Genomic DNA, 49,190 nt, shown 5'->3' with positions numbered 1-49,190 from the left:
AAACGGCACGTTGTACAACGCACCCCCACCCGACAACTCATCCAAAAACCACAACCGCTCCTGACCGAACGACACCACCCCACCACCCGAACCGGCGGAGATCTGGGGCAGGGACAGGTCGGCGGTGTGTCCGGAGCCGGTCGTCAGGCGGTCGACCGTGGCGGCCAGCGCGGCCAGGGTGGACTCGGTGTAGAAGTCGTCCGGGTGAACCCGGACGCCCCACTGCTCGGTGATCCGGGCCATCATGCGGGTGGCGTTCGTCGAGTCGCCCCCGAGGGCGAAGAAGTCGTCGTCCGGGCCGATCTCGTCGAAGCCGAGGAAGCCCGACCAGATTTCGGCGAGCAGTCGCTCGGTGTCGCTCTCCGTGCGGCGGGCGCTGCGGGCCGGGGCCAGCCGGACCAACTGTGGCCCGGAGGGCCGGCGCACGTCCTCCACGGTTCCGGGGAGCCGGTCGGCCAGCCCGGTGAGGAGCAGCTCGAAGGATCGCGCGTGGGCCGCGATGACGGGTTCGGTGTAGCTGTCGGCGTCGTAGACCCAGGTGGCGGTGGCGGGTTCGGCCGTGAGGTCGAGGTGTACCACGACGTCGGCGGCGTCGAGTGCCCCGGCGCCTGGCGCGAAGCTCTGCTCGTCCTCGGTCAGCAGCAGGGCGACGCCGGGGACGGGCAGGGTCCGGACGTCCTCGGGAAGCGGGGCCACGGGGTCCAGCTCCAGCAGCGTGGACAGGGGGCTGCCGGGAGTCACCGGCCGGACGTCCGGAGCCAGGGTCCGGTCGTCGCCGGGCAGGAAGAGGGCGGTTCCGGCCCGGTCGTGGGCGGCGAGCACACCGTGCAGGGCGGCAGCGGCGACCTGTGCGGGCGTTGCCGGGTCGTGCGTGGTCGCGGTGGTGAGATCCTGCCGGGCGGCCGGCATCTCGTGGGTCAGCGAGGCTCGTTCGTAGGTGGGGACGTCCTGGTCTGCCCGGCCGGGCGCCTGGACCGCGAAGTTGTGGCCGCTCATCGCCGCACTCCTTCGTCGGTACGCCGCCGGACGGAGAACTCGCCGATGACCAGTCGGTCGAGGTCGCCGCGGACAAAGGTCTCCAGTGCCGTCGCGGGATCACGCACGATCGGCTGGCCCCGCAGGTTGAAGGAGGTGTTGAGGAGCACCTCCACGCCAGTGATCCGTCCGAACTCCGTGATGACCGCGGCGAGTTCGGGGTTGTGCTCGGGCCGTAGCGCCTGAACCCGTGCGCTGCCGTCCACATGAGTGACGGCGCCGAGGTGGTGGCGGTGTTCGGTCCGGGTGGCGGTGGCGATCAGCATGTGGGCGTACTGGTCCTCCGTGCCGGGCTCGATCTCGAAGAACCGGGTCGCGGCGTCGTGCAGCACGACGGGGGCGAAGGGCCTGAAGTCCTCGCGTTGTTTGATCAGCATGTTGATCCGGTCGCGCATGCCGGCCTCGCGCGGGTCGGCGAGAATACTGCGGTGGCCGAGCGCCCGCGGCCCGAACTCCATGGCGCCCTGGAACCAGGCGACGACCTCCCCGTCCGCCAGTGCCCGCGCCGTCTCGGCGGCGAGGTCGGCCAGGTCGTCGTAGCAGGTCGCCTCGCAGTCCGGCCGCTCGTCGAGCGCGGACCGGATCTCGGCCCGGGTGTACGAACTGCCCCAGTACGGCATCGTGCTGCGTGCGACGGACGGCGACTGCGGCGAGGTCGCCGCGGCGTACATGGCCGCGCCCACGGCGGTCCCGTCGTCGCCGGCGCCGGGCGGGATGTGCACGGTGTCGAAGAGCCCGCTGCGCGATACGGCCCCGTTGGCGGTGCAGTTCAGCGCGACACCGCCGGCGAAGCTGAGGGTGCGCAGGCCGGTCTCGGCCTGGTAGTGGGCGAGGACGTGCAGCAGGCAGGCCTCGAGTTCCGCCTGTGCCGCGGCGGCGATGTCCATGTGCCGTTGCTCGATCGGGGTGCCCGGCTCGCGGGCCGGACCGAACCTTTCGGTCAGGACCCGCAGGGTGCCGCGCAGGCTCTCCTGTTCGACCAGGCCCCGGTTGCGGGCCAACAGGGGTATCGCGAACCGGCCGTTCGGGAGGCGTACCACCAGGTCGCCGAAGTCCTTGGCGTAGCGGGTCCGGTCTCCGAAAGAGGCCAGGCCCATCACCTTGTACTCGTCCAGCATCATGTCGAAGCCGAGGTAGAGGGTTACCGCGCCGTAGAAGGTGCCGAGCGAGTGCATGATGGGGATGGTGTGCAGGATCTCGATGTCGGATCCCTGCCCCACGGCGACGGTGAGGCTCTCGTTCTCCCCCATGCCGTCGGCCACCAGGATCAGCGACTCGGTGGCTCCGGACGGGTAGTAGGCGCTGGCCGCGTGGGCGAGGTGGTGGGGTACCGGGCGGAACCGCTCGGCCCAGTCGACTCCGGGGAAGTGCTCCTCCAGCAGGCGTATCTGCAGTTCGGGGTCGTAGACCTGCTCGAACTGCCGTACGCGGAAGTCGTTTCCGTCTCCTTCGGAGGCGGGCGGGCGCCGGTAGGCGAAGCCATGGGCGACCAGGTCCAGGTCCTGCGGTTTGACGTCGGCGGACCTCAGCGCTTCGTGGATCGCGGCGACCGGGAAGAGTCCGGTGGCCTTGAGCCCGTTGAACCGTTCCTCCGCGGCGGCGGCCCGCACCGTGCCGTTCACGAGCAGCGCGGCAGCCGAGTCCTGTCCCTGCAGGATGCGCAGTTCACGCTCGTCCAGCTCCGGCAGCTGGGCACGTTTGAACTCCGCACTGGTGTCAAAGCCGCTGATACCGAGAATCTTCACCGTGTGAGTCCTCCGACTTCATGACGCGAGTGGTTCCAAGGTCTGGGCGAGGGCCCGCAGCGAGCGGCGGTCGATCTTCCCGCTGGACATGCGCGGCAGTTCGGCGAGTACGGCGAACTGGGTCGGCACCCATGCCGAAGGGAGCCGTGCCGCCATGAAGGCCCTGATGTCCGAGACGTCGGGCGACGCCCCGGGCTGAAGCTCCAGGCAGCAGAGGAGGGCGAGGTCGTCGCCTTGTTGGACGACGACACCGGCGGCCCTCCGCACCCCGGGGCAGGACTCGGCGACCGCGTCCACCTCGGGCAGTTCCACCCGATGTCCGCGTACCTTCACCTGGTCGTCGGTCCGGCCGTGGATCCGCAGGGTGCCGTCCCGCTGCCAGGAGCAGATGTCGCCGGTCCGGTAGATCCGGCCGTGCACGGGGTGGTCGACGAAGGCCTGGGCGGTGAGGTCGTCCCGGCCGAGGTAGCCGAGGGCGAGCTGCCGCCCGCCGACGCAGAGTTCGCCGAGTTCTCCGACCGGGACGGGTTCCAGGTCCGGGCCGGTGAGCACATGGGCGGTCGTTCCGGGGAGCGGCGTGCCGATCGGCACCGCCGGGTCCGTTCCCGGCTCGACGCGATGCGTGGTGCACCAGATGGTGGCTTCGGTCGGCCCGTAGCAGTTCCAGAGCTGGGCGCCGGTGGAGGTGAGCCGGGCCGCGAGACCGGGCGCCAACGCCTCGCCCCCGCACAGCAGTACGGCGTGGGACCAGTCACCGCGCAGGCAGTCGACGAGCAGGCTCCACATGCTGGGGGTGGCCTGGATGACGTCCGCCCGCTGGTCGGTGAGCCACTGGATCGCGGCCGCCGGTTCCTTCCGCCGGACGTTGTCCACCATCAGCAGGACGCCATCGGTGACCAGGGGGTAGGCGAACTCCAGGAGGGAGATGTCGAACGTGGCGGCCGTCAGGTGGGCGACCCGGCGGCCGGCGCCCAGGATGCCGGTGAACGCGTCGACGCAGCCGGCCAGCGCCCCGTGGGAGACCCCCACCGCCTTGGGCTTGCCGGTGGACCCGGAGGTGCACAGGACGTAGGCCAGGTCGTCGGGGGCGCTGTGGTGCGAAGGCGTGTGGGGGCTGCCGGGCACCGGCCCGACGTGGGGCAGGGACCCGGCAAGGCGTCCGTCGGGGTCTCCCACGATGGCGCGCGCACCCGCGGCGGCGAGCTGCCCGGCCACCCGTTCGGCGGGGTGGCCGGTGTCGACGGGCATGAAGGCGGCGCCGGCGCCCCAGATGCCGAGGCAGGCGGCGATGAGCTGTCTGTCGCGTGGCAGGTCGACCGCCACCACGTCCGAGGGGCCGATGCCCGCCCGGCGCAGTCCTGTCGTGTAGTTGGCTGCGAGGAAGGCCAGTTCGGCGCAGCTCATGACCCCGTGGTCGTCGACCAGGCATTCCCCGTCGGGTTCTTCGGCCGTTCGGTCGGCGAACGCCTGGGCAACCGTCCGGCGGGGTGCCGGCAGGGTCGTCCCGCTGCCGGAGCCGATGACCGCGCGGTCCCGTTCCCCCCAGAGCGGCACCTGTCCCAGGGAGCTGGCCGAGGTCTCGTCCCAACGGTCCAGAAGTGCGGTGACCCGCCCCGTGACCAGATCGGCGTCCAGATGCCGAAGGTCCTCGGGGACGGTGACGGAGAATCCCTCCGGCCGCCCGGCGCGCAGCAGCAGGCCCGTGCGGCCGGACTGCCACCGGTCCCCGGGTGCGGTGTCCGTCGCCGGGAATCGTTCCGCCACCGCCCGTGCGGCAGCGTCCAGAGTGACCCGCCATGGCAGGACCAGCGGCTGAGCCGCTTCCCCGTCCGGGCCGATCGTGAAGCGCGGCAGTCGCTGCGCCCGGCTCATGACCAGTCCTGCGGCGGTCAGGAGGCGGAGCCGGTCACGCGGATGTCCGGTGGATGCCGTGTTCACCGTGCCTCCGGAAGGGCCGTCCGAGGGCGCGAGTCGGACTCCGCCGCCTCTTCCCCGGTCTCGACGGGTTCGGTCCGCCCGGGGGTGCCGGCCGCCCGCTTCCGGGCGGGAGCGGCCAGGTAGCAGGCCGCCAGGCAGAGCACCAGGGCCACGACCCCGAGAAGAACGCGGTAGTCGACTCGTGAGATGAGCAGGGCACCCGTCGCCATGGACAGCGTCTGCGGCATGGTGATCGCGAACTCGAAGGCGGCGAACACCCGGCCGAGGTGCGAGTCGGGGACCTGCCGTTGCAGGACGGTGGTGCTGGGGGTGGTCAGCGCGGGCAGCATCAGGCCCAGGAGGAACACGGCGAGCAGGACCACCGGGAGCAGCGGAACGATGAGGGTCAGGGTGGCCAGCGCGCAGATCACCAGGGCGACGGCGATGATGTTCTGTTCGCGGAACTTCCGCAGCAGCATGCCCACGGTGACGCCGCCGACCATGCAGCCCACTCCCTGAGCCACTCCGAGAAGGCCCAGGGCCGACGCGTCACGTCCCAGTCCCTTCGTGACCACTTCCATGCCGAGGACTTCGAAGAATCCGATGCCCAGTACGGCGATGGCGGTGGCGACCACGATCCTGCGCAGCAGCGGGTGCCCCAGGAGGAAGGCGACCCCACCGGACACCTCCTGCCACCAGGTGTTCTTCTCCGGCCGCTCCGCTCCGGATTCGGCCGGATCCGTCGGCCCGGGTTCCGTCGCGGCCGCCGGCGTCGTCGGCCGGACCAGCAGCACCGCGCCCGTGGCGAGCAGGAAGAGGCAGGTCACGCCTGCCGCGACGGTGGGGCCGCCGACCATGGCGAACACACCGACACCGAGGGCCGGTGCGAAGAGGCGCAGTACCCCGTGCAGGGACTGGTGGGCGCCGTTGACCAGCGGCAGGTGGTCGTCGGACACCAGCGAGGGCAGCAGGGCGGAGAGCGCCGGGGCGGCGAGAGCGCCACACAGCCCGTTGGCGAAGACGACGGCGTAGATCATCCAGATGTCGTCCGGGGAATCGACCAGGAGGAGGGCGGACGCCACCACGGCGAAGGAAAGATAGCTCACGGCGAGCAGGCGCCGTCTCGGAAAGCGGTCGGCGAGCACTCCGGTGACGGGAAGGGACAGACTGCCCAGTACGAAGGAGAACATCACCATGCCGGCAGCCGCGGTGCTCCCGGTCAGCGTTTTCACCCATACCGCCATCGCCAGCCACAGCGCGTAGTTGCCGAGGTTCACGAGCAGATCGCCCAGCAGGAAAAGGCAGACGTTCTTGTTCCTCAGTATCGCGGGCACGCCCGCTCCTTCCTCATGCGTCTGCGCTCCTGGAGTGCGAAGCGGCATCAGCCACGCGATCAGCTGTTCATGGCGCCGCACCTCGGCATCCCGGGTGCGGGACGGGTCGGGCAGCAAAAGATAGGAGCACCCGCTCCCCCGGGGCGTACGAGGGACGCACAACGCCCGTGCAACCTGCGGGAGTCGGCCAAGGGCCGGGAGACCATGCGGTCTTGTGCGGTGAATATGCGCTGGTTGTATGCCGGCTCATGGGCGCCCTCAGTACTGTCCGGCACCACAAGTCGGTTCAGGAACAGGGGCCTTCGGGCGCCACCCACCCCCCACGGGATGCGAAATGACAGTGGACATCTCTGTTCTGGGCGCCATCGCGACACGCATCGACGGACGGCCCGTCGACCTCGGCCATCCGCGTGGCCAGTCCGTGTTCGTCAGCCTGCTCACCGACGCCAACCGCCCGGTCCCGGTCGACGAACTCATCGAGCGGGTCTGGGGCCAACGGCCCCCCGAGAAGGCCAGGCCGACACTGTATGCCTACCTGTCCCGGCTGCGGGCGGCCCTCTCCCCGGCCGGCCGGGCGGCCCAGGTCGACCGGCAGACAGGCGGATACGTCCTCGCTCTCAACGAGGAGACCGCGGCCGCGGTCGACCTCCACCGCTTCCGGGAACTCACCGCGCGGGCGGCGCGGACCACGGACGACGGGAAGACCCTGGCCCTGCTGGACGAGGCGCTCGCCCTGTGGAAGGCCGACCCCTTCGGCACCCTCGACACACCGTGGATCGGCAGGCTGCGGGAGACCCTCGGCCGGATGCGGTTACTGGCCCAGCTGGACCGCAACGACCTGCTGCTCCGCCAGGGCAGGCACCGGGAGATCTCCGGCAGTCTGAGGTCCCTCGCCCAGGAGAGGCCGCTCGACGAACGGGTCATAGGGCAGCTCATGCTCGTGCTGTACCGCGAGGGACGCGTCGCACAGGCCCTGGACTGGTACGAGCGCACCAGGCAGCTCCTCGCCCGGGAGAAGGGCGTGGACGTCGGCTCCCGGCTCACCGACCTCCGGTTGCGGATACTCAGGGCCGACCCGGCCCTGGACACCCGGGCCGGACCTGCCACGGCGGCGGGCGCCCGGACCGCGCCCCCGGGCGAACCGGGCCGCAACACCCTTCCCACGTCGCCCGCTCTGCTGGTCGGCCGGGCCTCCGCGCTCACCGAACTGGACGCCTGGCGGTCGACGGCCCCGTCACCGGTCGTCGTCATCAGCGGTCTCGGCGGTGTGGGCAAGACCGCTCTGGCGCTGCACTGGGCCCACCACAACGTCGCCCGGTTCCCCGACGGGCAGCTCTACGTCAACCTCCAGGGCTTCAACCCGGTCGTCCCCGCCACCCAGCCGGAGACGGCGGTACGCGACCTGCTCACCGCCCTGGGCGTGCGGACGCGAGCGATCCCCGCCGGCGCCGCCGCACAATACGCCCTGTATCGCAGCCTCCTGGCCCGGAGGAGGATGCTGCTGGTCCTGGACAACGCGCGCGACGCGGAACAGGTGCGCCCCCTGCTGCCCGATTCGGCGACCTGCCACGTCATGATCACGAGCCGTAACCGGCTGGCGAGCCTGGTGGAGACCGAGGAGGCGCGTTCCCTCGCCCTGGACGTGCTCTCCACCGAGGCCGCACGTCAGTTCCTCACCGTCCGTCTCGGAGACCGCCGCACCTCGGCCGAGCCGGACGCCGTCAGCGCCATCGTCTCGGGATGCGGGAAGCTACCGCTCGCCCTGGCCATCGCCACCGCCCGCAGCATGTCCCGCCCGCATGTGCCGCTCTCCGTACTCGCGGACGATCTGCGCCCGGGAAGCACCCGGCTCAACGTGCTGGAGACCGGAGACCGGTACACGTCCCTGCGGGGTGTCTTCGACGCCTCGTACCACGCCCTGCCCCCGGACTCGGCCCGGATGCTGCGGCTGGTCGCCCTCGCCCCCGGACGCCACTTCACGCCGGCCGTCGCGGCGGCGCTGACCGGGCTGCCGCCCGCCCGTGCGGAGGCGCTGCTCTCGAACCTGGAGTCGGCCCATCTGGTGCACCGCACCTCACCCGGCCGCTACGCGTTGCACGACCTGGTCCGGCTCAACGCCGCCGAACGCTCCGCCGGTCATCAGTCCGTGCAGGAGCGCTCCGCGGCACTTCACGCACTGATCAGCCTTCAGATGAGGGCGGCGGCGGCCGCCCACGGGGTGCTGGATCCCCATGGGCCGTCGTCCGCCGCGCTCGCCGGCGTACCCGATGACGCCACCGCCCCGCCTGCGGACGTGGACCAGGCGCGGCGATGGTTCGAGAGCGAACGTCACGGACTTCCCCAAGTGATCCGTCTGGCAGGCGAGATGAACCTGCGCCTTGAGGCATGGCGGCTGGCGCGGGACATCCATCCCTTCCTCCGGCGCGGCGGTCATCTCCACGACCTGCTCGCCGTCAGCCGTGCGGGGCTGGAGGCCGCGATGGCCCTCGACCGTCCCGGTGCCGAGACTCTCCGGAGTCACGCACGCCACGATCTGGCCTCAGCCCTGCTGCTCGCCGACCAGCCGAGCGAGCAGGCCGTCGACCAGTTGTGCCGGGCCCTGACACAGGTCGAGGTGTCCGGGGATCTCTGCGGCCAGGCCCGCATCCGCCGGGAGCTGGCGACGGCCCAGCTGGCCGGCGGCCGTCGCTGCGAGGCTCTGGGCGAGGCCGTGCTGTCCCTGAAGCTGTTCGAGGCGGCCGGCGACGCGGCCGGCAAGGCCGGCGCCCTCACCGTGCTGAGCCGGTGCCTGGCCGGGCTGCGCCGCTACGAGCAGGCCGAGAACCGTGGCCGGGCGGCGCTGGAAGTCTTCCGTTCGGCAGGCCACCTCGACGGGGAGGCATCCGCGCTCCAGGTCCTCGGGCACATCGCCAACGGCGCCGGACGCCCTCTTGATGCCGTGGAGCACCACGGCGACGCCCTCGTGCTGTTCCGGCGACTCGGCGACGCACCGGGGGAGGCGGACGCGCTCAGCGGACTCGCGTCGGCACACGCGGCGCTCGGCCGGACCCGTCCGGCAGGTGACGCCTGGCGCCAGGCCCTGGCCCTCTACCGCGCGCAGCGCCGCGATGCCCGGACGCGGGAAACGGAGGAGCGACTGCGCGGGCTGACCCCCGAGTAGGGCGTCCACTGGGGGCGTCACCGACTTCGGAACCGACCGATGGATCGGAGCTCGGATCCATGCGCGCGGCCGATGCCCTGGACATAGGTGACATGTGTGAAACCATTGCATATAAGGCACTTCGTGCTGAGAGAGGCGAGAGGAGCACATCGTGATCACCAAGCTGCTCAGCAAGCTGTCCTTCACACGCCACTACGGCGCGTACGGCGAACACGACTGGACGTGACCGCGCGGCCGACGGGCGCCGTCGGCGCTCGCCGGCCCCCGGCCCCGCTGCCCGGCGATATCGGCCTGGACAGGTACGAGAGTCAGGGACGATCTCATGGGCCGAAGGAATAAGCCCCCGCGGTTGCCCGGAGGCAACTTCGCGGCCTGGAACCGAGACCGGCTGGCACTGGCGCGCCGTGGCGCCGACGAGTGCGGGGACGTCTGGCAGATGGAGCCGGGTGTCTACGTAACCGCCACGGCCGGGCTGTGCGAAGAAGTCCTGCACCGCGCACAGGACTTCGCCAAGGGACCCTCACCTCTCTTCCCGCCGTTGAAGCGGTCGGGCGGAGCACCGGCACCTGAAGAGCGGGCCCACGCTCACGCCGCCCGCATGCGCGGACTGCGCCCGCAGGCGGTTGCGGCCCGGATCGGCGAGATAGCGCCCGGGACCGCCCGATGTGTCGACCAGTGGCCCACGGGCCAGGACATCGAGATTCTGCCCCCGGTCCGGCACGCCCTGGAGGAGATCGGCGTGCGCTACCTCTTCTCCGAAGACGCTCCCACCCTGCTGCCCTTTGCCTCCCGGCTCTTCCTGGCCCGGGAGGTGCTCGTACGCCCCTCGCGCTGGGTATGGCCGCGCTGGGTCCCCACACCGGCACGGCGGTTCCGCACCCGGCAGCAAATCGCGTTCACCCACGCGTTGCGGCCCATCGTCCGTCGGCGCCGTTCATCGGGCCACCTCGGTGACGACGTGCTCGGGCAGATGCTCCGGCCCTCCTCCGGCTACGGTCTGCTGCCGGAAGAGGCCATTCTCGACAGTCTCCCCGGAATCACCGTCGCGACCTTCGAGACACCTTCCCGGGCAGCCGGATGGATCCTGCTCCACCTGGCCCGGTACCCCGAGGCAGCGGACCGCGTCGCGGCCGAAGCCGCCTTGCTGCCCGCGGACCCGGCCGCGACGACCAGCACCCACCTCGAGAGCCTGCACTACACCCGGGCAGTGGTACGCGAGGTGCTCCGGCTGCACCCCCCGAGCTGGCTACTGACCCGACACACTGCGCGACCGACTCGGCTCGCCGACTACACCATCGACGCCGGGTCCACCGTTCTCGTCTGCCCCTACACGGCCCACCGCGACGCCCGGGAGCACTCCGAGCCGGACCGGTTCCAGCCCGAGCGCTGGCTCGATGAATCGGGCTCGCCGGCGAAGCCCGGTGCCTTCCTCTCCTTCGGTACCGGGCCACATGGCTGTGAGGGAGCCGCTCTGGCCATGGCGATGCTGACGCTCCTGACTGCGCAGACCGCCCGCCGCCACCACGTGAGCGAACCGCCCGGGCCGGAACCCAGCTACCGGCTCACCACCTTCGGAGGTCTGGCAACCGACGGCTTGCGCCTGCGCGCCACCCTGCGCAGCTGAGGCAGTCCTGCTTTCAGTGACGGCCGCCCGGGCCGCGTCAGCTGGATCGTACGGCGGGACTGCGCCCCGAAGACCCCCGACGCTCCCCGCCGCTTCACAGGCCCAGCCGCTCACCCAGTTCCGTCAACAGCCGCTCGGTGTGCGGCAGTACGCGGGGCGAGAGGGCCGCGGCCGCCACCGCGCCGGCGACTCCCGTCCAGGCGAGCGGACCCAGCGGTGTGCAGTCGAAGAAGTGGCTGACCCCGGGTGTCTGGACGAGCGCGAAGAGGAATGTGGCCGTACCGAGGACAGTGGCCAGGATCAGGGGGCTGCGCCGACGGTCGAGGAGGACCTGGACGAGCTGCGCGCCGACCACGCCGCACAGGGCCATCGTGCTGGTGCGCCGGGCCGTACCCGGTGTGAGGTGGCCGATCAGCCAGGCACAGGCGGCACCGATGCCGGTGACCATGCCGCGTTGCCGGATCTGGCGGTTCAGCGGGGCCTGAAGGGCGGCCAGTCCCAGCGACTGCCTGCCCGGTTGCGGGTCCTGGGGGGTCCCGGCGACGGCCATCGCCGGGAACATGTCGGTGAGCAGGTTGACCAGCAGCAGTTGACGGGTGGACAGCGGCGAGGCGCCGGCGAGCAGGGTGCCGAGGACGGAGAAGCCGACCTCTCCGGCATTGCCGCCGAGCAGGATGCTGATCGCGTCGGCGACGCTGTGCCACAGGGCCCGGCCCTCGCCGATGGCGTCGATGAGGACGGAGAGTTCGCCGGTGGTGATCACCAGATCCGCGGCGTTGCGGGCGGCCCCGGATCCCCGGGTGGCGATGCCGACGCCGACGTCGGCTGCGCGGATCGCGGCGGCGTCGTTCGCGCCGTCGCCGACCATGCCGACGACCCGTCCCGCCTTGCGTAGTGCCTCGATGACCTGAAGTTTCTGCTCCGGCGCGACTCTGGCGACCACGCCGCAGTCCTTCAGGAGCCTGATCTGCCCGGCCCGGTCGAGCGTGGCGAGTTCGTCGCCGGTGACAACCGCGACATCCGCCGGCCAGCCCAGGGCGAGGGCCACCGCCTGGGCGGTTCGGGGATGGTCGCCGGTGAGCATGACGGGCCGTACGCCGATGTCGCGCAGCCCGGCGACCAGCGGGGCGGAGCTGGGGCGGGGTGTGTCGGCCAGGGCCACGAATCCCATGAATTCGAGGAGTTCGAGGGGCTTGTCCAACAACTCCCCCAGTGACTCGCCTCGTTCATCGTCCTCAGTCAGTCGGCGCTGGGCGACGGCCAGGAGCCGCAGACCTCGTGCGGCGAGTGCGAGTGCCGTGTCGCGGATCTCGGCACCGGCGTCGGGGCAGCTTGCCAGCACGACTTCCGGGGCCCCCTTGACGACCAGCAGGTGGATGCCGTCCGGGTCGCTGCCCACGGCTGCGGCGTAGCCGCGGCTGGCCTCGAACGGCTGCCCCGCGAGGGCGGTCCAGCCCGTGTCGCGCGGGGCGGCGGCCAGCACGGCCGCGTCGGTGGCGTGGGCGTGTGCACCGCTCTCCTGGGCGGGACGGGGGCAGGCTCGCGCGGCGATACGCAGGATCGAGGCCGCCTCGGGGTCGGACGGCGGGTGCTCGGTTCCCGAGGCGGTGGCGAGCTGGACGACCTTCAGGCGGTTCTCGGTCAGTGTGCCGGTCTTGTCGAAGCAGAGGGTGTCCATCCGCCCCAGCGCCTCCAGGCTGCGCGGGGTGCGTACGAGGATGCCGAACCTGCTCAACCGCCGCGCCGCCGCCAACTGCGCCACCGTCGCCACCAGAGGCATGCCCTCGGGGACTGCGGCGACCGCGACTGCCAGTCCGCCTCGGAGGGCGGTGCGCATCGACCCCCCACGCAGCAGGGACAGTCCGGCCACGACGGCACCGCCGACGAGGGTGAGGGGCAGCACCTTGCGGGTCAGTTCGTGCAACCGTGCCTGGGCTCCGGCCGAGGTGGGGACACGGGCGGCGAGCGCGGCGGCGCGGCCGGCCTCGGCCTCGGAGCCGGTGGCCACCACGACCGCCCTGGCCCGCCCGGCCACGACGGTGGTGCCCTGGAAGACCATGCAGCTGCGGTCGGCCACAGCTGCCTGCGGCTTCGCCGCCAGCTGCTTACGCGTCGGCAGGGACTCGCCGGTGAGCGCGGACTCGTCCACCTCCAGACCCTCGACGGTCAGCAACCGGGCGTCGGCCGGCACCACGTCGTTGGTGCGCAGCTCGATCACGTCGCCCAGCGCCAGGCGCTCCACCCCCACGACGGTCGGCTCCTCGTCGTCCGGCCCGGCCAGGCGTCTGGCGGTGTGCCGCTGACTGGTGACGAGGGCCGACAGGGCGCGCTCCGCGCGCAGCCGCTGGACACCGCCGACCAGGGCGTTGACCGTCACGGCACTGGTGACCAGGAATGCGTCCACCCCGGAGCCCATCAGGGCCGATGCGGTGGCACCGACCATCAGGACCGGAGTCAGCGGGTCGTCGAGTTCGGCCCAGGTGGCGATCAGCAGAAGGAAACCCCACCGCACCGGTGCGACGAACGGGGAGACGTACGGACGCGCCGCGACGGAACGCACGACGCGGCTCGCGTCGGCACGCAGCGTCATCACGGCGGTCGGCGCGGAGCGCCGCGCCCTGGCCAACCGGGCCAGCACCTCTCTCGGCTCCAGCGCGTGCCAGGGCACCCGCGGTCTGGGGTGCGGAGCGGCGCGCACGGCAGTGCCCAGAGCGGCCCACCAGCCCCAGACCAGCGCCGCGGCAACGGCAACGTTGACCGGGCTGAGCCGCACCTCCAGCGGAAGAGGAATGGGCTGCCGACTGGTGCGCTTTCCTCTGCTGAGCACCAGCAGAGTGGACAGTGCCGCGCCCGCCTCGGTGAAGAACTTGGCACGGCTGCCGACCGTCCGTGCCGCCGGGACCGCACACAGCAGCCGCCACACGCCCGTCAGTCCGCGCACGCACATCACGTCCGCACCCCACACGACGGCGCTGCGCTTGTCGGTGATGGCGACGGCGATGTCGCCGGCGAGGAGCCCTTCGGTGACGTCCCGGCCGCGGGCGGAGAGCCTCGGTCTGGCCCGCCGGGGCAGCCGGAGGCGGCCGGGGGAGAATTCGTGCGGGACACGCGCCACCGTCAGCACCGTCCGCCCCTCGTCCTGCAGGGCGCGCACCACATCGGCGAACGGCCGTTCCGCGGGGGCGAGTTCATCGGCCAGTGCCGCGAACTCGTCGATCGACTCGTCCTTCACGACCACGACGTGCAGGCCCGCGCGCCGGGCCGCGTCCAGCGCGGCCTCGGCCATCGGATCGGTCTCCCAGCCGACCAGTACGGTGCCGACGTCACGGTCGCCCACCGAGGCGATCATCATGCCGGTCTCCGCCGGCGGACCGCCGGGCACCGGGCGCAGGCCGAGGTACTCCTCCGCCGTACCGCCCTCCTTCGGCGGACCGGCCGACCCGGCGTTCCCCCGCGAGACGTCCCATGACACGTCCCACGCGGCCCCCTGGAGAGCCCGGGTCGCGGCCTGCCAGAGCCGGTGCTGGTTCCAGTCATCGGCGCTCGGGTGGACCTCCAGCACGCAGAGCCGGTAGCGATGCAGCGCTTCCGGGTGCAGCACCACGGTGTCCACGAGTTCGAGCCGCCGCAGCCGGTCGACGTCACGGACCAAAGCGTCCTCGCGGGCCAGCAGTGTGCTCAGCGCCGCGGTGAAGCCGACCGGTCCGTACCGCGCCGCCTTGGGGGTCCCGGCAAGGACGGTCTCGGCGGCTTCGCCCATGTCGCGGGTGAACAGCAGCGTCGTCGCCGCTCCGGCCAGCATGCCGTTGACCGCGGCGTCGGCGTACTCCTCGCCCGGGCAGGCCTGCAGGGGCGGCCGCTCGGCGCGGCCGCCGGCCACGGTCAGCCGGCTGGGGTCGCACAACACGTCGTGCACGGCGTCGAACGCGGCGAGCCGAGCCAGGGCCGCCACCAGCTGGGTGGACCGCAGTGCCGCGTCGAGCAGCAGCGGTGTGGGCGACTGACCGACGCCGTTGGCTGCCGCGTACATCGCGGCCAGCAGGAGATCGGCGCCGTCGGTGCCCAGGCGGCGCCGCAGCTGGGCCCGCACCCGGGAGTCCTCCCGCAGCAGCGTCGCCACGGCCGCTGCCGCCTGCGGAGCCCGCCGCACGCGAGCGCTCCGCGCGGCCAGCGCGGCGGCGACCCCGATGGCGTCGCACGCCAGGCCGACCAGGCTCGCGCGCACGCCGCCTGCAGCGCCCGGATGCGCATGGGCCAGCATCGCCTCGTCGACGTGCTCCAGGCCGTGCCGGGCGGCCGCGTCGCCCGCCGCATCCGCCACCACCTCATCGGCGGCGTCCTCGGCAAGCTGCACGACGAGCCGCGACAGCCCACCGTCCCAGTAGGCACTCACCACGTCGGCGCGCTCGCACAGCTCGGAAGCCACCTTCGTCGCTGCGGCCTCGAGGTGCGCCACGGACTTCACCGGAGCGTCCGGGGGGTGGTGCAGGCCGAGGTGCATCCGTGAAGCGGCGTGCCAGTATCCGACCTGAGGAGCCATCGTGATGCGGGCAGCTCTGCCGAACAGCAGACCGGCCCTCGACACGGCCGCCGCGCCGCTCACCGCACTCCGCGCCCCCGTGCCGACGATCTCGGTAGCCACCCGCCCCGCCGCCGTCACCGGCACTGTGATCCGGCGAGTGGCGCGGACCGGGGCAGTGGCCAGAGCGCTGCTCAATTCCACGACGGGTAACAGGGGCAGCAGGCGCGACAGCATCTCTCACCTTCACGACTGGCCGTCAGGCCGTTGTGGCAGACCGGGACTTCGGGCCCGAGGATGACCGCCCGACGACGGGCAGCGGGTGATCAAGCACCGCGAGGCCGAGGTGCCGTGGGTTCAGCTCTTCTTCCGCCCGGCTGTCGCCGTCTTGCGTGCGGTACCGCGCTGGCCGGCCGGGCCCGTCTTCGCCTTCCCTTTGGCGCCGGTCACCTTCACCGAGGCCTTCGTGGAAGCCTTGGTCGGCGCCTTGGGCTTCCGGGAAGCGGTCGATGCCTTGGTCGTCCGCCCGCCGTCTTTGGACCGCGTTCCGTCACCGGCACGGGCCGCATGCTCGGTCACGTCTTCAGGACGCGGCTGGGTCAGCCACACCACCGCGGCACCGGCAACCGCCAACGGCCACTCGATCACCCCCGCCGCACCGAGCAGACCGGCTCCGGCGTACGCCGTGACCCTCCGTGCGCGCGGCGAGACCACTCCGACGGAGTCCAGTACGCCGTCGAAGACACCTTTGACCGTCTCGGCACCCGGGACGCGGTCCATGACTGTCGTCATGGTCTCCTTGGGGTGCGCCAAAGCGTCCTGGACGGGATGTGGCGGCGACTTCGTGTCGCCGGAGCGTCGCCCGTCGGCTTTCGCAGCCATGATGGCTCCCTCCGAAGGCTGGCGAGGCGGAGCGCAGCAAGTGCTGCTGATTCCCTCGCTTCTCGACCTATCGTTCCAAACGCTCGCATACCCGGCAATGCCGGTGAGCCCGATCGGGTAGGCAGAGGCAGCACCGGTCGGCAGAGCGGACCGTCCGCGCACTGGAGGCGGGCCTCGCCACGAAGGGCCCGCAGGGTGCCCGTCGAGGGGATCGACGCCTGCGCGTACGGGGACCTCGGAAAATGCACCTGGCTTATACATGTGGTCATGCCCATTGATGAGCGCGGCCGCCCCGCCACTCCACCCAGCGAGGATCGTCCAGGACCGTCTCCGGGTCCAGAACCCCTGCTGCTTCGAGGAAGACGACGAGATCGCGGTCGGACTGAGCCAGGCCGAGCATCTCGTCCCGGCCGCGCCGGTGCACGGTCACCCGTCGGCCCCCGGAGGCCAAGGGGCGATGCACGGTGATCGGTGCGCTTCCCATGCTCCTGAGGCTCGCCCAGTCCCGACAAGGAGGCCAGCCGACCGGGGACGCGCAGCACGCACCTGGACCGACCCGAGGCGCTCTCGGAGAGGGCTTGGATATCCATCGGTTACGCCCCGGGGCTTACCTCCACTGGAAGGCGCCTGAATCTCGGTCGGCAGGGGCGAGGTGGTGGGGCCTTCGGCGCGTTGCCGCCATTCGCCGGACTACGCAAACGGTCGGGGGCCCGCGTTCGCGGCGAGGAGGTCCCCGACGTGCTGGAAGTACTGGGCGGCATCCTCTCGGCGATCAAACGATCTTGGATACCCTCGTTCTCCTGTCCGCAGGCACCCCTTGGACCACACCACCAGGAGGAACCAGTGTCAGACCCGAAACCGCTCACCCCGGAGGAGAAGCTCGCCGACGCGAAGAAGCTGTTGAGCCTCCCGCGTATCGTCGTGATCTGCGGTCCTCACGGGGCGGGGGCGGGCAGGCAGCCGTCGGTAGTGCCGATTCCAACCCGCGAAGAGCGGCGTTAGGTCTGTTTCTTGGGTCTGTCGTCAAAAAGTCTTGCGTAGTGGATCACGATCGGGTGATACGTCGCCATGAACTGTCTGATACCGAGTGGGAGTTCGTCTGCCCTTTGCTGCCCAGGTCGGAGCGAGGGCGGAAGCGTCTGGATGACCGGATGGTCCTCAACGGGATCGTCTGGAAGTTCCGGACGGGCACAACCTGGCGGGACGTGCCCGAGCGGTACGGATCCTGGGCCACGCTGCACACCCGCTTCCGCCGATGGGTCAGGGACGGCACCTTCGAGCGGATGCTCCGGTCAGCCCAAGCTCGGGCAGATGCGGCCGGTGAGGTTGACTGGCTGGTGTCGGTCGACTCCACCGTCGTCCGAGCCCACCAGCACGCTGCCGGGGCCCGAAAAGGGGGCTCCGAAACCCGGCGCTCGGCCGCCCCAGAGGCGGGCTGACCAGCAAGATTCATCTGGTTTGCGATGCCGTTGGACGACCGCTCGCCTTCGTTCTCACCGGCGGGAACACCAACGACTGCACCCAGTTCACCGCGGCGATGGAGGCGATACGGGTGCCCCGCATCGGTCCTGGCCGCCCCCGCGTGCGGCCCGAGCATGTCCTGGGGGACAAGGGCTACAGCTCGAAGGTGATCCGGGCCTCGCTGAGACGCCGGGGCATCACGCACACCATCCCCGAACGGGCCGACCAAATCCGCAACCGCACCCGGCGCGGCAGCCTCGGCGGACGCCCACCAGCGGTCGATCGCGAAATCTACAAGCAGCGCAACGTTGTGCAACGGTGCTTCAACCGCTTGAAGCAATGGCGCGGCATCGCGATAACCCTCGCCTCACTGCTGATGTGGGCGTGAAACCAATGGCAGTCCCTAAAAGGGCGGCTCCAGGGAGTAGCCGTTCTTGCCGCGAGGGGTGGGCTTCGGTTCCGCGGCGCGCTGTTCGCTGACCGTGGGGTGGACGGTGACTGCCTCGACCGCTCGCCCTTGCAGGATCAGGACCTCGCACAGCTCCTCACGCCCCTTGATCGTGCCCAGCGCACGCAGTTCGTCGGCGGCGGCGTCAAGACGCCCGGCCCTGCTGAGGAGGTTGGCCTTGACGATACGGGGATCGGTCCAGGGGTGGTCAAGATCGGTCACGCTGATCGCCTCGTCGACGCGGCCGAGGCCGGCGAGTGCCCAGGCCCGCCACCAGTGCTGGAACTCCTCGTGGCCGTGGTGGGGCACAACCCTTGGGTGCTCGACCAGATAGAGCAGTTCCTCGGGACGGTCGAGAAGCGGGTGGACGAGTGGTGCCAGGAGGTTGGAGCAGTCGTACCAGCCGAAGCCGGGCTCGGCGACGGCGATTGCGTCGTCCAGCCGGCCCTCTGCCAGCAGCATCGAGGAAAGCCAGGCACGATATCCGACCCAGTCGTCTGCGGCGATGGCGTTCCGCATCACGGTCTCGGCCTCCTCGGCCCGGCCGTAGCGGCGCAGGGCGCCGGCGAAGATGTCCAGGATGGTGTGCGCGTCCTGGCCGGCAGCCAGTTCGCGCAATTCGTCGAGCCACCCGTGACGTGCCAGCAGCTCTGCGTGGATGGTGAGAGTGTCCTGTGCCAGGAAGCGGCGCCCGGCTATGTCCTGGCCGAGGATCCGGATCGCCTCATCGGCGCGGCCTGCGCGCTCCAGCACCCGGGCCTGCAATTTCTGCGCGTCGGAGAAGGCGTATTCCTGGTGTTCTTCGCCGCGGGCCTGGCGCGCACGATCTGCACGTGGGGTAACCAGCTCGAGCACCCGCTCGTCACAGCCCTGTCCATCGGTGATCTCCACCAGAACGGACAGGAGTGCCGGCTCATCGAGGCGCGGGACGAGCAGTTCGATGGCCTCGTCGATGCGCCCTGCTTTGCCGAGCATCTCAGCAACAATGCGGCACTCACCCGTGGAGACCGCGCCAGCTTCGTCCAGACAGACCAGATCCAAAGCTTCCTCAATCCGGCGGCCCGCCCGGAGCAGAATCTCGGCCTTCACATGCAAGGCGGGCCGCCACCCGGTCACGACAAACGGCTCCATCACAGACAGAGCGCGCCCGAAGTCCCCCGACTGGCACAACTCCTCTACCGCTCTCTCGGCACAGAACCACTCACCACGTTCCACCGCCACCTCGGCGACCAGATTCAGGTGACCTTGCTCCAACAGGAGACGCACCGTCCTTGGGGAAATGCCGCGATAGTTTTTCGCCTGCCACGCAAGATCGTCCATATCCATGGGCGGAAGCGTAGAAGCACTCACTGACATCGCACCCAGGCACCGCCTGGTCGATCTCCGTGAACCCGGGCGAGCAGCCGGGAGTTGCCCACCCTCTCGTTTTGCTGTTGGCGTGGCATTTGACGACAGCTCCTGGAGGCGTTGAGCGAGGAAGCCTTGACGGGTGAGGCGTCCGAGGCGGCGGGTGACGTTCATTGCACCGCCTGATTCCAGGGAAACCATGCCCAGAACGACAGCAGTCGGCAGCAGCAAAGGCCGCACCGAGGCCGGAATCCGACCTCGGCGACCATTCAATCAACCGCGTGGCGCCCGCTCACCCCTCCGCGACGCCTGCCACGAACTTCACGAAGGGCGCCCACTCCGCACGGCCCACGACGAAGGCCGGGCGGGCCAGATCCTTGGAGTCCCGTACGTGAACGGCCCTTTCGGCGACTGCGATCTCCACGCAACTGTCACCCTGGGTGCCGCTGTAGCTGGACCTGAACCAGGCGAGTTCCCTCGTACCGCTGCTCATAGTTCTCCTCGCAGTCGCTCCAGCAGGTCCCTGGTTTCCTTGGGGTTCAGGGCCTGCGAGCGCAGTGTTTCATAGCGTTGACAGAGCAGACTCACCTCTTTCGGGCCAGAGATCAGCCGACCGTTCTGCTGCCCCTCGGAGTATCCGAGTCGCCGACCCTCCGATGTCTCCAGCAATTGGACCGGACCGTCCAGGCACCCGTGAAACTCCAGCTCCAGCGGCACCACTTGGAGTGTCACGTTGCGTGGCGCGGTGAGCTCCAACACGTGGTCCAGCATGCTCGCCTGGACCTGCGCCCCACCGAGCCTGCGCCGGAACACAGCCTCCTCGACGATGAAGCTGAACGGCACGGTCGGCCGCTCCCGCACCATCCGCTGACGGTCCATCCGTGCGGTGAGCTGATCCTCCGTCTGCTCGTCGGTCAGCAGCGGGATGCTGTTGTCGAACACCGCCCGCGCATACGCCTCCGACTGCAACAACCCCGGCACCAACCGGCACTCGTACGTGCACAGACTCGCCGCCTCCCGTTCCAGCCGGGCCCACCGCCGAAACCAGGCGGCAAGACCGGCTTCGCCGCGACTGAGGTGGCGGGCGGCCTTCCGTAAGACTCCCGTGTCGCCGAGCGCTTCCTCTGCGCGCTCAACGAACGACTCGTCCGGCATGCGGCGGCCCAACTCCACGGAGGCCACCGTGTGTGTGGAGTACCGGACGAGGGTGGCGAGCTCGGCCCGACTGAGCCCGGTGTGCTCGCGCAGGGCCTGGACGACCGCGCCGAACGTGCGCAGACTGTCCGACGGTTGAGGCTCCCGCTCCCCGTCCCCCGCCGGGGCTGTCCGGGATTCGGCGCTCCCGACCGTCTCCCCTTCGACGATGCCCATCCGCCGCCCCTCTCTCCTCACCGCACCCGCGACAGCTCCTCGCCGCCATTCATGACCACCGCCCAGTGTGACGCCCGATATGACACATCGGCTACTTTGCGCGTTCGTACGCTGACTCCGCGTACACGACCCGGCTGCGGCGCCGTCCAGGCCGAGGCCGTTACGGCGGCAGGCCGGTGGGTTCGGTCCAGGGCATGGCGCCCGGATCGAACCCACCGGCCATGGGGAACGGTGCGGCCTATCCGTGGTGACCGGGGGCCAGCGGGTCTCCGGCCTTGCGGACGACCTTGGCGATCCAGGTCATGGCCTCGGGCACGTCGTAGTTGCCTGCGTGCGGCTGGTTCCAGGCGAGTTGGTAGTCGACGTTCTTGACCTGCTTGTCCGCCTGGAGGGCGCGGTCGAGGTTGACCGAGATGATGAACGAGGTGTCCCGGTCGCGAGTGCCGTTGCGGACGTACCAGTTCGGCGCGGTGTCGGCGTTGGTGCCGATGAAGTCCATCGGATTGATGAGGTGGAGCTGGTCGTCAACGGTCGCGCCGCGCTTGCTGGTGTACTGGTCCCAGGTCAGTCCGGTGTCGTCGATCCCGCTGCCGTCACCGGCGACGTCGTTGTGGTCCCAGCTGAACTCGGTGTAGTTCATGTACTTCTGGGTGTAGGGGCCGAAGAGGTTGGTCTCGGTGCCGCTGGTGGTGTTCCCGTGGACCCCCACTGCGTCGAACGCGGGTGTCGTCTTGAGCGTGGCCTGGGTGACGACGAAGGCAAGGTACTTCTTCATGTCGAGCGAGCGCACCTTGCCGGTGGCGTTGTCGACGTCGATCCAGTCGTTGACGTACGACTTGGTGGTCGGCGTCCCTCCCATGCCGCCGGACTGGATCTCGAAGGTGTCGCCGAGAGCCGGGATGGTGTGCGCGGGGTCGGCCTTCAGATAGCTCTCCGCGGAGCGGATGACCTCCTGCCGGATGGTGTCGATCATGTTCGCGGCGGTGAGCTTGGAGCCGTCGGGATTGCGCAGCCCGAGGCTCTTCTCGTACGCCGGGAAGGCGGCCGCGATCTCGGCCGCGTCCTCGGGCGAGGCGTTCTGGCCGGTTTCGTCGCGGGTGCTGAGGACGTTGTACAGCCACTCATAGGCCGTGTCGGCGTTGCCGAGGTCGGTGATCGGGCAGTACGCGTTGACGGCGAAGACGTCGTCGCGCAGGGTGCTGCGACCCTTCGCGTCCAGGCCGGCGGCGCCGATCTGGGCGAGGTAGGGGTCGTACTCGCTGCTGTTGCCCGAGGCTCCCAGGATCGACACCAACGCCCCGCCGCCGCTGGTGCCGTTGATGACGATCCGCTCGGCGCTGCCGGGCATCGCGGCGTCGTTGAGGCGCAGATAGCGGACAGCGGCCTTGGCGTCGACCACCGCCGCGGGGGCCTTGCCGGGGGACGAGCCATCGGCGCCGGCCAGTCCGCGGCTTCGGCTGGCGACGTCTATGAAGACGTAGCCGGCCTTCAGTGCGGCTCCGACGTTGCTCGTCGAGCTGTCGTAGGATTTTCCGTCGGCCACGCTCGCCTTGATGTAACTGGCCATCCAGCCGCCGTTGTTCACGGCGAAGTAGACCGGTGCCCGCTGGTCGCCGACGGCGCTCTCGGGGACGAACACGTTCATGCTCTGGTAGCCGCAGGCGGTGTTGGAGATCGTGGTGGTGCTTCCCATGAGGCCCGTCTGCTGCGCCGCCGCCTCGACCGGTTTGGCGACGTAGCAGATCTCCTTATACCAACGCACGTTCATCGGCCGGCCGTCGACGGTGACGCTGATCGTCGTGTAAGCGGCCGAGTCGAAGGACAGCGCGGCATCCTCGGGGTCCGCGGCATGGCTACGGCTCTGCGCCGGGATCGGACCGGAGGCCGCCGCGTGGGAGGCCGGCACGGCGAGGGCCGTGAGGGCGAGTGAGCCCGCGACCGCCACGCCTCTGAGGAGGCGCTTGCGGGTCACCGGGTGTCCTTCCCGATGACTACCTGCGGGGGGTGTGAGTGCATCGCGTCCAGAGGACGCCGAGAGCCGCTGCATGGCATCTCCGCTCATTGAGTACCAGGTGCTTCGCTGATACCTCAGGCTCGAGGCGTGACGCACGCTATAGGATTGTTAACGATCTGCCCAGCAATCTCGCGGACAATGTTGTTGGAGATCTGAACCTCAGCGGACAGGGCAGGAGAAGCGGGACTCTTCCGAACCTCCGTCAGGACCCGGACCTCCCGCCCGACGGTGCTGAAGCCGCTGGAGGCGGCTCGGCGTCCGGCCCCGACTCAGGGTCCGGCAGCGGGCGCCGCACCCGGGCCGGGGCGGAGAGGACCGGCACAGCCGTGAGTGGCACACTCCAGGATTCTTTCGGCCGGATCGGCCAACATCCCACCGGCACCTCCCAGTCAGCGCAACGTGAACTCTGCTCCTAGTCTGAAAAGAGGAGAACAGTCCCGCACGACGTGGACAAGGGGGCACGATCTTGAGAACCGACTACACCTACGCGCAATGGCTCAGCAACGGTGCCGCAACGGTCTACCACGGACCGCCCTTCGACTCCGAGCCGGGCCTGATGTCAGCTGATTTCACGGTCACTCCCACCCATGAAGTGGTCCTCAAGGCCTATAACGAATACGACTGGGATCCCTTTGTGATCCCGGTTGTCATCGGTGAGAACTCGTCACTTTCGGGAAGCGTGCCCATGCCGTCCTGGGGTGACGGGAAGGATGTGATGCGCTTGATCATGCAGGTGAGGAGCACCTCCAACGAAGGCGTGGCACAGGCCTATGTCGACGTGCATGACGACTACGGCGCATTCTCCTACGGCGGCAAGGAAACGGAGAAGAGCACGGCATACCGTGTGGGTCCCGCCGGCAAGATCTGCGGTGCACTTCCCGGCTCATGGGCCGGAGTCGCCCTGCATGGGACCATTTCGACAATCGAGGTATGGCTCAAATTCGTTCTGGCGCCGGGCGACACCGTGAAGATCGAGGCGCGCTACCGGGACGTCGGCGGAAGCTACGATTTCAACCCCGACCACCCCATCGCCCCGAGTCCTGCCGGCACATTCGAGTGGAAGACGGGCACCTGGCCCGTCTACAAGAATCTCGGAGAGATCACGGCGATTTCGTGCAACAGCTCCGGGCGCGTCGACGGAGTGCACGTCAAGGGTGTCACCTTCCCGGACTTCGGGTTCGAGGGCATCATCTGAAGCCGAGTCGTCTGCGGCGCTCCTCGCCGACAGGCGGCTGTATCGGGCGTCGGCACACCCCGTTCAACGCAGGTCGGCCTGCGGTGGGAGGGTGTCGTCGAGGAAACCGCCCGACTGGTGCTGCCACAGCCGCGCGTAGGCGCCGTCCGTGGCGAGCAGCTCCTGGTGCGTGCCCTGTTCGATGATCCGCCCGCGATCCAGCACGACCAGCCGGTCCATGGCGGCGACGGTACTCAGCCGGTGGGCCACCACGAGCGTCGTCCGCCCTTCCATGAGCCGCCACAGCGCCTCCTGGACGAGCATCTCGCTCTCCGAGTCCAGTGCGCTGGTCGCCTCGTCGAGCAGCAGGACCGGTGCGTCGCGCAGGATGGCCCTGGCGAGGGCGACCCGTTGGCGCTGGCCGCCGGACAGTTTGATGCCGCGCTCGCCGACCATGGTGTCCATGCCGTCCGGCAGCCCATCGGCGAACTCCGTGACGTGCGCGGCCTCTGCCGCGCGGCGGATCTCGGCCTCGGTGGCGTCCGGCCGGGCGAACGCGATGTTCTCCCGCAGTGTGCGGTGGAACATCGCCGGGTCCTGCGGCACATAGGCGATCAGACCGCGCAGGTCGGCCTGGCGCAGCCTGCTGATGTCCTGACCGCCGATCAGGATCCGTCCGGAGTCGATGTCCGTCATCCGCAGCAGCAGCCGGGTGAGGGTGGTCTTGCCGCCGCCGGACCTTCCGACGAGACCGATCCTCGACCCGCTGTCCACGGCCAGGTCGAGGCCCTCGAAGAGCGGCTTCGCGCCCTCGTGGGCGAAGGTCACCTGCTCGAAGCGGACGTCGGCGCCCCGGGACAGCAGCGGCTCCGGCGACGGCGGGTCGAGCACGGTCGGCGGCACCAGCAGCAGTTCGGTGAACTGTGCGGCCTCCGTCATCGAGCTCTCCATGCGGCGGTAGATGCGATTGAACTCGAACATGATGCGCGTCGCGTTGGTGTAGTACGTGAAGGCGACCACGACTGCCTCCACTCCGTGACTGCCGCCGCCGAGCGTGACCGCGAGCAGCAGGCCCACTGCGTTGGTCAGTACGGACATCGGGGCGACGAGGGTGTCGATGCGCAGGTTGCCGTAGTCCCACGACCGCAGCGTGAGCCGCCGCGACTCGGCGACATGGGACCGGTGCTCGGCCGCCTCGCGTTCCTCGGCGGCGAACGCCCGGATCGTGTCCATGTTCGTCAGGCTGTCGGCGACGTGGCCCGCCACCCGGGCGAATGCCTCCTCGCGCTGCCTGACGAGCGCCTGACGGCGGCGGATGAGGGGTGTCGCGCACAGGCCCGTCAGAGCGATCAGCGACAGGAGCCCGACCACGAGCAGCGGTTCGTAGCGCCACAGCACCACCGAACCGAACAGAAGGGGCACGAGGCTGCCCACGACCGAGAACGTCAGGGTGTCGATGAACTCCTCGAAGCGGTTGGCGAAACTCAGCACCCGCTTGGTCAGCGAACCCGCGAAGTTGTTCTGGAAGAACGCGATGTCCTTGGCGAACAACTCGTCCATACCGCTGACATAGAGGTGCTCGATGCCGCGGGCTTCGAGGCGGTTCAGGCAGTGGATCCCGATGCGCCACAGCACCTCCGCGAGCAGCAGGACGCCGGCGAAGCAGAGGACGTACGGAACAGTGGCGCCGAGAGTGATACGGGAGTCGTCGGCGATCTGGGCGACCAGCTTTGCCACGACCAGCGGCGCAAGGTAGTTGATGCCGATGTTGCCCATGGCAGGCAGCAGCATCGCGGGGACCGACAGCCGCCGGAGGCGGGTCAACTCCCGTCCGTAGTAGCGAAGTGCGAGGAGCACCGAGCCCTTGCCCGGCGCTGTGTATAAGTCAGGCGTTCCCATCCCACCCCTATGCGGTAGTGCGGCAGCCCGCCGTCCGCTCTCCGAGGAGAGGCCGATGCCGTGCTGTTCGCGTCGAGCTGCGGATCGCGTACCTGCCCTCACCCGGGCCGCCCTCCGCGGGTCGGGTCGCGACGGCAGGAACCGCGCGCGGTCCGTGGCGTTGGGTGGGGCCCGTACGAGGAGGCCAGGAACCGTAGTCTCCCGCGACCGCGATGCCAGGTCCACGCGTTTTTCCCCGGTCGGCGGAAACTGGCCGGGTGGGCGGGTACGCCCTCGCTCGCCGCCCCAGCCGGGGTTCGCGCTCGCGCACCTGGAAGGTGCCCGGATCTGGGGCTTGAGGACGAGCGCGCCTTCAGTACCTGGGCCGTAGTCGAGGTCCTGCGGGCAACTGGCGGGCTACTGCCTGCCGCAGATCAATGTACGTTCCGGATCACCTGTTGCCTCTTGTGCATGTGGAAGACGCTGGAGAGGTGGTTGTTGTTGAGTGAGGGGAAGAGCAGACGTGGATGTGTATGAAGCCGTGGACAGTCGCCGGGCCGTGCGGGCCTTCAGCGATGAGCCGGTGTCCAAAGAGGTACTCGAACGAGTACTGGCTGCGGCGACGCGGGCTCCGTCGAGTGGGAACCTCCAGCCGTGGCACGTGTATGTCGTGACCGGCGAGCCCTTGGCCGAGCTGAAGAGGCGCGCAACGGCCAGGGCACTGGCGGGAGATCTGGGGGATGAGCGGGAGTATCCGATGTACCCGGCCGAACTGAACTCGCCGTATGCGGACCGTTTTTCCACCGCGGCTGCCCAGCGGTACGAAGCGCTGGGGATCGCGCGCGACGACCCCGACAGGCCCATGAAGATCGCCGCCTTGAACTCGGATGCCTTCGGGGCGCCGGTCGTACTGTTCTGCTACCTCGACCGGACGATGGGGCCGGGACAGTGGGGGGACGCGGGGATGCACTTGCAGACGGTCATGCTGTTGCTGAGGGCGGAAGGGTTGCACAGCTGCCCCCAGGTGATGTGGACGATGTATCGCAAGACGGTCAGTCAGATCGTCCGAGCCGATGACGGGTTCGTACTGTTCTGCGGTGTCGCGGTGGGATTCGAGAAGGAAGGCGTGCCACAGCTGCGCACCGGGCGGGCGGACATGACGGAAACCGTGAGCTTCATCGGAGTGTGACCGGTCATGTCGGTTGGCGGCGGCCCCGACCCTCGCGACTCGTTGTTCGGAGAAGATCCCCGAGGGCCATGGCCAGTCAGCGTGAGCCCGGCGTCATGGGCAGCGCGAGGCTGCCCCCCAGCCGGTCGGTGAAGCGATGACGGGTCTGCGCCGCGTGCCGGGCCCGCGGTCAGATTGCCGGCAACGCGCCTGCGTGCGCAGCGGCCAGTGCAATGTGCACGGCGAGTGGTCCCACCGCGTGCCGCCTGCCCGGTACCATCGTGCGCCTCGCCCAGGCCCGGGGAAGGGTGCCCGGCTCCGGAAGGTCCTGCTGTGGCGCGGCGGGTCGCCTCTGCCATCAGGGGTGGCTCGGGTGGCCGATGTCGCGGACGAGGTCCAGGCCGAGGACCCGGTCGAGGTGGGCGAAGGTCTCGAACTTGGCGCCGGGGGGCACATCGGACCGTTCCGCCACCTCGGCCAGCAGCTCCACCACGGCATCGACTCCGAGACCATCGACAAGCAACGCATGGGACTGCCGCAGCAGTTCGGCGGGAATCGGCCGCGAGGGCTGCTGCGCCCAGTCGGCCACCTGCCGACGCCACTGGCGCAAGGTCCGCCGGGCGTCGGCCAGCGCCTGACCGGTGAACGTGACAGATGCGCCGTACGGGTGGCTGAGCAACAGCAGGCGCATCGCCAGCGGATCGGCGGCCTCTGGTGCGGGCCTCTCCGACGACCCCGAGGGGAGCACGGGGCCAGGGTCGAAGGTGCCCTCCGCCGAGGGCTCCGTTGCGACCGGCCCGACCTCGATCCGGACCCCGCCCGTGGGGCCGTCCGGCTCGGCGCCCCGAGCGAGGACATGGATGTCGGCAGGGCCTCCGAGCGCACCGTCGGGATGGTGGCCGGCGACGACGACGGGCGGATGGATGCCAAGGACCGCCATGACGCGTTCGAGCGCTTCGGCCTGGTCGTTCGTCAGGGCAGGGGTACTGAGTACGGTGACGACCTGGAGGCCGTGCAGCTCGGCGGTGCGTGCCAGGACGTCACCGATCAGTGGCACCCGCAGATGCACCGGGCCGATCCCGGTGCCGGTGGCCGGCGCGGCCGGCAGATGGACACAACTACGCAGTAGGCGGCGTGGTGCGGCAGGGATCTCGACGGGGCGCCCGGTTCGGGTGTCGGTGATACGCAACATGTTTCGGACCCTAGTGCCTGTCCAGGGTGGAGCCCGAGCAGCCGGAACATGCGGCGCTGATCGGGAGCGAGCTGCTGGTACGACAGGGCGAAGGCGGTGCCCACCCCCCGGTCGGAGGTGGAGAGTTCGGTCAGCCTGTGGCGTCGTTCGCGCAGCCGATCGGCGAGGTAGGCGACTGTCCACTGGGGCCGGTGGTGGAGCCGGGCCGCGGCGATCCGGACCGTGCGCCCGGGCGGGCCGGGGCTACCGGGCCTGCGGTGGCGGCCCGGCCGCGACTGCCCGGGTTCGAACGAGGTACGAGACGACGTTGGCACCGTGGTCGGATCGACCGAAGGAGGAACGGTGCAGGACACCCTGGAGGAGAGGCCGGCCCACCTGTCCGGACAGGCGACCCGGGGGCGCCGGTTCCCCGGATACTGCTCGCCGGCGCCGAGGAGGACGACGACGAACCGAACATCGTCCGCGGAATCGACTGAGCCACGAGCGGCGGTCGAGGCGGAGCCGAGACGCCTGCGGCAGCCTGCCTCCTCCGGCCCGTGAACCCATGGGCCGGCAGTGCACGGAGCAGGCGCCGGAGACCGACAGGGCGCCGTGATCGCCTCACCTGAAAAATCGTCGCCGCAGACCGGTCACATCTCCTCGATCCCATCCGTCATGCCAGTGACGGACCAACCCAGCCGACACGGCAGGAGGGGAGAGCGGATACCCGGCCGGGCACATGCCCGAACCCGCACAGAGCCGCTCTCACCCACGCGAATCAGGAGAGCTGAGGAGTACGCAATGGCCCCCGACACCCCTACGAACCGGTCAGGACCGGCCGCAGGCTTCAGCCCCGGATTGATCCTGGCGTTTGTCTGTATGGGGCAGTTCATGGTCTTCACCGACGTGTCGATCGTGAACCTCGCCCTTCCTTCCATTCAGGACAGCCTGGGCATGACCGATGTGAGCCTCGGCTACATCGTCACGGCCTACGCGACCGTGCTCGGAGGATTCCTGCTGCTCGGCGGACGTCTCGCCGACACGTTCGGCCGCCGCCGGATGCTGCAGATCGGTTTCACCGTCTTCGCCCTGGCCTCACTGACCTCCGGTCTGGCCGACAGCTCCACCGTGCTGATCATCTCCCGCGCCGTGCAGGGCTTCGGTGCGTCGCTGATCACGCCGGCCGCCCTGTCGATCCTGACGAACACCTTCCCCGAAGGCGCGGAGCGCAACAAGGCGCTCGGCATCTGGGGATCGCTCGCCGGTATCGCCTCCATCGTCGGCGTCATCCTGGGCGGTGTGCTCTCCAACGGACCCGGCTGGGAGTGGATCTTCTGGATCAACGTGCCGATCGGTGCCGCTGCCGTGCTCCTGGCCCCGCGCCTGGTGCCGGAGAGTCGCGCCGAGGGAGCGAAGGGCCGCTTCGACACCCCCGGTGCCGTCACCCTCACCGCCGCGCTGCTCCTTCTGATCTTCACCCTGGGTGAGGCGACCCACCAGGGCTGGGGCTCCGCCCGTACCGTCGGAGGCCTGATCGGCGCCGCCGTCCTGCTCGTCGCCTTCATCACCATCGAGCTGAAGGTGAAGTCGCCGATGATGCCGCCGAGCATCTTCCGGCTGCGGACCATGCGCGTGGCGAACATCTCCGCCGTGATGGTCTTCGGCACCTTCAGCGCCCTGTTCTTCTTCGCCAGCCTCTTCATGCAGCAGGTCTACGGGTACTCGCCGCTGAAGGCGGGCTTCGCCTACGTGCCGCTCGCCTTCTGCGTGGCCGCCGGCGCCGGTGTCGCCTCGGGCCTGACCGCCAAGTTCTCCGCCCGGGTCCTGGTGATGGCCGGACTCGTGCTGGCGATCACCGGCCTGCTGCTGCTCTGGCAGGCCCCGGTCGACGGCAGTTACGCGATGAACCTGCTGCCCCCGTTCATCCTCCTCGGCCTCGGCTGCGGAATGGTCTTCGTGACGCTACAGATCGCCGCCTTCGTCGGAGTCAGCGACGAGCACGCGGGCGTCGGCGCCGGCCTCATCAACACCAGCCAGGAGGCGGGCGGCGCGCTCGGTCTCGCGGTCATCGCCACCATCGCCTACAACGGCATGACCTCCGAGATGGCCGCCACCAACGGCAAGCCCGAGCTGATCACCGAGGTCCAGGCGGCAGCCAACCAGGACGCCTTCCTGTCGGCCGCGGTCGCCGGGCTGGTCGCGCTCCTGGTGGTCGCGTTCCTGATGCCGCGCGGCAAGCACCAGGAGCCGGGCACCCCGGCGGCGGTGCCGGCTCAGGACAACCTCGCCCCGGCCCCGGTCGAGAAGTAAGCCCGAAGGAAACGGCCCGAAGCTCAGGAGGTCGAACACGATGTCGCTGTCCCAGGAGCGTGACCGCGCCCCGCAGGTGTCGGACTCGGTCGACGCCTTTCTGGCCGAGCCCCACATCGCCACCCTGTCCACGATCAGGCCCAACTGCTCGCTGCACGCGGCGCCCGTACGGTTCACCTGGGACAATGAAGCGGGACTGGCCCGCGTCATGACGGTCTCCTCCTCGCGCAAGGCCCGCAACCTTCTCGCCGCGCCCGGCAGCCGGGTCGCGCTCTGCCAGGCGGTCGGCTACAGCTGGGTCGCGCTGGAGGGGACCGCCCAGGTGTCGGACGATCCGCTCCGGGTGGCCGAAGGGGCACGCCTCTACACCCGCCGATACCGCTCCCACGCACCCAACCCGCCCGGGGCAGGCCTTCGGCATCACCGCGGCGTGATCTGTGCGGGCCCCCGTCACATTCGAGGGGGCCCACACGTCAGATCTATGACGGACGCCGGTGGAAGGTGTGTGTGATGGATGAGCGTGAGTGGTTGGGTGCGCGGTTCGAGGAGAACCGTGGGCATCTGAGGGCGGTGGCTTATCGGATGCTGGGTTCGGCGGCGGAGGCGGAGGATGCGGTCCAGGAGGCGTGGCTGCGGTTGAGCCGGACCGACGCGGGGCGGGTGGAGAATCTTGGGGGCTGGCTGACCACGGTGGTGGGCCGGGTGTGTCTGGACATGCTCCGCTCCCGTGTCTCTCGCCGTGAGGACCCGCTCGACCAGTCACCCGCCGACCAGAACCCCGGCACCCCTCTGGGCGCCCCGGACCGGGACGAGGTGAGCGACCCGGAGCAGCAGGTGGTTCTGGCCGATTCCGTGGGGCTCGCGCTGCTGGTCGTCCTGGAGACCCTCGACCCGGCCGAACGCCTCGCCTTCGTCCTCCACGACATGTTCGGAGTCCCCTTCGACGAGATCGCCCCCATCGTCGAACGGACCCCGGCCGCGGCCCGGCAGCTCGCCAGCCGCGCACGCCGCCGTGTCCGGGGCGCCAGCCCCGCACCCGACACCGACCTCGCCCGCCGCCGCGAAGTCGTCGACGCCTTCCTCACCGCCGCCCGCGGCGGCAACTTCGACGCCCTCGTCGCCGTACTCGCCCCCGACGTCACCTCCCGCACCGACGCACCCGGCCTCGACACCACACCCCTCGTACGCGACGCGCGGACGGTCGCCCGGAACGCGGCCGCCTTCGCGCAGCTCGCCCGCTTCGCGCAGACCGCGCTCATCGACGGGTCGCCTGGTGTCGTGACCGCCCACGAGGGCGAGTGGCTGCGGATCATGACCTTCCGGATCGAGCGTGACCTGATCACCGAGATCGAGATCATCACCGACCCCGAGCGGATCCGCCTCCTCGACATCGCCCTTCTCGGCGACTGACGCCGTCCCCCCGAGCAAGGACCGGGGGGACGGATCTCAGACGTCCGCCCCCTGAGCCAGCACGATCGGTGAGATGACCGGCCGCTCCGGTGTAGTGGGCCGGGTCCACCAGCGCGGCCAGTTCCTGGGCGGACAACCGCCCGGCCACCTCCGCGTTCTTGCCGAGGACGTCGCCCAGCGAACGGCCGCTCGCGGACGCCTCGGCCGAGGCCTCCGCCAGCAGCCTCCCCGCCTTTGCCCTGCCGAAGGCGGGGGTGAGCACAACCGCGATCCGCTCCGAGACGATCTGACCATCCGTCATCTCCAGGTTGGCACGCATGCGGCCGGCATGCACCTCCAGCCCCTCCAGCAGCTCCGCGGCCGCGTGCGGGCCGGTCTGCGTCCTCCGGGGCCGGGATGGCGGGCCCGTGCGCCGCCTCCGGCTCCGTCCCCGACCGGTCAGTTCCTCCTGGTCAGCTGCTCGTCCAGTTCGTCGAAGAGCAGTTCCGCGTGGTCGATCTGCCCGGTTCGGTAGGCGGATCGGGCCACCAGGTGGGCGGCGACCGGGCCGGTCATCATCTGGAAGAAGGCGATCAGCGTGAGGGTGGCGAGGTCCATGCCGCTGCGCAGTCGCAGGGCCACCCCGCCAAGGACGAGGATCATGCCGAGGGTCTGCGGTTTGGTGGCGGCGTGGCTGCGGGACAGCACGTCCGGCAGTCGCAGCATCCCGATCACCCCGAGCAGGCAGATGGCCGCGCCGGCGAAGACCAGTACCGCACCGGCCAGGTCGAGGATCTGGCGCCATGTGTTCACCGTGCTTCTCCCCCGGTGCCGTGGTGTCCGTCGTCTCTCCCGGTCGTCTCCGCGCCGTTCTTCGGCGACGGCCGGTCGCGTACCGCGATGAATCGCGCGATGCCGACCGAGCCCGTGAACCCGAGGAAGGCCAGCACCAGCATGATCGGGAAGTAGAACGGGTCGCGCGCGATGGCGGACTTGGCGCCGAGGCCGGCGATGATGAGGGCGGCGCCCACGTCCAGTGAGATGGCCCGGTCCAGCATGGAGGGTCCCGACCAGATCCGGACCAGGAGCGCCGCTCCGGCGACGACGATCAGTACGACGGCCGCGGTGAGCAGTCCTCGGTCGATGGTCTCGGGCAGGCTCATGCGTGTGCTCCCCTCTCGGGCCCGGCCGGTGGAGGTGGTTCGGCGACGCGGGCGATCTCGTCGGAGGTGCCGAAGGCGCGCACGATCAGCCGTTCGAGCCGCCAGACGGAGCGGCGCGCCGCGTCGAGCGCGGCCGGCTGGTCCGCGTCGAGGACGTGCAGGAAGACGGTGGACGTGGCGCGGCGTACCTCGACGATCGATCCGCCGGGCACGTTCGACACGGCGACGGCGGTGGCCGCGAGCATCAGGTCGGAGCGGCAGCGCAGCGGTACGGCGATGACGGCGGCCCGGTGCGGGTGGCCCACGAAGATCTGCCGGGTGACCCGTACGCCGGAGGTGTACATGTCGTAGAGCAGATAGCCGGTGAGCATCAGGATGCCCCACGGGTGCAGGCGGAGCCCGAGGTCGACCCGGGGCAGCGGGAAGGCGAGGCAGACGGCGACCGCCACGACGACGCCGGTCAGCACGTTCGCCAGGTGCAGGCTGGACCACAGCAGCACCCAGATGAAGGTGAGCCAGGCGATCAACGGGAGGTCCAGCACCCGTCCCCGTACGCCGAACTCGCAGCTGAACGGCGGCAGGTCCTTGTTCCGGAAAGTCAGCTTGAACGGGCGCCTCACCGGCCGAGCACCGCCTCGATGTAGGGGGCGCGCGCGAGGAGTTCAGCGGCCGAGCGGTCGGTGTACGAGGTGAGGGGTCCGGCGAAGACGGTGAAGGCGAGCCCGAGGGCGACGGCTGCCGCGGTGGCCGCGGTCATCGGCCGCGGCAGCTGTGTGGTGGTGGTGACGGCGTGTCCGTGCAGGGTGGCCGGGACCGCACGCCCGGCGGGCTGGTGGCGGGGGCGGACCGGTTCGTCACCGCTTCCGGGGATGTGGTCGGGGCCCTCGTCGATGTCCTCGTCCTCCTCCTCGGAGTCGGACTCCAGGACGGTGCCGTACGCGACCTGCCCGGGGGGTGCGGCCCGCCAGAACGCCAGGTTCCACACCTTGGCCATCACATACAGCGTGAGCAGGCCTGCCACGGCCGATCCGGCGACAAGGAGCCAGGCCCAGGCGCTTCCGTCGGCAACACCGGCCCGCATCAGCCCGAGTTTGCCGATGAATCCGGAGAGCGGCGGGATGCCGGCGAGGTTCATGGCGGGGATGAAGAAGAGGAGGGCGAGCAGCGGGGCGGCCTTGGCCAGTCCACCGGTGCGGGTGAGTTCGGTGGTACCGGTCCGGCGCTCGATCAGCCCTGCCACCAGGAAGAGGGTGGTCTGGATGGTGATGTGGTGGGCGACGTAGACGATCGCTCCGCCATACCCCTCGCGGGTGGCGAGGCCGATACCGAAGACCATGTAGCCGATGTGGCTGATGAGGGTGAAGGAGAGCAGGCGTTTCAGGTCGGTCTGGGCGACCGCTCCCAGGATGCCGATGATCATGGAGGCGAGTGCGGCGGCCATCAGCAGATCACCGAGCCGGTTGCCGGGGAAGAGCAGGGTCTCGGTGCGCAGCATGCAGTAGACACCGACTTTGGTGAGCAGACCGGCGAAGACCGCCGTGACGGGCGCGGGCGCGGTCGGGTACGAGTCGGGCAGCCAGGCGGCGAGGGGGAAGACGGCGGCCTTGATGGCGAAGACGGTGAGCAGCATCCCCTGGATCAGGGTCTGTACCCCGAGCGGGAGTGCGGCGAGCCGTCCGGCCAGCTGGGCGAAGTTGGCGGTGCCGGTCGCCGCGTAGGTCATGGCGATGGCGGTGAGGAAGAGCATCGAGGAGAACAGCGAGATGATCACGTAGGTGGAGCCCGCGCGGACGCGGGGTCCGGTGCCGCCGAGGGTGAGCAGGACGAAGCTGGCGACCAGCATGATCTCGAAGCCGACGTAGAGGTTGACGAGGTCTCCGGCGACGAACGTGCAGGAGACCCCGGCGACCAGGATCAGGTACGCGGGGTGGAAGACCGCCACGGGGGTCTCCTCGTCCCGGTCGGCCATGCCCTGTCCGAGGGAGTAGATCAGCACGCAGAGCGTGATGGCCGAGGAGACGGTCAGCATCAGCCCGGACAGCCGGTCGGCGACCAGGGTGATGCCGAGCGGGGGCGCGAAGTCGCCGAGGTGGACGACGAGCGGGCCGCGTATGTCGGCGACGATCATCAGGGTGACGGAGAGTCCGAGTACGGCGGTGAGCACGGCGACGCTGATGAGGCGCTGGACCTGCTTGAGCCGGGTACCGAAGGCGAGGCTCAGTCCGGTGGCGCAGAGCGGCAGCAGGACCGGCAGGGGTACGAGTGCGTTCATCCGGTGGCTCCCGGGTCGGTGTCGGCCGAGTGGGCCTGCTGCTGGGCGTAGTCCTCGGGGTCCGCGCCCAGTACGTCGTGCCAGAGGTCTCCGGTGGCGTACCGGCCCCGGGCCTGCAGGGCGCGGTCGGCGCGCAGCCTGGCCCGCAGGCGGCGGCGCTCCTCGCGGTAGCGGGCGCGGTCCTCGTCCGTGGCCTGGGGGGCGGCCCGGTAGCGTTCGCGCAGTTGGGCGCGCTCCCCGAGTACTTCGGCGCGCAGCACGATGCGGCGGTCCTCCTGGTCGTCGTGGACCTCGTCCGTGCCGTTCAGCTGATGGCTGCGGTAGGCCATGGCGAGGAGGAACGCGGTGGTGGCGAGGGTGATGACGATCGCCGTGAGGGCGATGGCCTGGGGCAGCGGGTCGGTGATCCGTGCCAGCGGGACGCCGTAGAGGAGCGGTTCCCGGCCCGCCGGTCCGCTCGCGGCGAGGACGAGCAGGTTGATTCCGTTGCCCGCGATCACGGCACCGAGCAGGATGCGGGTGAGCGGCCGGGTGAGCAGGAGGATGCCGCCGACCGCGCACAGCACCGAGGCGGTGGCCAGGAGCGAGAAGCTGACCGTCATCCGGGGGTGCCTCCCGTCCCGGGGGCCGTGCCCGGTGGTGGTGCGGTGCGGGCGGCGACCACCTTTTCGATCGCGGCTCGCTCGATCTGCCGGTCGATCTTGGCGCCGAGCGCACGCACGATGTCCAGCACCACGCCCAGGACCAGCAGATAGACGCCGAAGTCGAAAAGGACCGAGGTGCTCATGTGGAACTCACCGATCAGTGGCAGCCGGCCGTGGTAGGTCCAGGCGTGCAGGACCGTTCCGTCGATGAGTCCGAGCAGGGCGACGCCGGTGGAGATGAACAGGCCGAGGCCGGTGAAGAGTCCGGGCTGCAGCGGTGCGGCCTCGGCGAGTTCGAACCGGCCGCCCGCCAGGTAACGGGTGATCAGGGCGAGTCCGGCGACAAGCCCGCCGACGAAGCCTCCGCCCGGCATGTTCTCGGCGCAGAACAGCAGGTACACCGAGAGCACCAGGATCGGGTGGAACAGCAGTCGGGCCACGACCTCGAAGACGATCGAGCGGTGTTCGGGCGCGAGCGTGGAACCGGCCGCGAGCCAGCTGCGCTCCGGTGCGCCTTCGTCGCCCCGCGGCAGACGCGCCATCTCGCGGGCCGACAGCGACCAGGCGGTCTCTCCCTTCAACTCCTCCCGCAGCGACGCCTCCTCGGTGCGGCGGTGCAGGTAGATCAGGCTGGTCACCCCGATCGCCGCCGCCGCGAGCACGGCGGACTCCCCCATCGTGTCCCAGGCACGCAGGTCGACCAGGATGGTGGCCACGACGTCCTTGAGTCCGTGGTGGGCGGTCTCCTCCACCATGGCCGCACCGGCCGGATCCGCCGTGCGGGCCGCGGCCGCGACCCAGACCACCACGCCGAGCGTCGCCGCCGCGGCCAGCGCCACGGGAATGCGTGCGACCCGCCGCCAGGTGCTGACGGACTCCTGGAAGCGGACCGGCATCCGCCGGAGTACCAGCACGAACACGATCATGGACACCGTCTCGACGCAGAACTGGGTGAGGGCCAGGTCCGGGCCGCCCTGGACGACGAAGAGCAGCGCCGCGCCGTATCCGGTCAGCCCGGCCAGGACCACGGCCTTCATCCGGCGTCTGACGGTGAGACAGAGAAGGGCGGCCGCGCAGGTCAGCACGGCGACGGCGCCCTGCAGCGGGACGTCCCAGAGCACCGGGAGGACCGCCCCGTGCCAGGGCCGGTCCGTGACGAGGACGGCGAGCTGCCCGGCCAGCATCACCAGCAGGGTGGTGGCGAGGTAGACGGTGAGCGAGCCGCGCTGGACGATGCCGGTGAGCTGGAGGGAGAACCTCTCCAGACCGAGCAGCAGGTGTCCGAAGACGCTGTCGGCGGTCGGCCAGGCGATTCTCCGGGAGAGCCGGGTGACGTCCGTGTGCGCGAGGAAGAGCACCACGCCGCCCGCCAGGGCGACGGCGGAGAGCAGCAGGGCGGTCCCGAAACCGTGCCAGAGCGAGAGGTGGTAGGGGTGCGCGGGCGGAGGGAAGGTGTCCGCGTACGCGCTCAACAGCCGCTCGGTCCATCCGACGCCCGGGCCCAGCACCAGCCCGCAGAGCGCGAGCAGGGCCGGCGGGGCGAGGAAGGCCGCACCGACGTGGTGGACCGGGGTTTTCTCGACCCCGGGTTTGCGCGCGAAGGCGCCCCATACGAATCGCAGGGTGTACGCGACGGTCAGCGCCGAACCGGCGACCGTGACGCCCAGGGCCCAGCGGTCCGCGGTGTCTCCGTGCAGCAGCGCCTCGAACGCGGCCTCCTTCGCGGCGAACCCGAGCAGTGGGGGCAGGGCGGCCATGGATGCCGCTGCCACCACCGCGACGGCGCAGACATGCGGCAGTTCCCGGGCGAGACCGGAGAGCCTGCGCAGATCGCGGGTGCCGGCCGCGTGGTCGACGATGCCGGTGACGAGGAACAGCGAGGCCTTGAACAGGGCATGGGCCAGGATCATGACGGTGGCGGCCAGTGCCGTGTCCCGGTTGCCGGCACCGGCGAGCAGGATGAGGAAACCGAGCTGGCTGACGGTTCCGTAGGCGAGGACGAGCTTGAGATCGTGCAGGCGCAGCGCCCGCCAGCCGCCCAGCAGCATCGTGGCGGCGCCAAGGATGATCACGACCGGGCGCCAGATCGGCACGTCCGCGAAGCCGGGGGCCAGCCTGGCGACCAGGTAGACGCCGGCCTTCACCATCGCGGCGGCGTGCAGATAGGCGCTGACGGGGGTCGGTGCGGCCATGGCGTTCGGCAGCCAGAGGCTGAACGGCCAGATCGCCGACTTCGACAGGGCCCCGGCCAGGATCAGCACCACGGCGACCGAGACGGCGAGGCTCGCTCCGGGCGGGTCGGCGACGATGGCGGAGATCCGGTACGTTCCTGCCGCCTGACCGATGATCAGGAAGCCGACGAGCATCGCCAGGCCGCCGAGCGTCGTCACGGTGAGCGCCTGGAGCGCGGAACGACGGCTGTGTTTCTGCTCGCTGTCGTACCCGATCAGCAGGAACGAGAAGACCGTGGTCAGCTCCCAGAACACATAGAGCGAGATCAGGTCGTCGGCGAGGACCAGAGCGAGCATCGCGCCCGCGAAAGCCAGGAGGTTCCCGGCAAATCCGGCCAGTCTCGGGCTTTCCCGGGTGAAGTAGGAACCGCAGTACAGCAGGACCAGCATGCCGATTCCGGCGGCGAGCAGCACCATGAGCTCGGCGAGCGCGTCGAGCCGCAGATCGACCTCGACGCCGTACGCCGGCATCCACTGCCACGACCAGGTGACCGCGCCGCCGGACGCCATGGCGTCCCACTGCGTGGCCGCCCACACGGTGGTGGCGGCCGGCGGCAGCGCGAGCACGACGAACGCGCGGCTGCCCAGGGCCCGTACGAGCGGACGTGCACAGGCGGCCAGGACGAAGTGACAGACGATGAGCGCGGTCATACGGGCCCGGGGAGCATCCCGCGCCCAGCCCGGTCAGATCCCGGAGCTTGAGGTGACGCATGACGGAGAAAGAGCACTAAATACAGATATATCGCCGATCGCATTTCACCCATACGGCGCGCCGCGCCCGAGTCGGGCAGCTGACACCAACCCGCTCCATCACCCGAAACGGACCGGAATGGACATCTCCGGATCTTGGTGGAGGAGCCGCGCCTGATCGGTGATGCACATGTGAGCCCACTTTCTTTGGCATTTCACAGTGTGACTAATATCTACGCGTCGGAGTTCTTAAAGGATTTGACCAGTCGTGAGGCTGGCATCACGTCAAGGAGCACGCCCTGCTCACGCGCGCCTCACGGCGGACCAAGCGGACCAAGTCGTCCACCATGTCGCTACGGACGGCCCTGCTCGTACTCGCCGTCGTCCCCGGCGTCGCCCTGGCCGCCCTCTGGGCCGTCACCAGTGGCCAGACGCTGGCGGACTTCCAACAGCAGGCATCCCAGGGGCAGTTGGCCGAAAAGGCTGGCCAGCCGTCCAACATCGTGTACTACAACCTGCAGGAGGAGCGTCGGCTCAGCGCCGAGGCGCTGGCCCGCCACCAGGGCGCCACCGACGCGCTGAAGCAGCAGCGCAAGAAGACCGACGAGGCGGTCGAGAGCTTCCTGGCCCTGTCCGACGTGACGACCGGCGACGCCCCCGCCGAGGTCAAGGACGCGGTCACCCGGGCACGTGACGCGATCAACCAACTGTCCACCCAGCGCGCCCTGGTCGACGAGGGCGGCAAGAACCAGCAGAAGGTCGTGTACGGCTACTACACGGACCTGATCGCGGTCGACCTCGAACTCTTCACGTCGCTCAGCCACGTCAAGAACGGCGAGATCACCACCATCTCGCAGCCGCTGGTCGACCTCTTCTGGGCCAAGGAGATGATCTCCCGCTCGGACGCCCTGCTGTCGCGGGGCTGGTTCGAAGGGAAGCTGAGCACCGAGGACCTGAAGGAGGTCCGGGAGTCCGTCTCCGGCCAGTCGCTCCAGTACACCAACAAGGTCACCCCCTATCTGTCCTCGGACGAGAAGGCCATGTGGGAGGAGATCACCCGCAGTTCGGCCTGGAAGACGAAGACCCGGGTGGAGAACGAGGTGCTGCGCCCGGCCGACGCCGACAGCGCCGGATTCGTGCAGCTCCAGGCCAAGGAGAAGACCTGGCGCGGCGCGATGGACGACATCAACCCGCGGATCGAGAAGCTGCTGGAGCACCGCACCGACGTCGTGGTCACGCAGGGCCTGGACAGCACGATGTCCATGCTGTACCAGATGTTGGTCACCACGGTCATCGGCCTGGTCGCCGTGATCGCCGTCATCTGGACCACCTGGCGCCTCACCCGCAATCTCCGCCGCCGGATCGGCGCCCTGCAGGAACGGGCCGAGGAGCTGGAGAAGGCTCTGCCCGATGTCGTCGAGCGGCTCGGAAAGGGCGAGCGCATCGACGTCGAGGCCGAGGCCCGCGCGATCGAGCACGACAGCAAGGACGGCAAGTCCGACGAGCTGACCCGGCTCGGCGACGCGCTCAACCTGGCGCGCACCAGTGCGCTGGGGGCAGCCGTCAAACAGGCCGACCAGCACCGCGGCTTCGAGCGGCTGCTCCAGCGGATCGCCCGCCGTACCCAGCAGTTGATCGGCCAGCAGCTGAAGAAGCTGGACGAGCTGGAGCGCAAGCACGAGGATCCCGAGGTGCTCGACGGCCTCTTCGACCTCGACCACCTCACTGCCCGCCTGCGGCGGTACGAGGAGAACCTGGTGATCCTCGCGGGCGGCTCCCCGCACCGGCGCTGGCGCAAGCCCGTTCCGCTGCTGGACGTCATGCGCTCCGCCCAGGGCGAGGTGCAGGACTACCGGCGCGTGGTGCTGGATCTCGACGGCAGCCCCTGGCTGTCCGAGCGGGCCGTCGGCCCGGTCTCGCACGTGCTGGCCGAACTCATCGAGAACGCGCTCAGCTTCTCCCGGCCGCCGAGCCCCGTCGAGGTCAAGGCCGCCCAGGTGATCCGCGGTCTGGTCATCGAGGTCGAGGACCGCGGCCTGGGGATGGACGAGGAGCAGCTGGCCGCGGCCAACGAGCTGATGACCCGGCCGCCCCGGATGGACGTGCTGGCCCACGCCGACGACATCCGGCTCGGTCTCTACGTGATCGCGCGCCTCGCCGACCAGTACGACCTGAGGGTGGAGTTCCGTTCCTCAGCGTACGGCGGCACCCGGGTGGTCGTGCTTGTGCCGGACACACTCACCGTCCCGGCACCGCAGTCCGGCCCGGTCGGCGTGCCCTCCCTGTCGGCGGTCCCGGACGCGGCCCCGGCGGCAGCCCCCGCGGCGGCCCCGGCAGCCGGTGACGCGCTGCCCACCCGCGTACAGGGTCAGGCGCTGGCCGATGTCACCGCGCTGAACACGGCGGGCGCCTCCTACGAGGCGTCGGAGCAGGAACGACCGTCGTACCAGGACGCCGGCAGCACGTTCACGGACGTCCAGGAACAGCACCCGGCGGCTCCGGAGAACACGGTTCCGGTGCCGGACGAGCCCTACGAGACGTCCACGCCGTCCTATGCCGCACCGGCCGCGCCGTACTCCCCGTACCCGGCCCCGTACGACACCCCCGAGCAGCCGTACATGACGGCCGCCGGCCAGTACCCGGTGGACCAGTCGCCGTACCAGGCCGCGCAGCAGCCCTACGCGACGCCCGGCGAGCCGTATTCCGACCCCGGGCACGGGTACGCCGCTCCGGCCGGCGCCGGATCCCCGGGCCTCCCGATCCCCGGGCCCCGCCAGTCCGACCACGAGACCACGCGGGCCGCGCAGCTCTCGGTGTCCGTGCCCGACCACCCCGCGCCGCCGGAGCCGGACGCCCTCCTCGCACCCAGCGGATCCGACCGGCCGGCCACGCCCGCACCCTCCTCGGAACCCCCGCTGCCGCGCCGCGTACGGCAGGCCAGCCTGGTGGACGAACTGCGGATCGGTCCGACCACTCCGACCGTCGCGCCGACCCCGCCCCGTGGGGACACCTCCACGCCACGACCCGCACCGCGCCGGGCCGGGGCCGCCATCGGAGCCTTCCAGCGCCGGTCCCGCGCAGCCCGCGCGACCACCGAGGTACCGAAGCAGCCCACCTCGTCGCCCGCCACCCCCCTTCCCACGAGAGAAGAACGGTCATGACACGCACAACCGCCACCCACCAGGATCTCGACTGGCTGCTCGACGGCCTGGTGGACTCGGTGGCCGAGACCCGGAACGCCGTCCTGCTCTCCGACGACGGTCTGGTGGTGAGCCACTCGCGCACCATCGAGCGTGCCGACGCCGAACGGCTGGCCGCCATCTGCACCGGCCAGCAGAGCCTGGCCCGCGGCGTCGGCCAGCTCTTCGGCGGCGGCGGCGTGCACCAGGTGATCGTCGAACTGGCGGACCTCTGGCTCTTCATCATCTCGGCCGGGCAGGGTAGTCACCTGGCCGTGATCGCCTCCCAGGAGGTGGACGCCGAGATCATGTCGCTGGCCATGCACAACCTGGTCCAGCAGGTCGGGCAGAAGCTCGGCACCCCGGCCCGTGCCGAGTTCGACGCCTTCGGCACCGGGGACGGGCGGCACGCGTGACCCCGCACTGGGAGGAGGAGGCCGACGAGGACGGAGCGGGCACGATGGTGCGCCCGTACACCATCACCCGGGGCCGAACCGCTCCCGAGCGGGACGACTTCACCCTCATCACCGTGCTCACGACGGTGCAGGACCCGCGGAACGAGCACGGTGCGCCGATCCTGCCGGGGCGGCTCCAGCCCGAGCACCGGCTGATCCTGGACCGCTGCCGCCGCCCGTCCGCGGTCGCCGAGGTCTCGTCCGACCTCGGACTGCCGGTGTCGGTGACCAAGATCCTGCTGGCCGACCTCGTCGCCCATGGCCTGCTGCTGGCCCGCGCCCCGCTCTCGGTGGCGCGGGTGGCCGGCGGAGCGAACATGGGTGTGCTGGCCGCCGTTCGTGACGGACTCCGGAGACTCTGAATCAAGATGACAAGCAGTCAGGCGGCACCTGCCGCCGTCAAGATCCTCATCGCCGGAGGTTTCGGCGTCGGCAAGACCACCCTGGTGAGCGCGGTCAGCGAAGTCACGCCGCTGCGCACCGAGGAGTATCTGACCAAGGCCAGCATCGGCGTCGACGACCTGGCAGGCGTCGGCCAGAAGGACACGACCACCGTGGCTCTGGACTTCGGCCGGATCACGGTCAGTTCCGAGCTGGTGGTCTACCTCTTCGGCACCCCCGGCCAGGAACGCTTCTGGTTCATGTGGAACGACCTGGTGAACGGGGCGCTCGGCGGCGTGGTGATCGCCGACACCCGCAGGCTGGAGACGAGCTTCGCCTCGATCGACTTCTTCGAGAGCCGGAAGATTCCGTTCGTGGTCGCGATCAACTGCTTCCACGGCCAAAACAGCCGTACCGCGGAAGAGGTCAGGACCGCACTGGACCTGGACCCGCATGTGCCGCTGCTGGTCGGCGACGTCCGTGAGCGGACGTTCAGCCGGGACGTGCTGCTGGCTCTCGTGGATCACCTGATGAGCCTGCCGGTCGCGGCCGGCTGACCGCCCGTTCCCCCATATTTTTTGCTCTGGAGAGTTCTGAGATGGCATCACCCCTGCGTGTTCTGATCCACGGCGGCGGAATCGGCGGGCTCACGCTCGCCACCGCGCTGGCCCGGCGCGGCCACCACGTGGAGGTCGCCGAGATCCGCGACGAGGTGGAGGCGCTCGGCGTCGGCATCATCCAGCCGTCCAACGCCCTGCACGTCATGCGGGAGATCGGGGTGCTCGACGCATGCCTCCGGGCGGGCTTCGAGTGGGAGATCCTGACGATCGCCGACCCGACGGGCAACACGCTCGCCGAGATACCGCAGCCGCGCATGGACGACGCTCCGCCCAACAACGGCATCCCCCGCCCCGCCCTGGCCGGGCTGCTGAACGCCGCCGCCGTCGACGCCGGAGCCGTCATCCGCTTCGGAACCACCATCACCGAGCTGACCGACGACGGCACCGGCGTGGACGTCACCCTCTCCGACGGTTCCACCGGCCGCTGGGACCTGGTGGTCGGCTTCGACGGCATCGGTTCACCGCTGCGCACCCGGCTGTACGGGGACCGCTACGTCCCCGAGTACACCGGCTTCGCCAACTGGCGGGTGACGGTGCCCCGGCAGCCCCAGGTGCGAGGTGTGGTGATGGGCACCGCGGGCCAGGACGCCAAGGCGCTGCTCACCCCGATCACCGAGGAACTGATGTACCTGGGTGCGGTGTTCGCGGAGCCCGAGGACTTCCGTCCGGACCCGGAGCGGGCCCATGAGCAGCTCAAGGAGCGGCTGACGATGTTCTCCGGGCCGATTGCCGAGGCGCTCGCCACGGTCACCGACCCTGCCTCGGTGGTGTACTCGCGGATCTCCCAGGTGACGGTCGAGGACGCGTGGCACGTCGGCCGGGTGGTGCTCGCCGGTGACGCGGCCCACGCGTCCACCCCGCACCTCGCCCAGGGAGCGGCGATGGCCGTCGAGGACGCACTGGTGCTCGCCCAGTCGCTGGACGCCGAGTCCGATGTGGCCGCGGCCCTCAAGGCCTGGGAGGACCGCCGCCGTCCGCGCGCCATGTGGGTGCAGGCCGTGTCGCGTGCGGTGCTCAAGCAGGAGACGGGCACGCCGACCACGCCCGAGGAGGACGAGCTGCTGAAGATCGGCATCCCCGGCGCGGCCCATGTGCTGGTGAAGCCCTACTGATCGACGCGGCACCGCACGGCGGGAGCTGCCCCGCATCGGCCGGACCCGGCACGCCCGGGTCCGGCCGATGCGTCACCGGCTCCACCGCCACCCCGTCGCTCCCCGACGCGCATGCCTGGACGGCCCCCGGAAATCCGGATGAGGTGTGCCGTCCGCATCCGACAGGATGAGGCATGACCTGGACCTTCACCGAAGACGTCGATGTCTTTCTCGACGCGGCCGGCGCCTCGCTGGACGCGTCCCCCGCGGAGAACACCTTGGTGCTGACCGTCACCGCGACCCTGCGACGCCATGGCCCGCACGCCTACGGCGACGCCGCACCGCTGCTGGGCTGGTGGCGCGGGGCGGACGACGAGGTCGCCGGGACGCTGGTGCAGACCCCGCCGTATCCGCCCGTACTGGGGACCATGGCCCCCGAGGCGGTCGGTCCGCTGGCCGCGGCGCTCCCCCTGACCAAGGTGAACGCCGACCGGGCCACCGCCGAGGCGCTGGCCGCCCTCTGGCCCGGTCACCGGGTCGAGCAGGAGCAGCGGCTCTACCGGCTGGAGGAACTCGTTCCGCCCTCCCCCGCACCCCCGGGGCGGCCCCGGACCGCCACCGCCGCCGACCGGGAGCTGCTGGTGCACTGGCATCGCGCCTTCGCCGATGAGGTCGGTCAGCCCGGTACGCATGTGGAACGGATGGTGGACGAGCGGACGGCATCCGGCGGACTGACGCTCTGGGAGGACGACGGGGTGCCGGTGTCGATGGCGGGCAACACCACTCGGATCGCCGGCACGGTGCGAGTCATGACGGTGTACACGCCAGTCGAGTACCGCGGTCGCGGCTACGCGGCGGCGGTGACGGCGGAGGTCAGCCAGGCGGCGCGGGAGGCGGGCGCACGGGAGGTGCTGCTCTTCACCGACCTCGCGAATCCGACCAGCAACGGCGTGTACCGGCGCATCGGTTACCGGGCGCTCTCGGACCGGCTGCTGATCAGCGCGCAGAAGAAGTGACGAACCGCCCGCAGCCGCCTGGTGCGTGGCTGCGGGCGGGGTTCCGCGCCGGCGGCCGGGGCCTGTACGGCTGACCGCCCGTCCCGTCGTCGGCGGCGGGGCGCGTCACGGCTCGTCGACCGCGGCCAGACGGGAGTGGCGGCGGCCGTACAGGGCGTACACCGCCACGCCGACGATCAGGAAGCCGGCGAACTGCACCCAGGTCACCCAGCCCGTGCCGTACATCAGGTAGACGCAGAAGGCGATGCCCAGGATCGGGCTCAGCGGGTAGAGCGGTACCCGGAACGAGCCCGTCACCTCCGGGTTCCGGCGGCGCAGCACGATGACCACGATGTTCACCACGACCATGATGGCCAGCGTGCCGATGGTCGTCAGATTGACCACGCGTTCCAGCGACGAGAAGGCCGCCAGGACCGCGAAGACGACTGCCACGATCCAGGTGTTGGCGACCGGCGTCGACGTCCGCGGGGAGACCCGTTCGAAGACGCGCGGGACCAGGCCGTCGCGGGACATCGACATCAGGATGCGGGTCTGCCCGTACAGCGTCGCGAGTACGACGGATGCGATCGCGACGACCGCGCCGAAGGCGATGATTCCGCCGCCGACGGTCGAGTCGGTGACCTGGTCGACGACGATCGAGAGGGCGGCGGGCCGGTGGCCGACGGCCTCCGGGCCGAGTGCTCCGATGGCCGCGAGCGCGACGGCGCAGTAGAGCAGGGTGACCAGGCCGATGCAGACCATGATCGCGATCGGGACGTTCCGCCGCGGGTTCCTGACCTCTTCCCCCGCGGTGGTGATGGCGTCGAAGCCGATGTACGAGAAGAACGCCAGCGACGCCCCGGCAGTGACCCCGCCCGCCCCGTGGGAAACGAAGGGCGTGAGGTTCCCGTGCTCGTAGGCGGTGAAGGCGATGACGCAAAACACGATGAGGATGGCGATCTTGAGGACGGCCATCGCCGTGGTCGCGCCCGCGCTCTCACGCACACCGCGTACCAGCAGCATGGCGGCCATCATGACCACCAGGACCGCGGGCAGGTTGATCACTCCGCCGTCGCCGGGCCCCGCCGAGAGGGCCGCGGGCAGCTGCCATCCGAACAGGCTGTTCAGCAGCTCGTTGACATACTGGCTCCAGCCGACGGCGACCGCGGAGACCGCGACGCCGTACTCCAGCAACAGACACCAGCCGACGAGGAACGCGATGCGCTCGCCGAGGGTGGCGTAGGCGAAGGAGTAGGAACTGCCGGAGACCGGGATCGCGCTGCCGAGTTCAGCGAAGGAGAACGCGGTGAAGACGCAGGTGATCGCGGCGAGCAGGAAGGACAGCACGACCGCGGGGCCCGCCTCGGCGACGCTGTCCGAGAGGCCGACGAAGATGCCGGTGCCGACGACGGCGCCGATCCCGAAGCACACCAGCTGGAAGAGCCCCATGGTGCGCTTGAGGCCGTGTCCCTCCAGGTCGGCGCCGGACTCGGCGATCAGCTGGTGCGGGCTCTTGATGCGCGCGCCGGAAGGGCGCATGGAGCTCTGTGGGCGCAACGGACTCAACGGGACGTCTCTTCTCTGGTGGAGCAGTGGGGGATGTTCCGGGGCCCGTGGGGAGCTCCGGGGAGGGGTCCGGCATGAAAGTGGGGTTCGAGCGTGCGAGCCCGAACCCCACCCCGAGGCGACGGATCAGTCGCCTGCGCGCATGTTCACCCGATGTGGGTGCTTGTTCCTGCTGCGATCAGCCCGCGGCTGCCATCGTCGCGACCATGACGGCCTTGATCGTGTGCAGGCGGTTCTCGGCCTCGTCGAAGACGACCGAGTGCGCGGACTCGAAGACCTCGTCGGTGACCTCCAGCTCGGTGAGTCCGTAGGTGGCCTCGATCTCGCGCCCGACCTTGGTGCCGAGGTCGTGGAAGGCCGGGAGGCAGTGCAGGAACTTCACGTCGGCGTTGCCGGTGGCGCGCAGGACGTCCATGGTCACGGCATACGGGGCGAGGGTCTCGATGCGCTCGGCCCAGACCTCCTTGGGCTCGCCCATGGAGACCCAGACGTCGGTGGCGACGAAGTCCGCACCCTGGACGCCCTCGGCGATGTTCTCGGTGAGGGTCACGGTCGCGCCGCTCGTCTCGGCCAGCCTGCGGGCCTCGGTGACGATCTCCTCGGCCGGCCAGTACGACCTGGGCGCGACGATCCGCACGTCCATGCCCAGCAGCGCGCCCGTGACCAGGTACGAGTTGCCCATGTTGAAGCGGGCGTCACCGAGGTACGCGAAGGCGATCCGCTCCAGCGGCTTCTCGCTGTGCTCGATCATGGTGAGGACGTCGGCGAGCATCTGGGTCGGGTGCCAGTCGTCGGTGAGCCCGTTGAAGACCGGCACACCGCCGTACACCGCCAGGTCCTCGACGGCCGCCTGGCTGTCGCCGCGGTACTCGATGCCGTCGAACATGCGGCCGAGGACGCGAGCCGTGTCCTTCACCGACTCCTTGTGCCCCAGCTGCGAGCCGAGCGGGTCGAGGTAGGTCGTGGACGCGCCCTGGTCGGCAGCGGCCACCTCGAAGGCGCAGCGGGTGCGGGTCGAGGTCTTCTCGAAGATCAGCGCGATGTTCTTGCCACGCAGTCGCTGCACCTCGGTCCCCGACTTCTTGGCCGCCTTGAGCTCGGCAGCGAGGTCGATCAGGCCGCGGAACTCCTCGGCCGTGAAGTCCAGCTCCTTGAGGAAGTGGCGGCCTGCGAGGTCTATGGCCATGGGACTGCTCCTGGATCGGGTGAGGCTCACACATACGGACCATGGAAGTCTATACGAAGCTATGCATCGCTATACATGCCGTCCACCGTTGCCCCACGTGTGGCGCTGTGTCGTCGTGCGCCGCGGCACGGATCGCGGGCCTCAGACCGGGTCACGCACCACGGGGCAGCTCATGCAGCGAGGGCCGCCCCGACCCCGGCCGAGTTCGCTGCCAGGGATCTCGATGACCTCGATGCCTTCCTTGCGCAGATGGGTGTTGGTGGTGGCGTTGCGCTCGTACGCGACGACGACACCCGGCTCGACGGCCAGCACGTTGCAGCCGTCGTCCCACTGCTCGCGCTGGGCGGCGTGCACATCCTGGACGGCCGTGAGGACCCGGATCGAGTCCAGGCCGAGAGCGTGGGCGATCGCGGTGTGCATCTGCTCGGGCGGATGGTCGGTGACCTTCAGGTCCTTCGGCCCCTCGCCGGGCTCGATGGTGTACGAGCGGAGCATGCCCAGGCCCGCGTACTGGGTGAAGGTGTCGCCGTCGACCATCGTCATGACCGTGTCGAGGTGCATGAACGCACGGTGCTTGGGCATGTCGAGTGCCACGATCGTGTGCGCCGACCCGGCGTCGAACAGGCGGCGGGCCAGCATCTCCACCGCCTGCGGGGCGGTGCGTTCGCTCATCCCGATGAGTACGGCACCGTGGCCGATGACCAGCACGTCGCCGCCCTCGATGGTGGAGGGGTAGTCCTCCTGCCCCTCCGACCAGAGGTGGAAGACAC

At 70.1% G+C, this 49,190-nt stretch carries 37 protein-coding genes and 1 pseudogene (1 of these 38 running past the window's edge); 15 read left to right on the top strand and 23 right to left on the bottom strand.

The window, feature by feature from the left end:
• From AB0L71_RS08780 to AB0L71_RS08765, 4 genes are all read right to left on the bottom strand, one after another.
• The coding region (locus AB0L71_RS08780) for a phosphopantetheine-binding protein (RefSeq protein WP_365239768.1) at positions 1–996 on the bottom strand (996 nt) is incomplete at its 3' end.
• Complete coding sequence (locus tag AB0L71_RS08775) at positions 993–2,780, bottom strand: carbamoyltransferase C-terminal domain-containing protein (protein ID WP_365239765.1); 1,788 nt, start codon at positions 2,778–2,780, stop codon at positions 993–995. The genes AB0L71_RS08775 and AB0L71_RS08780, both read right to left, overlap by 4 nt.
• An 18-nt stretch (positions 2,781–2,798) precedes the next feature.
• Positions 2,799–4,718: an amino acid adenylation domain-containing protein gene (locus AB0L71_RS08770; protein WP_365239762.1), complete on the bottom strand. Its 1,920-nt coding sequence runs from the start codon at positions 4,716–4,718 to the stop codon at positions 2,799–2,801.
• Entirely contained in the window at positions 4,715–6,031 is a 1,317-nt protein-coding gene (locus AB0L71_RS08765) for an MFS transporter (protein ID WP_365239760.1), read from the bottom strand. The genes AB0L71_RS08770 and AB0L71_RS08765 overlap by 4 nt, the downstream gene beginning before the upstream one ends.
• A 334-nt stretch (positions 6,032–6,365) precedes the next feature.
• Between AB0L71_RS08765 and AB0L71_RS08760 the strand changes: the two genes are divergently transcribed.
• Positions 6,366–9,191 (top strand): BTAD domain-containing putative transcriptional regulator, encoded by a 2,826-nt coding sequence (locus AB0L71_RS08760; protein ID WP_365239758.1) that lies wholly within the window; start codon positions 6,366–6,368, stop codon positions 9,189–9,191.
• A 322-nt stretch (positions 9,192–9,513) separates the two neighbouring features.
• A complete protein-coding gene (locus AB0L71_RS08755) occupies positions 9,514–10,815 on the top strand; it encodes a cytochrome P450 (protein WP_365239755.1) in 1,302 nt (433 codons plus the stop codon).
• Between the two features lie 94 nt (positions 10,816–10,909).
• Here the strand turns inward: AB0L71_RS08755 and AB0L71_RS08750 are convergent, their stop codons facing one another.
• The 3 genes from AB0L71_RS08750 to AB0L71_RS08740 all read right to left on the bottom strand — a co-directional run bounded on the left by AB0L71_RS08750 (position 10,910) and on the right by AB0L71_RS08740 (position 16,700).
• Entirely contained in the window at positions 10,910–15,571 is a 4,662-nt protein-coding gene (locus AB0L71_RS08750; RefSeq protein WP_365239752.1) for a cation-translocating P-type ATPase, read from the bottom strand.
• 120 nt (positions 15,572–15,691) lie between these two features.
• A complete protein-coding gene (locus tag AB0L71_RS08745) occupies positions 15,692–16,216 on the bottom strand; it encodes a hypothetical protein (RefSeq protein WP_365239749.1) in 525 nt (174 codons plus the stop codon).
• A gap of 265 nt (positions 16,217–16,481) precedes the next feature.
• Positions 16,482–16,700 carry a hypothetical protein gene (locus AB0L71_RS08740; RefSeq protein WP_365239746.1) on the bottom strand — a complete coding sequence of 73 codons (219 nt, stop codon included), beginning with the start codon at positions 16,698–16,700 and terminating at the stop codon, positions 16,482–16,484.
• Between the two features lie 254 nt (positions 16,701–16,954).
• Here AB0L71_RS08740 and AB0L71_RS08735 point away from each other — a divergent pair, with 254 nt between their 5' ends.
• Both AB0L71_RS08735 and AB0L71_RS08730 read left to right on the top strand, forming a co-directional pair.
• Positions 16,955–17,218, top strand: a complete 264-nt coding sequence (locus AB0L71_RS08735; protein WP_365239809.1) for a hypothetical protein — start codon at positions 16,955–16,957, stop codon at positions 17,216–17,218.
• Positions 17,219–17,271: 53 nt separating this feature from the next.
• Positions 17,272–18,032, top strand: a pseudogene (locus tag AB0L71_RS08730) (IS5 family transposase); the annotation flags it as partial.
• Positions 18,033–18,080: 48 nt separating this feature from the next.
• On the opposite strand, the gene AB0L71_RS08725 reads toward AB0L71_RS08730, so the two are convergent.
• From AB0L71_RS08725 to AB0L71_RS08710, 4 genes are all read right to left on the bottom strand, one after another.
• Entirely contained in the window at positions 18,081–19,451 is a 1,371-nt protein-coding gene (locus AB0L71_RS08725; RefSeq protein WP_365239743.1) for a hypothetical protein, read from the bottom strand.
• Positions 19,452–19,764: 313 nt separating this feature from the next.
• Positions 19,765–19,965 (bottom strand): DUF397 domain-containing protein, encoded by a 201-nt coding sequence (locus tag AB0L71_RS08720; protein ID WP_365239742.1) that lies wholly within the window; start codon positions 19,963–19,965, stop codon positions 19,765–19,767.
• A complete protein-coding gene (locus AB0L71_RS08715) occupies positions 19,962–20,843 on the bottom strand; it encodes a helix-turn-helix transcriptional regulator (RefSeq protein ID WP_365239740.1) in 882 nt (293 codons plus the stop codon). Before AB0L71_RS08715 ends, AB0L71_RS08720 begins: the two co-directional genes overlap by 4 nt.
• A gap of 238 nt (positions 20,844–21,081) precedes the next feature.
• On the bottom strand, positions 21,082–22,815 hold the full coding sequence (locus AB0L71_RS08710; protein ID WP_365239737.1) for a subtype B tannase: 1,734 nt from the start codon (positions 22,813–22,815) through the stop codon (positions 21,082–21,084).
• 508 nt (positions 22,816–23,323) lie between these two features.
• Here AB0L71_RS08710 and AB0L71_RS08705 point away from each other — a divergent pair.
• Positions 23,324–24,052 carry a hypothetical protein gene (locus tag AB0L71_RS08705; protein ID WP_365239735.1) on the top strand — a complete coding sequence of 243 codons (729 nt, stop codon included), beginning with the start codon at positions 23,324–23,326 and terminating at the stop codon, positions 24,050–24,052.
• A 63-nt stretch (positions 24,053–24,115) separates the two neighbouring features.
• Here the strand turns inward: AB0L71_RS08705 and AB0L71_RS08700 are convergent, their stop codons facing one another.
• On the bottom strand, positions 24,116–25,930 hold the full coding sequence (locus AB0L71_RS08700) for an ABC transporter ATP-binding protein (protein WP_365239733.1): 1,815 nt from the start codon (positions 25,928–25,930) through the stop codon (positions 24,116–24,118).
• A 502-nt stretch (positions 25,931–26,432) separates the two neighbouring features.
• On the opposite strand from AB0L71_RS08700, the gene AB0L71_RS08695 reads away from it, so the two are divergent.
• Positions 26,433–27,098 carry a nitroreductase gene (locus tag AB0L71_RS08695; protein ID WP_365239729.1) on the top strand — a complete coding sequence of 222 codons (666 nt, stop codon included), beginning with the start codon at positions 26,433–26,435 and terminating at the stop codon, positions 27,096–27,098.
• Positions 27,099–27,435: 337 nt separating this feature from the next.
• Here the strand turns inward: AB0L71_RS08695 and AB0L71_RS08690 are convergent, their stop codons facing one another.
• Positions 27,436–28,269: a hypothetical protein gene (locus AB0L71_RS08690; protein ID WP_365239726.1), complete on the bottom strand. Its 834-nt coding sequence runs from the start codon at positions 28,267–28,269 to the stop codon at positions 27,436–27,438.
• Positions 28,270–29,049: 780 nt separating this feature from the next.
• Between AB0L71_RS08690 and AB0L71_RS08685 the strand changes: the two genes are divergently transcribed.
• The 3 genes from AB0L71_RS08685 to AB0L71_RS08675 are packed head-to-tail and all read left to right on the top strand — an operon-like array spanning position 29,050 to position 31,968.
• The gene (locus AB0L71_RS08685; RefSeq protein ID WP_365239723.1) at positions 29,050–30,558 is read left to right on the top strand and encodes an MFS transporter; all 1,509 of its coding nucleotides are present in this window, start codon (positions 29,050–29,052) and stop codon (positions 30,556–30,558) included.
• Between the two features lie 40 nt (positions 30,559–30,598).
• Complete coding sequence (locus AB0L71_RS08680) at positions 30,599–31,069, top strand: pyridoxamine 5'-phosphate oxidase family protein (RefSeq protein WP_365239720.1); 471 nt, start codon at positions 30,599–30,601, stop codon at positions 31,067–31,069.
• Positions 31,069–31,968, top strand: coding sequence for a sigma-70 family RNA polymerase sigma factor (locus AB0L71_RS08675; protein WP_365239718.1), 900 nt, complete (start codon positions 31,069–31,071; stop codon positions 31,966–31,968). The genes AB0L71_RS08680 and AB0L71_RS08675 overlap by 1 nt, the downstream gene beginning before the upstream one ends.
• On the opposite strand, the gene AB0L71_RS08670 is transcribed toward AB0L71_RS08675, so the two are convergent.
• The 7 genes from AB0L71_RS08670 to AB0L71_RS08640 all read right to left on the bottom strand — a co-directional run bounded on the left by AB0L71_RS08670 (position 31,916) and on the right by AB0L71_RS08640 (position 38,908).
• Complete coding sequence (locus AB0L71_RS08670; RefSeq protein WP_365239806.1) at positions 31,916–32,269, bottom strand: hypothetical protein; 354 nt, start codon at positions 32,267–32,269, stop codon at positions 31,916–31,918. The genes AB0L71_RS08675 and AB0L71_RS08670 overlap by 53 nt on opposite strands.
• 137 nt (positions 32,270–32,406) lie before the next feature.
• Positions 32,407–32,760: a monovalent cation/H(+) antiporter subunit G gene (mnhG, locus tag AB0L71_RS08665; protein WP_365239715.1), complete on the bottom strand. Its 354-nt coding sequence runs from the start codon at positions 32,758–32,760 to the stop codon at positions 32,407–32,409.
• Positions 32,757–33,110: a monovalent cation/H+ antiporter complex subunit F gene (locus AB0L71_RS08660; RefSeq protein ID WP_365239712.1), complete on the bottom strand. Its 354-nt coding sequence runs from the start codon at positions 33,108–33,110 to the stop codon at positions 32,757–32,759. Before AB0L71_RS08660 ends, mnhG begins: the two co-directional genes overlap by 4 nt.
• Positions 33,107–33,730, bottom strand: coding sequence for a Na+/H+ antiporter subunit E (locus AB0L71_RS08655; protein WP_365239710.1), 624 nt, complete (start codon positions 33,728–33,730; stop codon positions 33,107–33,109). Before AB0L71_RS08655 ends, AB0L71_RS08660 begins: the two co-directional genes overlap by 4 nt.
• On the bottom strand, positions 33,727–35,382 hold the full coding sequence (locus AB0L71_RS08650; RefSeq protein ID WP_365239707.1) for a Na+/H+ antiporter subunit D: 1,656 nt from the start codon (positions 35,380–35,382) through the stop codon (positions 33,727–33,729). Before AB0L71_RS08650 ends, AB0L71_RS08655 begins: the two co-directional genes overlap by 4 nt.
• The gene (locus AB0L71_RS08645) at positions 35,379–35,984 is read right to left on the bottom strand and encodes a Na(+)/H(+) antiporter subunit C (RefSeq protein WP_365239705.1); all 606 of its coding nucleotides are present in this window, start codon (positions 35,982–35,984) and stop codon (positions 35,379–35,381) included. Before AB0L71_RS08645 ends, AB0L71_RS08650 begins: the two co-directional genes overlap by 4 nt.
• Positions 35,981–38,908 (bottom strand): Na+/H+ antiporter subunit A, encoded by a 2,928-nt coding sequence (locus AB0L71_RS08640; protein ID WP_365239702.1) that lies wholly within the window; start codon positions 38,906–38,908, stop codon positions 35,981–35,983. Before AB0L71_RS08640 ends, AB0L71_RS08645 begins: the two co-directional genes overlap by 4 nt.
• Before the next feature lie 386 nt (positions 38,909–39,294).
• Between AB0L71_RS08640 and AB0L71_RS08635 the strand changes: the two genes are divergently transcribed.
• From AB0L71_RS08635 to AB0L71_RS08610, 6 genes are all read left to right on the top strand, one after another.
• Positions 39,295–42,108 carry a nitrate- and nitrite sensing domain-containing protein gene (locus tag AB0L71_RS08635; RefSeq protein ID WP_365239699.1) on the top strand — a complete coding sequence of 938 codons (2,814 nt, stop codon included), beginning with the start codon at positions 39,295–39,297 and terminating at the stop codon, positions 42,106–42,108.
• A complete protein-coding gene (locus tag AB0L71_RS08630; RefSeq protein WP_365239697.1) occupies positions 42,105–42,542 on the top strand; it encodes a roadblock/LC7 domain-containing protein in 438 nt (145 codons plus the stop codon). Before AB0L71_RS08635 ends, AB0L71_RS08630 begins: the two co-directional genes overlap by 4 nt.
• A 44-nt stretch (positions 42,543–42,586) precedes the next feature.
• Entirely contained in the window at positions 42,587–42,943 is a 357-nt protein-coding gene (locus tag AB0L71_RS08625) for a DUF742 domain-containing protein (RefSeq protein WP_365239805.1), read from the top strand.
• Between the two features lie 6 nt (positions 42,944–42,949).
• The gene (locus tag AB0L71_RS08620) at positions 42,950–43,519 is read left to right on the top strand and encodes an ATP/GTP-binding protein (RefSeq protein WP_365239694.1); all 570 of its coding nucleotides are present in this window, start codon (positions 42,950–42,952) and stop codon (positions 43,517–43,519) included.
• A gap of 41 nt (positions 43,520–43,560) precedes the next feature.
• Positions 43,561–44,694, top strand: a complete 1,134-nt coding sequence (locus tag AB0L71_RS08615; RefSeq protein ID WP_365239692.1) for an FAD-dependent monooxygenase — start codon at positions 43,561–43,563, stop codon at positions 44,692–44,694.
• Between the two features lie 173 nt (positions 44,695–44,867).
• Entirely contained in the window at positions 44,868–45,689 is an 822-nt protein-coding gene (locus tag AB0L71_RS08610) for a GNAT family N-acetyltransferase (RefSeq protein WP_365239689.1), read from the top strand.
• A gap of 105 nt (positions 45,690–45,794) precedes the next feature.
• Here the strand turns inward: AB0L71_RS08610 and AB0L71_RS08605 are convergent, their stop codons facing one another.
• From AB0L71_RS08605 to AB0L71_RS08595, 3 genes are all read right to left on the bottom strand, one after another.
• Positions 45,795–47,207, bottom strand: coding sequence for an amino acid permease (locus AB0L71_RS08605; RefSeq protein ID WP_365239686.1), 1,413 nt, complete (start codon positions 47,205–47,207; stop codon positions 45,795–45,797).
• A gap of 205 nt (positions 47,208–47,412) precedes the next feature.
• Positions 47,413–48,420 (bottom strand): ornithine carbamoyltransferase, encoded by a 1,008-nt coding sequence (gene argF, locus AB0L71_RS08600; protein ID WP_365239685.1) that lies wholly within the window; start codon positions 48,418–48,420, stop codon positions 47,413–47,415.
• A gap of 141 nt (positions 48,421–48,561) precedes the next feature.
• Positions 48,562–49,190, bottom strand: the 3' portion of a protein-coding gene (locus AB0L71_RS08595) for an arginine deiminase (RefSeq protein ID WP_365239682.1). The gene runs 604 nt beyond the window's last position; the window shows 629 of its 1,233 coding nt (coding positions 605–1,233); the start codon falls outside the window, past its right edge; the stop codon is at positions 48,562–48,564.

Origin of the sequence: Streptomyces sp. NPDC052052 (assembly GCF_040680455.1) — a bacterium.
In the GTDB taxonomy this organism is placed as follows: Bacteria; Actinomycetota; Actinomycetes; order Streptomycetales; family Streptomycetaceae; genus Streptomyces.
This window is presented reverse-complemented; position numbering and strand designations above follow the sequence as displayed.

Bases quoted from the DNA above. Each gene is read 5' to 3' on its own strand.
- AB0L71_RS08760 (WP_365239758.1), top strand. From the start codon at position 6,366: ATGACAGTGGACATCTCTGTTCTGGGCGCCATCGCGACACGCATCGAC.
- AB0L71_RS08755 (WP_365239755.1), top strand. From the start codon at position 9,514: ATGGGCCGAAGGAATAAGCCCCCGCGGTTGCCCGGAGGCAACTTCGCG.
- AB0L71_RS08750 (WP_365239752.1), bottom strand. From the start codon at position 15,571: ATGCTGTCGCGCCTGCTGCCCCTGTTACCCGTCGTGGAATTGAGCAGC.
- AB0L71_RS08745 (WP_365239749.1), bottom strand. From the start codon at position 16,216: ATGGCTGCGAAAGCCGACGGGCGACGCTCCGGCGACACGAAGTCGCCG.
- AB0L71_RS08740 (WP_365239746.1), bottom strand. From the start codon at position 16,700: ATGGGAAGCGCACCGATCACCGTGCATCGCCCCTTGGCCTCCGGGGGC.
- AB0L71_RS08725 (WP_365239743.1), bottom strand. From the start codon at position 19,451: ATGGATATGGACGATCTTGCGTGGCAGGCGAAAAACTATCGCGGCATT.
- AB0L71_RS08720 (WP_365239742.1), bottom strand. From the start codon at position 19,965: ATGAGCAGCGGTACGAGGGAACTCGCCTGGTTCAGGTCCAGCTACAGC.
- AB0L71_RS08715 (WP_365239740.1), bottom strand. From the start codon at position 20,843: ATGGGCATCGTCGAAGGGGAGACGGTCGGGAGCGCCGAATCCCGGACA.
- AB0L71_RS08700 (WP_365239733.1), bottom strand. From the start codon at position 25,930: ATGGGAACGCCTGACTTATACACAGCGCCGGGCAAGGGCTCGGTGCTC.
- AB0L71_RS08690 (WP_365239726.1), bottom strand. From the start codon at position 28,269: ATGTTGCGTATCACCGACACCCGAACCGGGCGCCCCGTCGAGATCCCT.
- AB0L71_RS08685 (WP_365239723.1), top strand. From the start codon at position 29,050: ATGGCCCCCGACACCCCTACGAACCGGTCAGGACCGGCCGCAGGCTTC.
- AB0L71_RS08680 (WP_365239720.1), top strand. From the start codon at position 30,599: ATGTCGCTGTCCCAGGAGCGTGACCGCGCCCCGCAGGTGTCGGACTCG.
- AB0L71_RS08675 (WP_365239718.1), top strand. From the start codon at position 31,069: ATGGATGAGCGTGAGTGGTTGGGTGCGCGGTTCGAGGAGAACCGTGGG.
- AB0L71_RS08670 (WP_365239806.1), bottom strand. From the start codon at position 32,269: ATGACGGATGGTCAGATCGTCTCGGAGCGGATCGCGGTTGTGCTCACC.
- AB0L71_RS08660 (WP_365239712.1), bottom strand. From the start codon at position 33,110: ATGAGCCTGCCCGAGACCATCGACCGAGGACTGCTCACCGCGGCCGTC.
- AB0L71_RS08650 (WP_365239707.1), bottom strand. From the start codon at position 35,382: ATGAACGCACTCGTACCCCTGCCGGTCCTGCTGCCGCTCTGCGCCACC.
- AB0L71_RS08645 (WP_365239705.1), bottom strand. From the start codon at position 35,984: ATGACGGTCAGCTTCTCGCTCCTGGCCACCGCCTCGGTGCTGTGCGCG.
- AB0L71_RS08640 (WP_365239702.1), bottom strand. From the start codon at position 38,908: ATGACCGCGCTCATCGTCTGTCACTTCGTCCTGGCCGCCTGTGCACGT.
- AB0L71_RS08635 (WP_365239699.1), top strand. From the start codon at position 39,295: ATGTCGCTACGGACGGCCCTGCTCGTACTCGCCGTCGTCCCCGGCGTC.
- AB0L71_RS08630 (WP_365239697.1), top strand. From the start codon at position 42,105: ATGACACGCACAACCGCCACCCACCAGGATCTCGACTGGCTGCTCGAC.
- AB0L71_RS08625 (WP_365239805.1), top strand. From the start codon at position 42,587: ATGGTGCGCCCGTACACCATCACCCGGGGCCGAACCGCTCCCGAGCGG.
- AB0L71_RS08620 (WP_365239694.1), top strand. From the start codon at position 42,950: ATGACAAGCAGTCAGGCGGCACCTGCCGCCGTCAAGATCCTCATCGCC.
- AB0L71_RS08615 (WP_365239692.1), top strand. From the start codon at position 43,561: ATGGCATCACCCCTGCGTGTTCTGATCCACGGCGGCGGAATCGGCGGG.
- AB0L71_RS08610 (WP_365239689.1), top strand. From the start codon at position 44,868: ATGACCTGGACCTTCACCGAAGACGTCGATGTCTTTCTCGACGCGGCC.
- AB0L71_RS08605 (WP_365239686.1), bottom strand. From the start codon at position 47,207: ATGCGCCCTTCCGGCGCGCGCATCAAGAGCCCGCACCAGCTGATCGCC.
- argF (WP_365239685.1), bottom strand. From the start codon at position 48,420: ATGGCCATAGACCTCGCAGGCCGCCACTTCCTCAAGGAGCTGGACTTC.